This is a genomic window from Niabella terrae, from assembly GCF_054783135.1.
This window is the reverse complement of the sequence record NZ_BAAGRD010000036.1, coordinates 1-41,770: the sequence shown is the minus strand read 5'-3', so window position 1 is coordinate 41,770 and position 41,770 is coordinate 1. Positions and strand designations below refer to the sequence as shown.

At 45.6% G+C, this 41,770-nt stretch carries 33 protein-coding genes and 1 riboswitch; of the genes, 10 read left to right on the top strand and 23 right to left on the bottom strand.

All coding sequences use genetic code 11. The features are described 5' to 3' along the window. The first annotated feature begins 713 nt into the window (after positions 1 to 713). From ACYVI9_RS15935 to ACYVI9_RS15925, 3 genes are read left to right on the top strand one after another with little or no spacing between them, the layout of a single operon-like run. A complete protein-coding gene (locus tag ACYVI9_RS15935; protein WP_460766431.1) occupies positions 714 to 1,229 on the top strand; it encodes a hypothetical protein in 516 nt (171 codons plus the stop codon). Positions 1,230 to 1,231: 2 nt separating this feature from the next. Further along, a complete protein-coding gene (locus tag ACYVI9_RS15930; RefSeq protein WP_460766428.1) occupies positions 1,232 to 1,702 on the top strand; it encodes a hypothetical protein in 471 nt (156 codons plus the stop codon). 42 nt (positions 1,703 to 1,744) lie between these two features. After that, positions 1,745 to 1,948, top strand: coding sequence for a type II toxin-antitoxin system ParD family antitoxin (locus ACYVI9_RS15925; protein WP_460766437.1), 204 nt, complete (start codon positions 1,745 to 1,747; stop codon positions 1,946 to 1,948). A 143-nt stretch (positions 1,949 to 2,091) separates the two neighbouring features. Here the strand turns inward: ACYVI9_RS15925 and ACYVI9_RS15920 are convergent, their stop codons facing one another. The 17 genes from ACYVI9_RS15920 to ACYVI9_RS15840 all read right to left on the bottom strand — a co-directional run bounded on the left by ACYVI9_RS15920 (position 2,092) and on the right by ACYVI9_RS15840 (position 30,480). After that, the gene (locus ACYVI9_RS15920; protein ID WP_460766427.1) at positions 2,092 to 3,975 is read right to left on the bottom strand and encodes an RICIN domain-containing protein; all 1,884 of its coding nucleotides are present in this window, start codon (positions 3,973 to 3,975) and stop codon (positions 2,092 to 2,094) included. Positions 3,976 to 4,355: 380 nt separating this feature from the next. Next, positions 4,356 to 5,450 (bottom strand): sialidase family protein, encoded by a 1,095-nt coding sequence (locus tag ACYVI9_RS15915; protein WP_460766424.1) that lies wholly within the window; start codon positions 5,448 to 5,450, stop codon positions 4,356 to 4,358. 22 nt (positions 5,451 to 5,472) lie between these two features. Then, the gene (locus ACYVI9_RS15910) at positions 5,473 to 6,657 is read right to left on the bottom strand and encodes a sialidase family protein (protein ID WP_460766421.1); all 1,185 of its coding nucleotides are present in this window, start codon (positions 6,655 to 6,657) and stop codon (positions 5,473 to 5,475) included. A gap of 57 nt (positions 6,658 to 6,714) precedes the next feature. Continuing rightward, positions 6,715 to 8,160: a sulfatase gene (locus ACYVI9_RS15905; protein WP_460766418.1), complete on the bottom strand. Its 1,446-nt coding sequence runs from the start codon at positions 8,158 to 8,160 to the stop codon at positions 6,715 to 6,717. A gap of 49 nt (positions 8,161 to 8,209) precedes the next feature. Beyond that, a complete protein-coding gene (locus tag ACYVI9_RS15900; RefSeq protein WP_460766415.1) occupies positions 8,210 to 10,105 on the bottom strand; it encodes a sialidase family protein in 1,896 nt (631 codons plus the stop codon). A 56-nt stretch (positions 10,106 to 10,161) separates the two neighbouring features. Then, on the bottom strand, positions 10,162 to 11,736 hold the full coding sequence (locus ACYVI9_RS15895) for a RagB/SusD family nutrient uptake outer membrane protein (protein WP_460766412.1): 1,575 nt from the start codon (positions 11,734 to 11,736) through the stop codon (positions 10,162 to 10,164). A gap of 17 nt (positions 11,737 to 11,753) precedes the next feature. Further along, a complete protein-coding gene (locus tag ACYVI9_RS15890) occupies positions 11,754 to 14,567 on the bottom strand; it encodes a SusC/RagA family TonB-linked outer membrane protein (protein ID WP_460766409.1) in 2,814 nt (937 codons plus the stop codon). Positions 14,568 to 14,582: 15 nt separating this feature from the next. Next, complete coding sequence (locus tag ACYVI9_RS15885; protein ID WP_460766406.1) at positions 14,583 to 16,019, bottom strand: fasciclin domain-containing protein; 1,437 nt, start codon at positions 16,017 to 16,019, stop codon at positions 14,583 to 14,585. 23 nt (positions 16,020 to 16,042) lie between these two features. Then, positions 16,043 to 17,593, bottom strand: coding sequence for a RagB/SusD family nutrient uptake outer membrane protein (locus tag ACYVI9_RS15880; protein ID WP_460766403.1), 1,551 nt, complete (start codon positions 17,591 to 17,593; stop codon positions 16,043 to 16,045). 22 nt (positions 17,594 to 17,615) lie between these two features. After that, entirely contained in the window at positions 17,616 to 20,852 is a 3,237-nt protein-coding gene (locus ACYVI9_RS15875; RefSeq protein WP_460766400.1) for a SusC/RagA family TonB-linked outer membrane protein, read from the bottom strand. Between the two features lie 6 nt (positions 20,853 to 20,858). After that, a complete protein-coding gene (locus ACYVI9_RS15870) occupies positions 20,859 to 22,811 on the bottom strand; it encodes a fasciclin domain-containing protein (protein ID WP_460766398.1) in 1,953 nt (650 codons plus the stop codon). Positions 22,812 to 23,158: 347 nt separating this feature from the next. Further along, a complete protein-coding gene (locus ACYVI9_RS15865; RefSeq protein WP_460766395.1) occupies positions 23,159 to 24,403 on the bottom strand; it encodes an MFS transporter in 1,245 nt (414 codons plus the stop codon). Positions 24,404 to 24,469: 66 nt separating this feature from the next. Further along, entirely contained in the window at positions 24,470 to 25,870 is a 1,401-nt protein-coding gene (locus ACYVI9_RS15860; RefSeq protein WP_460766392.1) for a sialate O-acetylesterase, read from the bottom strand. Between the two features lie 64 nt (positions 25,871 to 25,934). Continuing rightward, positions 25,935 to 26,978 (bottom strand): hypothetical protein, encoded by a 1,044-nt coding sequence (locus tag ACYVI9_RS15855; protein ID WP_460766389.1) that lies wholly within the window; start codon positions 26,976 to 26,978, stop codon positions 25,935 to 25,937. Positions 26,979 to 27,032: 54 nt separating this feature from the next. Continuing rightward, on the bottom strand, positions 27,033 to 27,974 hold the full coding sequence (locus tag ACYVI9_RS15850) for a dihydrodipicolinate synthase family protein (RefSeq protein ID WP_460766386.1): 942 nt from the start codon (positions 27,972 to 27,974) through the stop codon (positions 27,033 to 27,035). 1 nt (position 27,975) lies between these two features. Continuing rightward, positions 27,976 to 29,631, bottom strand: coding sequence for an exo-alpha-sialidase (locus ACYVI9_RS15845; RefSeq protein WP_460766383.1), 1,656 nt, complete (start codon positions 29,629 to 29,631; stop codon positions 27,976 to 27,978). A gap of 132 nt (positions 29,632 to 29,763) precedes the next feature. After that, positions 29,764 to 30,480 carry a FadR/GntR family transcriptional regulator gene (locus tag ACYVI9_RS15840; RefSeq protein WP_460766380.1) on the bottom strand — a complete coding sequence of 239 codons (717 nt, stop codon included), beginning with the start codon at positions 30,478 to 30,480 and terminating at the stop codon, positions 29,764 to 29,766. A gap of 163 nt (positions 30,481 to 30,643) precedes the next feature. Between ACYVI9_RS15840 and ACYVI9_RS15835 the strand changes: the two genes are divergently transcribed. Then, complete coding sequence (locus tag ACYVI9_RS15835; RefSeq protein WP_460766378.1) at positions 30,644 to 31,468, top strand: MBL fold metallo-hydrolase; 825 nt, start codon at positions 30,644 to 30,646, stop codon at positions 31,466 to 31,468. A gap of 219 nt (positions 31,469 to 31,687) precedes the next feature. Further along, on the top strand, positions 31,688 to 33,085 hold the full coding sequence (locus ACYVI9_RS15830; RefSeq protein WP_460766375.1) for a hypothetical protein: 1,398 nt from the start codon (positions 31,688 to 31,690) through the stop codon (positions 33,083 to 33,085). A gap of 93 nt (positions 33,086 to 33,178) precedes the next feature. Here the strand turns inward: ACYVI9_RS15830 and ACYVI9_RS15825 are convergent, their stop codons facing one another. Then, complete coding sequence (locus ACYVI9_RS15825; protein ID WP_460766372.1) at positions 33,179 to 33,370, bottom strand: hypothetical protein; 192 nt, start codon at positions 33,368 to 33,370, stop codon at positions 33,179 to 33,181. 448 nt (positions 33,371 to 33,818) lie between these two features. Between ACYVI9_RS15825 and ACYVI9_RS15820 the strand changes: the two genes are divergently transcribed. The 4 genes from ACYVI9_RS15820 to ACYVI9_RS15805 all read left to right on the top strand — a co-directional run bounded on the left by ACYVI9_RS15820 (position 33,819) and on the right by ACYVI9_RS15805 (position 35,729). After that, complete coding sequence (locus ACYVI9_RS15820) at positions 33,819 to 34,205, top strand: VOC family protein (protein ID WP_460766369.1); 387 nt, start codon at positions 33,819 to 33,821, stop codon at positions 34,203 to 34,205. Positions 34,206 to 34,218: 13 nt separating this feature from the next. Continuing rightward, entirely contained in the window at positions 34,219 to 34,587 is a 369-nt protein-coding gene (locus tag ACYVI9_RS15815; RefSeq protein WP_460766366.1) for an iron chaperone, read from the top strand. A gap of 277 nt (positions 34,588 to 34,864) precedes the next feature. Then, complete coding sequence (locus tag ACYVI9_RS15810; protein ID WP_460766363.1) at positions 34,865 to 35,047, top strand: DUF6496 domain-containing protein; 183 nt, start codon at positions 34,865 to 34,867, stop codon at positions 35,045 to 35,047. A 112-nt stretch (positions 35,048 to 35,159) separates the two neighbouring features. Then, positions 35,160 to 35,729 carry a YciE/YciF ferroxidase family protein gene (locus ACYVI9_RS15805; protein ID WP_460766360.1) on the top strand — a complete coding sequence of 190 codons (570 nt, stop codon included), beginning with the start codon at positions 35,160 to 35,162 and terminating at the stop codon, positions 35,727 to 35,729. A 146-nt stretch (positions 35,730 to 35,875) separates the two neighbouring features. Here ACYVI9_RS15805 and ACYVI9_RS15800 read toward each other — a convergent pair whose 3' ends face one another. The 4 genes from ACYVI9_RS15800 to ACYVI9_RS15785 form a co-directional block, all read right to left on the bottom strand. Further along, positions 35,876 to 36,736 carry a glucose 1-dehydrogenase gene (locus ACYVI9_RS15800; protein WP_460766358.1) on the bottom strand — a complete coding sequence of 287 codons (861 nt, stop codon included), beginning with the start codon at positions 36,734 to 36,736 and terminating at the stop codon, positions 35,876 to 35,878. A 263-nt stretch (positions 36,737 to 36,999) separates the two neighbouring features. Then, positions 37,000 to 37,103: riboswitch (TPP riboswitch) on the bottom strand. Between the two features lie 531 nt (positions 37,104 to 37,634). Next, positions 37,635 to 37,844, bottom strand: coding sequence for a hypothetical protein (locus ACYVI9_RS15795; RefSeq protein WP_460766355.1), 210 nt, complete (start codon positions 37,842 to 37,844; stop codon positions 37,635 to 37,637). Between the two features lie 244 nt (positions 37,845 to 38,088). After that, on the bottom strand, positions 38,089 to 38,772 hold the full coding sequence (locus ACYVI9_RS15790) for a hypothetical protein (protein WP_460766352.1): 684 nt from the start codon (positions 38,770 to 38,772) through the stop codon (positions 38,089 to 38,091). 452 nt (positions 38,773 to 39,224) lie between these two features. Further along, the gene (locus ACYVI9_RS15785; protein WP_460766349.1) at positions 39,225 to 39,509 is read right to left on the bottom strand and encodes a DUF4143 domain-containing protein; all 285 of its coding nucleotides are present in this window, start codon (positions 39,507 to 39,509) and stop codon (positions 39,225 to 39,227) included. 621 nt (positions 39,510 to 40,130) lie between these two features. On the opposite strand from ACYVI9_RS15785, the gene ACYVI9_RS15780 reads away from it, so the two are divergent. Further along, entirely contained in the window at positions 40,131 to 41,339 is a 1,209-nt protein-coding gene (locus tag ACYVI9_RS15780; protein WP_460766346.1) for an ATP-binding protein, read from the top strand. A 37-nt stretch (positions 41,340 to 41,376) separates the two neighbouring features. Here ACYVI9_RS15780 and ACYVI9_RS15775 read toward each other — a convergent pair whose 3' ends face one another. After that, complete coding sequence (locus ACYVI9_RS15775) at positions 41,377 to 41,595, bottom strand: sigma factor-like helix-turn-helix DNA-binding protein (RefSeq protein WP_460766434.1); 219 nt, start codon at positions 41,593 to 41,595, stop codon at positions 41,377 to 41,379. Between the last annotated feature and the right edge of the window lie 175 nt (positions 41,596 to 41,770).

Here is a 41,770-nt window from a genome sequence, read left to right as displayed (position 1 = left end):
GAAATAATATTATAGGAGTAAAGTTCAGGATTTTAACCGGAATCCTAAAAGCAGCCGGGAAAATGCTCCCCATACAGATTTTTATTCAAATATCATAGGCCGTCCTCGTTGGATGTTTACAAAATATTTGCCTTTTCTGCCCGGCTTCTATTTTAATGGTCGCTTACTGTCCCGTCAAATGTACATAGTGCGCCGCTTCCTATATTTTCTGACCTCGCTAAAGGAACAAGTTTGGACAGGCTCAGATATGGCAATTTTTGAACCTGCGGCATTAAAGCCGTACGGCTAATACACGACAACTAATGAAGTGTCGGGGAAAAGTAATTACTATTTAACATAATATCATAGTTTAGCTTTCTTAAACAATGCGGGTTTTAGGGAACTTTGACTACACCCGGCGGTGACTTCTATATGGATTCCTGGTTTAAAGACGCTAGGTTGTTTATTAAGATATATGAAGCCTGAGGTATACGTTTCTGGTAAATCTATGGGATAAAATAGACCGCGAAAGCTGCTGATGTGGTGATGATTGGAACCAAAAAAAGATATTTTTATTGGAAAAGAATGAAACGCGTGCATCTCCTAGTCCATCAGATTTCTGCTGCGTTTAAAATACCGTTGAAATTCCTAATGTTTTTTTCAAAAAGTTGATTGACGGGAAAATAATTGTACAAATTGTATAATTTATCGTATCTTTATATTAATCTGCTGTAATGAAAGTTAAAATAATCAGGATCAAAGATGGTCAAGAGATTGATGGGCAAATAATACAGGCTGGGGCGAAAACACCTTTGCCGTCATTAACTGATGGGTGGCGTTTCAATTTCAAAAGCAATACTAGGAAAGAAAAGCTTATAACATATGTTTTGATATGCGACGAGAGTCCGACAATAATAGAGGGGTGTCTTAGTTTCAAGATGAGAGATCAGCATGAGCCTTACATGTCTTATATAGAAATAGCACCACATAATAAATATAAAGACAGAAAATATGATGATGTAGCTGCCTGCCTTATAGCTTTTGCCTGTAGGTTGAGTTTTATTCATGGTGAAGGTGATTTTAAAGGATGGCTCACATTTGATGTTAAAGAGCAGCGCCAGCAGGATGAGACCAAATTGATGGCTCTATATTGTGAAAAATATGGTGCTCTTAGATTCGGACATACCACGACAATGTGTATATCGCCCGAACAAGGTGAAAAATTAATAAAGGAATTTTTAAATAAATAACAATGGTACGCAATAAAGAAATACAGGCAACAGATATATGGAATGAAGATAAAAAGAGTAACTTAAAGTCTTTTATTCTTTCTCATTCTCAAAAGCAATCAAAAGAACGAAAGCTTAAAAACGAACTTTTGGCCGTTCAGTATCAAATAGAAGATTATATTGAGAACGAACATATAGTTGAGAAAAAAAAGATTCTGGATTTCGTAAAACTGTATCTAAAAGCTTTCAATGCGACACAAAAAAGCCTCGCAGACCTTTTTGAAATGCAGGATAGCAACTTACATAAATATCTTACCGAAGGTCGAAAATTAAACGCTAATATAGTACTAAAACTTAGTGCCTTTACACACACTGATCCTGAATATTGGTTTAGAATTGAGGTGAAAAATGAATTGCTTAATGTAGCCAAAGAAAAGGTTACAGAATACAAAAAGTACGATTATAAAAATTTACTTAAGGGTTCGAATAGCTAATTGCAATAGTGTAACAGATAAGTATTTTTCACTGCAAAAGTAATTTTCAACATAGAGTTAAATAGGCGGAAAAGGTGCGAAAATGCCAGTGAAGCTATTCAAGCCGGACTTCGGCTGCTTGAAGAAGAAGAAAATAAGGTTCAGGTATTGAAAAAAGCTTTTGACGAGGGAATTCGCAACGGAGTCGCAAAGGGTTTCGATGTCCAAAGACGTTTAGCTACTTTAAAAGGGATAGGTATGTGTTAATTATTTATGCTTTTGAGGATCTACCGAAAATTGGTGTCATATCTACGAAGTCTGGAAGGAAAATCGGGGCGATAGTTTTAATAGATCTCGAGCTGTTGCTCCTTTTAATTTTAGTCCTCGATAATCTCCTCCCCTCCTTAAATTTATGGTAAGGCTGGAATTGTGTTAAATCGTTGCCCTCCAGTAAAACGAAAATAATAAGAGGCCCCGGCAGCAGGGAATGCCTGTGCATATACGAGACCATTTCGTCCACTGCTAACAGAAAATGAGCTTAAATTCCAATTGTCATAATCAACCACACTGAAAGTAGCTCTGGTAGTAAATTCCAGGACGAAGCTTTGAATGTCTTGTTTTTGTACCGCTCGGTTTAAAGTCAAATGAATTGTTTGTATACTGTTATCCACCCATCGGGCGCCATTATTTACATTATTAAAAATTTGTTCAGTACCATCAGTGTATTTTATAGTCATATTAATATTATCATTTCCACCTCTAAGATCATCGTTACCTGTGTAAAAGGTTGCATACAAATGGCGCACACTACCCTCTGCCTGTCCCTCTGGGTAATTCACATAATCCCGTGTTGGAACGTGGCTGTCATCATATCTCTTGTTTACAAAGTAAGTGCGCCAGGCATATCCGGTTTCCACTTCAAAAAAGCATTTTTTAAGTAGATCGGGAACCAATGTGCGAGTGACATTACTTTGATTAGGGTTGTAAATGAATATCTTACAATCGCCCTTATTGGCTCCCATGTCGCCTCGGTAACGACCGATGGCGTAGCCTACGCCTAATACGACATGCCTCCCTCCATTTACATCATTTATGCCCAATACACCACCTGCAAATAATCCGAGAGGTCTGGAAGTATTTGCATCAATAGACTTTATTAACGATTCCAATTGTCCGCCGTTTGTTCCCTGCAACCCCCATCGAAAAATTTCATTTGCTCTCGTATTATAGGAAACTTCAAGTTCGCTCCATTTTTCGTTCACATCCCAAATTGAATGGTTCTGTCTTGAAAATATATACGATTGAAGTGGTGTTTCGTTTGCTGGCGCGTAAGATTGTTTTGGTATCGGCATATGGTGGTTAAAATAGTCTAGTGCGGTATATACCATACCGCCACACAAACCACCCCAACGCAGGAAATCTTCTCCATTAAATGTATTGATGAAACAGAAACCATGCGTTTCTGGTATAAAAGATGTAACCCGCCGTTGATCATTTGTCCATTTTATTAAATGCCATTTTTCATCAGTTGTTTTATCACGATTTCTAAAGCTAATTCCGGCATTTTCAACATTTCGGTGATTCGGTAAGAACATATAGAATCCTTTTTTGGAAACGACATTGTAAAAGCCATCTTCTGTATTTTCCAGCCGCCATAACTGCGTTTCAGCATTGCTATATGGCATAACTGTAAGGACAAAACCCTGAGTAAGACATAAGCCGTTTTCTGTTTCTATTTTAAAATAGCCATCATTTTGTGGCACCAGTTTCCAATATTGTCTGGCCGGACTATTTATAAAGGAATTCATAAGCACCTGGGATTGGGCCACAGGTTCATCCCCTTTAACTGTGAGGTATCGGTAGTCCCTGGCCGTCCGAATTAAGAAAGATCCGGATTGAAAAAATTCTTCATCAGCTGTTGGCAGGCGTGCTGAAATGGTTTCCGTTCGTGGCGCGGCCGCGTCATATACCGGTGACGCCGTGGCCGGTTCCTTTTCCTTCTTAAATAGGTTGGTGAGATCTGCTTTTGCTTTAGGCTTTCTATCGAAATATTGCCCGTCAATATCAAAGCCTATGTTCCATTTATTGCTGCTAAAGAATGCTGAATACATCATTCTTATCTGCGCAGTGTCACTTGCTTTCTTTACTTTAAATATGAGTTGATTGCCCTGCCTGCGTATCATTCCCACTTGAATCAGGGCATTCAGGACTTTCTCTTCCTGGGTGTTTTGAGCGCATACTATAACTGGCGTTCCAAACAAAACTGTTATTATGAGCAGCATTAAAACTTTCACGATATTAATGAGGAGTTTGTAACTGCAAAATAACTTACCCTCCTATTTTCGGGCAACTACATATTTGGGTAGTGTCTGAAAGATTTTTCGGGAGGCTTTTCGCGCGACTATGGACAAGTTTTTCAAGAGTTCTTTTAGGGGCTCTACTGGTATCCGATAAACTTTTGTTCCGCTTTTACAATATTTTCAAAGAATTCCCTAAGTTCGACATAGTCTGCGGCCGCAAAGACCGGCTCCCGATTATTGGTGAATTTTCGGGTAATTTCCATTTTTGTAGCTGAGCTTAAATACTGGATGTGAAATGAGTGTTTAGGTGCCCTGAATCCGGACATACAGCCGGCATTAAAACATGTAAAATGACCGGCATTAAATGATACCCGTCAGTGCCTGTATTCATTCATCAGCCATGCCAGGTCAAATCTGGCGACCGCGGTATACCGGGGACGGCCTCTTCCATACAGCAATAAGAAGCTGCCGTCTTTCAGAACAATTATATCGGAATAATTAGCGGGTCCTTCAAATATGATTTTAGGATTTGACCAATGCTTCCCTGAATCTGCAGAATAACTGACTCCCAGGTTATTTCTTCCGGGCCCCATAGGCCTGCTGCAGACCATAAACCGCTTTCCCTGAAAACGGAACGTATTAAAGCCCGCGTCGACAGCCGTAAACGGGGGAATCCGGCTTCGTACAGGCCAGGACCAGGTGATACCTCCATCGTAACTATAGGACACGCCCCTGCCGGTATGATTTCCCAGCTCGCTTAAACGGGCATTTAGCAATAATGCATCACCTCCCAGTAGTATAATCCTTGATTCATTCGCAGTAAAACTGTCCACACCCGGTATAAATCCTCCGGGTTGCCAATGATTGCCATGATCATCACTGTAAATTACCGAAACTCCATATTTTCTCTGGTGAACGGGCAGTTTGACTGGAAACCGGTGCCAGACCTGTACTACCATTCGACCGTTTTCCATAGTGATGCCGTGACCGGGCCCTGGCAAATGAAAGGGTCGGCCAAGCGGATCGCCCTGCATCAGGAAACTGATGTCTCTCGGGCGTGACCAATTTATCCCATGATCGTCACTGGTTATAAAGAAAAGCTGTGTGGAATCATTATGAAAATTCCGGGCGAAGAATAAAAAAATCTTTCCGGTTTTCTGGTCTATGACCGGCGTTGGATTGGCATAGCTGGCGCCAGCTGTACTTTTAACAACCGGAACTGAGGGCGACCAGGTTTCCCCCTTATCCAGACTGCGCTTCAGAATGATATGATGTGGACTGGCATCCCCTTTATCGATACGTCCTTCGGCAAATGCGAGTAGGTTGCCATTGCTGGCTTCAATAAGGCCATAGACAAAATGCTCTTTAATTCCGTAACTGCTATCGACTCCCTGAGGCCAGATGACGGACTGGTGAATATACTGTGCTGCTGCCCCTAACTGACCTAAAATCAGCAGGCAGGTCACCATTAATCGCAGTAATATTGCCAGCCTAGAAATCATTTTCTCCCAGTAAAACACCCGGTTGGTATAAGGCCGATTCAGGTATTGTCACAAATACCATTTTTTCATAAGGTGATTTCCTGCCGGCTTCAAAGAAAAGTCCAATCTGACCATCCTTCAGTCTGCTTAAAGAGGAATAGCCGCCGGGGCCTGCATAAACCAATTTACTGTTGGACCAGCTTTTGCAATCATCCAGACTGAGCTTAAGCGTCAAATGCGTTCTTCCCTCCGGGACAGCGGGATTAAAGAAAAGATGCCGGGTCGACTTGCCTTTAGATCCAAGGTTCAGGATACTGGCTTGACAAACTGATTCCACCAGTTGTAAATCATGAACAACAGGCGACCAGGTGATTCCTCCATCCTTACTGTAGGATATTGCCCGGCTATGATGCTGGTTATAGGAGCGCATATTCATCAGCAGACTGCCATCAGAAAGCTCTGTGACCTGACTTTCGTTACATCCGGGTGTAATTGATGCACTGCGTAGCCAGGTTTTTCCATGATCATCTGAATAAAGTACATGGGCTCCATATCCGTAGGGACCTTTCCCAATTCTTGCTGACGGATCGTCATAACTGTGATTGGCCGGAATGACCAGACGTCCTTTATAAATGCCGTTTTGTATCTGGATGCCGATTCCAGGCCCTGTCGCGTACCAGCCCCAGGAAGTATCCCGGGCGACATCCTTCAGACTTTGTGGACGGGACCAGTTGAGGCCATCATCATCAGAATAACATATATAGGGTATTCTGGGGGCGGAAGACTGCTTGCGTATGATTGCTTTTTCTCCGTCATTCCCGTTATTCCATGTCATCATTAGCCAAATACGACCCGTTTGCTGATCTACAACCGGACAGGGATTACCACAGGTATTGCTGCCATCATCCCAAACGACCAGTTCATCACTCCAGGTCCTGCCATTGTCTTCCGAACGTTTTACCAGCAGGTCAATATCTCCGGTATCTCCTTTTTCCCTTGCTTCACAAAATGCCAGCAGTGTGCCCTGTTTTGTCGTAATTAAAGACGGGATTCTGTAATTATTGTATTTACCGGTTCCTTTTTGCCAGAGAATTGACGGGCGAAGATCCTTATGCTGAGGCGGCCTGTAGGCGACCATTAACAGGATCGCAGGCACTATCACTATAAATGCTAGTATTAATTTTGCATGTTTCATTTGTAATTTTTTTATTGTGCGGATGGGTCCGCTAAACCAGCGTTATATGAATGAAATCTATGGTGCATGACACTGACGATATTCATTCAGAAGCGCCCCGAGTCTGCGTTCTGCCTTTCTGTATTTCCTAATGCCGGCCAGGTTAAGGGACTCGATGGAATCGACACGCATATCATAAAGTTCCCGGGATTCAACCAGGCCGTCCTTTAAACGATACCATAGGGTATAGCGCCAGTCTGAGGTCCTAATGGTATAACCCATATGTGTTGGTCGGCCGGTGGTGATCGCGTTATAAGGTCTCCCAAACTGGCTGTAGGCCGGATAGGTCCATTTCATTCGGGGATGATTCAACAGGGGTTTCAGACTTTTTCCTCCTAAACCGGTCATAGGGGGAAGATCACAAAGGTCCAACAAGGTAGGGTAAATATCCAGTGCTTCGACGATGGCCGGTGTGACGGTGCCTTGATGCGCGCCTCCCGGGACGGAGATGATCAGGGGAATTCTGGTGTCCAGTTCAAAATTGGCAGATTTACACCAGAGATCCTGTTCCCCCAGATGGTAACCATGATCGCCCCAAAGCAGGACGATAGTTTGCTGCCGTAATCCCAATCGATCCAGTTCATCGAGAATTTTACCAATCTGCGCATCGACAAAACTGATACAGGCATAATAAGCCTTTATCAGCGCTTCTTGTTGCTGCGCTGACAATGGTCCGGAATCGGCAATATCCGTATATCCACGTAGTTCCTGAGAATGGTGAAAGGCTATTTCAGGCGCATTGCGGGGTCTGGCATTGAATGCAGTCGGAGCAAACGCGGTATTTTCATATAGCTTCAGGTATTTTTGCGGGGCATTGAATGGCAGATGCGGTTTTTTGAATCCTGCTGCCAGAAAAAAAGGCCCACCCGAATTTTTAAAACTTCTAAGTGCCTGTATCAATTCATTGGCAATTTTACCATCCGGATATTTATCATCGGCACCCGGAGTGAACTCATAAGCAGCCGCCTTCCCTTTTTTTTGATTTTGAGGTAGGAAGTATTCCTCGCTGCGTAGCGACAGATTCTGTATAGAAGGTAGGGACCAGGAAGCTTCATCCTGCGTATTTCTGGACCCGTGATATATTTTTCCGATGCCCCGGGCAATATATCCAGCCTTGCGAAAAGCCTGCGGCAGTGTGACCAGGTCCGGATATTTTTTGCGAAAATGGGTAACCAGGTCTGTTACCCCGATGTCATCAGGCCGGCGTCCCGTCATGACCGAGCTGCGCGAAGGATTGCATACCGCCTGCTGACAATAGGCACGGTTGAATAAAATGCCCCGGGAAGCAAGCTGATCCATAAATGGCGTGATAGCTTTTGCATCCCCATAGCACCCCAGGCTGGGCCGAAGGTCATCGATGGTGATCAACAGCACATTAAATGGTTTTCGGTTAGGCCTGGCATGAACCCAAACCTTATTAAATACGGTGAACAAAAGGAAGCTAATGATAATCTTTATCTTCATGTAACGGCTTATTTTTTACTGAAAACTGCTTTGGCTTTTCTCCGCAGCATTACCTTCGATACACCACAATCCCTTCCTGTGGACTTTCCACACCCCCCTCCCCCGCTATCACCAGGGTGCCATCTGCTGCAAAGACGGCATCCGTGTTTCCAATAGGATCCGCATAGCCCCGGTAGGCCGTCTTGGTAAACAAATTGCCCAGGGTGCTGAAGGTACTGCCGCCATCCGTACTACGGAACAGCTGGGGACTGACGCCAAAATTGGGACCGCGATAGGTTTCGGGATCACGGGTGCGACCTGAGGCATTGATTAAATAAATATCCCCCTTCTCATCCGTCAAAGCGATACCTCCGATCATATAACCGCCCGTCAGACTGGTGCCATCGGATTCCATAGCTTCGGGAACTGACCAGGTCTCTCCTCCGTCACTACTGTAAGTGATCAATTTACTTTGGGGGGAAGCATTCCCGTGGGTCAGGATCAGCAACAATCTGGAATCAGCCAGTTCCATGACCGATCCTGCCGAAATATTCAAACCTTCCAGCCCCTGACTGGTATGCCAGCTATTACCCTGATCATCGGAAATAGCGAGTTTTAAAACTTTACCTCCATAGATCACTGGCATGACCAACCGGCCATTCTTTAGTTCTATACCATGTCCGGTACTGCTTTTCAAATAGCCATTGGCCGGGTCTTCCAACTGTGTGGTTAAATCAACCGGAGATGACCAGCTTTGACCATTATCATTTGAAACGATCTGATACATCGTTTGTTCTGGCGTGTAACTAAAGTTTCCATTGACCTCGGTCAGCGAGATTTTATTGTAATGCAGAATGATTTTACCATCCGCAGTATTCAGCACCTGTGGGAACCCATACGTATCATCAGTTCCCGAACCTGCAATCACTTTTAATTCCCTATCCCAGCCGACACCGTTATTTACGGAACGGGACATCACGATATCAGTATTTCCTACGGCCATTGTCTGCTGTGCCACTCTTTCAAAAGCTGAACCGGGTTGAGACCGACCCTCTGCGAACAGAAGCAAATCCCCATTGGAGGCTTTAGTGAGTGCAGGTGCCTGCAGCCGGTTATAGCCCTGCTGATGTTCATACATGGCGTAGTCCACCGTATACATATCTGAACTCTCCAGATAAAAGTCATGCACCGTGACAAAATTTCTCCAGGGACGGATCTGAGGCGTAAAATAATATGGGGTTTCTCGGGATATCTTAAACAAAAAGCAAAGGGTACCATTCACTTTGATATAGAAAAGATTGTCATGAATTACGACTTCCAGCTCGGCAGGTACGCCAGGAATGATCACTTCATTAGCCGTCGGCCAGCCCTGATCCGGGTCGACCGTGGCCCCCAAAGTTCCGTAAAGATCAACAAAGAACATCGGTGCTATACTGCTATTGCCATCCATCCCGAAAACGAATACGCCGCCGGTGTTCCAGCTCGCGCCCAATACCAGACCGGCAGCCGTACCACTGAATGTTCCGAATGTTACTTTGCTGTACATATAGAAACTTTTTCCTGAACCTACAGGTACAAAATATTTGGAATATGCCCAGTTGTATTTGTAGCTATTGGGATCACCCCCCAAATGATCAGCGTCCGAGAGTGGGTAGTAGTTACGGTGAGGGATCAGCCGCATCCCGCCGGATTCCCGTACCCAGGATACCGTATCATGCATCGCCTTATAATCAGTATATCCCTTGAAAAGAATTTTACTGAAATCCGGCTGGTTGTCTTTCATCAACCAGACGCCTGCCTGACGGGTCTTGTCAAAAGGAAAGGGAAGTGAGTCTACAATATTGACTAAGGAACTGTCTTCAAAGGGACCGGGAAAGTCAAAATGCTGTTCTTTATAACAACCCATATTGGCCAGCAGGCTCAGTAGCCCAACTGACAAAAGCAGACTTTGTATGCGTTTTTTCATAAAATTTCGTTCTTTATTCTTAGAATGTAAAGACTTTCCGATTTTAAGTTTAAAAATTACGGCTGTGAAGATGGATTTGCTTTAATAAACCAGGCATCTTCCTGCTGTAAACGGGTCAATATCTCTTCCCGCTTTGGCGAAGCATATTTCTGCGCTACCGTTTCTGCCAGCTGATTCTTGCCCGAGAGCCTGGACCAAAGCATCAGATCATACCAGCGTTTACCTTCAAAAGCAAATTCCCTGGCTTTTTCCTTAAAAATCAATGCCAGCATAAATTCCTTATTCTTATAGTCCACTTCTGCCGGATCCAATTCCTCCAGACCCCGCGCCTCCCGTAGCATATTGACAAAATTGAAAGCTGTTGCATAATCTTCCAACATCAGGTCCGCGATTGCTTTGATCAGGAAGGCATCAGCACTTCGATAAAAAGGCCAGCTGGCATCACTTTGGTATGCAGGCCGCATGCTGACTACATTGTCCTGGCCGATATATTTCCAGATGACTGTATCTCCATTAATAATTTTATAGCTGAACTCCGTGCGAATGTCTCCCCCCTCATAGGAGAAAATATGCTGAATGACATCCGTAGCAGGTTTCAGATAATATTTACCACCGTCTGAAGCAATCGGAGACGTGAATTCCTGAAGTCGGTTGGTCTCGAAGCTATTATCATAACGGTAGCCCAACAAAAACATAGAATGCAGGGAGGCATAGGACCCCGTAAACTGGTTGATCCAGGTACCAGATGTACTCAGTGTGTGATTGGAATTTCTAACGGGTGAATTTGCAAAGGCAGATGCTGCCTGATAGTTCCCCAGCCAAAGCGCCAGTTCAGCGGCAAAAGTTGCTGCCATCACCTGCGACACCCTTCCGTATCGTTCCTGGGCGGGCAATGAATTTCTGTTCCACTGAAAATTGAGGGGTAAGATACCCAGAACTGTCAGTGCATCACCATAAATCATTTGCCAGACTTCATCGCGGCTGGCGGGATAGTAATAATTCTCCCTGATCTCTCCACCCGTCATATCCCGGGTTTTTCTTCTCAGGGTATCCCCATTCTGGTCAATATAACTGATTTGCTCTGCCATATCCGACAGAATGATTGGGAATCGATCAAAATTTCTGACCAGGAGGTAATAACAGTAGGCGCGTAGCAATAATGCTTCTGCATAGAAAGCCCCGGCGTCCCGTTCCATAATTTTGTCATCTAGATTAGCGACTACATACACTTTCTCCATTTGTCGATTACAACGGGCAATGGTCTTATAAATACCTGCGTAACTGGTATAGGGATTTTCGGGGCTGATATTGTTTAACACAAATTCGTTTATATAAGGATCGGGCTCTTTCTGCCCTGTCGTTACCATGTCTGCCCTGGCATCGCCCCAGAGCAGCAATTTATGTACTTCCTGAGTCAGCGGCTCATACATTCCCATGGCACTGGCATTTAGGTCCTCCCGGTTTTTGTTGAAGTCTTCTTCCTTCATAACAGAATAAGGGTCCACATCGTAAAAGCTTTTACAACCGGTCAACAATACCAGGAACCATAAACAAATGGCCACCGGATTGTATCGCAGTCTTTTAGCGATGCGTGTTCCGGTTTGGACTGTATATACAGGTATCTGATGCATATGATTCTATTTTATACTTAAAGCGATAATTTAAGACCAATGATAACCGACCGGGGCAAGGGCGAAGCTCCAAAATCAATACCCCGCAGCAGTACATCGTTCAGTGTCACTACCTCCGGATCCAAACCGCTGTAATGGGTCAGGGTAAACAGATTTTCGCCGGTAATATGGATCTGCAAACCTTTAATAAAAGTTATTGATTTGCCAAACGGCAGATCGTATCCCAGAGACAAGGATTTTAACCGGGTATAACTGCCATCTTCCACCCACAGATCAGAAGCCACGCCGTTAAAAGACGGATCGCCAAATGCCGCCCGGCTAAATTGCCCGTTACCGGGCGCAGCCGGTGACCGCCAGCGATTACCAACTGCTGCTGACTGGTTGGAATAATCCGCCATCAAATGCATTTGCTGGTTAAAACTGTTATAAATATCCTGTCCGTAGGAAAAGCTGAAGCGGGCTTCCAGACTCAGACGTTTATAGGTCCAGGCCGTTCCAAAGCCGCCAAATATTTTGGGCAGCGGACTGCCTATAATTTGTTGGTCGCTGGTATTTATCTTACCATCTCCATTAATGTCTTCGATGATATAATCGCCTTGTTTATAATCTGTGCCGTCTGATTTCTTTAAATTTACTTCTGCCGCTGTTTTGAAGACTCCCTGAATTCTGTACCCGTAAAATGATCCGAGCGGACTCGATTGGCGGGCAATACCGCTGATATTCGAAATGCTGCGAATGATATCTCCGTTATTCAGCTGTTCCACGCTATTGTCCAGAGTGGAAAGGTTACCGAACAATTCCCATCTGAATGATTTGCGATTCAATACCCGGGCTTGAATACCGAGTTCCCAGCCACTGGATTTGAGCTTGCCCCCATTTTCAAATTGGGGATCCAGCCCCAGTTCCACGGGATAATTACGGTAGGTGATCAGGTTACTGGTTTGCCGCTGGTAATAGCTGGCTTCAATTACCAGTCTTTGGTTCAGCAGACTGAATCGAATTCCGGCATCATAGGCATCAGTAATTTCAGGTCGAATGGCCTCGTTGGCCACATTGCCCAGGTACACGCCGCCATACCCAAAATAACTTATCGTGTAATACAGGTTGTTCTGATAATACCCCCGCACGTCATTGTTACCCGTTCTGCCATAGCTGGCTTGCAGGGCGACGCCATAAGACTGGTCCCGTGGTAATAGATCCAGAGCCAATTTGGCACCGCCATATAGTCCCCAGCGACCTTTGGGTCCGAAATTAGACGAGCCTTCCACCGCCAGATTGGCCCAGAGATTTAAACGGTTCCAGAAATCTATTTGGCCACTAGCATAAAAACGGCTGAGATTGGAACGAAATCTGTTATTAGAAGCGCTATCTACGGTTCCCTGTTTCAAGGTCTCATAATCATCGGTACCCGCATTGACTTTTCGGCCATAAATTGATTTGTCCTCAAATGTCTCTATCCATGCGCCCCATTCGGTATGGTATCGCAATTGACTGCCCCAGGCACCGGAATGCTTCATGTAGCTGTTCCAGATCAGCGAAAATTCGCTGGATCCCCTATTGGCATTCTGACGGATTCTATACTTATCGGCAACGATTCCCAGCGCAGGGCGGTATTGACTCTCTTTCATATTATAGTATCCTATAGCCAGTGAAGAATATAGGGCCCAGTCTTCCCTGATCCGCCATTTGGCCGCAATCATGCCGTCTACCCTGTTTTCTTCATTTCTATTTTTCATGTTGTTGACCAGGGCCCAGGGATTGCTTTTGCCCAGCAGGTCTATGTCGGCCAGGAGATTGGTTGGTTGCTGGTCATTATTGTAAGCCATTTTACCGAAAAAAGGTGCTTTCGAAGCAGCGGTAAATAAGGGATGTATGCCCCAATCATATCCTTGCTCCAGATACCTTGAGCCTGTATTTGAATAACTCAGATTATTACGGATTTCGAATCGTTTGGAAAGATGATAATCCAGGTTGAATCTCATGGTCGTCCGGTTATATTTAGATCCCTGCAGGGTTTCCTGGGTCCCGGTGTGGCCCACGCTAAACATGTAATTGGCGTCGGCGGATCCTCCTTTTAGTTTAACATGGTAATCATTATAGCGGGCTGGTCGGTCGATCATACCGATCCAGTCAGTTTGTTGATTGTAAGCAGGGTTGCTGGAATGCAACAGGGGATTGTTATTCAGTTCCGATTCCGTGGCGCCATTTTCCGCCAGGTACTGGCCCAGATAATTCCGGAATCCGGAAGCGTCCATATGGTTGATATTATATTTGGCCCGCATAAAACCGGTATTGGCCGTAACATCAATTTTTGTACCGCCGAATTCCCCACGCTCGGTTTCCAGATAAATGGCACCATTGGCGCCCCTGCCCCCCAATGCGGCCAGATCGGCCGCCTCACGGATGACGATGGTCTTATCGATGTCGTTTAAATTCAGATAACCAAATCGGGTAGGTTCATAGGTGGAGAGAAAAGAAGGCAGGTCTCTTGCATACCTCACCGGCATGCCATCTACATAGATTTGTGGCGACGCGTTTAAGTTAATGGTTTGTAAACCCCGTATCATAAGCTGGGGCGCCGCTGCGATGGTACCTGTTTCAGTCACATGAATACCCGGTGTACCGGTTAGCAGTGAAGCGAAGGAAACCGCATCCGATTGTACCGGTACTGAAGTGATCGGCAGTGAATCGCTAATCCCCAGTTTATCCAGGCCACGCCAATCTGAACTGTCCCTGCCTGACTGCTGTCCTGTGGCCTTATAACTACCGGCTAGAAGCAGAACCAGGCCCGCCCATTTGAAAAGCTTCTTGTTATTCACAATTAATTTCATGAGTGCTGTTTAATATCATTTTATCGGAATCAGTTCAACCATATCACAGAGTAAATCGCAACAATAGGACGGGTTGGAATTGGAGCCATACCCCGCGAATGCAAAGTAGAGTTTCACATCTGACAGATCGCCTACGTTGATCTCCCCGCAATTATTATAGGACAGATAATTCCATTCTTCAAAGGGTCCATCTGCCTTGGCCATATTGACCAATTCCTGAACCACTTCATTGTTGTAAATGACAATATATTTTCCGCGGGTTCCACCACCCCGATGTAACATTCGTATCTGATATTTTCCTGCAGGTACATCCGGAATTGTCATATAGAAATAATCACCAATCTGCGTTGCATTGAAAGCAACAATCTTTTTCTCCTTGTGCTGGTGATAGCTTTGGGTGCCTGTATTGAGTGTGATGGTTGCCGGTGCCACCGTAAAAATGTTCTGTTCCCCATAAGGGCTTCCGGGAGGGTAAAGATTGAATCTGATGGTGGCGGGTACGGCATCCACGATCTCCAGCAAGGTGTCCAGCGTGTGAAAGATGCCGTTGCTGCATACCTGGTCGATTCCCAGGGTGGCGCTTTGGCTGAATGGATACACTTCATTGATATAGTACCGGCCAAAGTCATCGACATTGAAACTCAAAGTCTGACTTTTAAGCAGGGGATAAAAGCGCTTACCGGCCATGAGATTCAGAAAATAACCGGAATCGGGTACGATATGATATTGAACCCATGCTTCTAAATCGGGAAGGTCTGCTTTGGAGAATCCGGCGGTCTCCAGGACCTGATCGGACTCAACAAACAAGGTGACCAGGCTGTCCTTAAGATAATGACTGTACCCGGTCTCATCAAAGATGTCTAACATTACCTTATATCTGCCGCTCTGTGTAAGGGTTTCGTATACATTCTCAAATGGCGGCTTCAGCACCTGGTCCAGGATATTAATATATCCATTGGTAAGTTCAATATTACTTTCGGTAATGGTTGCACTGTTATTGAGTTTTATCGCATTGTACGAAGCACTGATATCGGCGATCAGGTATTTATTCTCATAAACGGTAGCCGCCGGCAAGGGGCCGAATTCAAATTCGTTTACATTTATTTTTTCATCCATCAAATGGTATTGAAAATAGCTCAGCCAGAACTCCGGGTCCTTGTCGCGTACGGATTGCACCTGGGGGCCTTCTGCACTGAGGCTTTTGAAAAGGGCTTCAAAAGCCGGATTTGTCGGAGCAAACAAGGTATAGGAACCTGCAGTTTTTAACAGATTGCGTTGGCCGACGTAATCAATCAGATCGCGAAAAATTGACAGGTCCTCCCTTTTGTCGATATAATCCATCATCTGGATTTCATCATCGGACTCATATCGGGCGCCGGAAAGTTCTCTTTGACAGGAATAAGATCCGGACAAACAAAGAATGAAACTGAATAAAATAAAAATCCTGTACATATTCCTGATTTTTAATTTTAATATTATCTGTTTTTGTAAAAGTCTTTTTGGACCAGGGCAGCATTGTTTTCCAGTTCCGTTTTATTATATGGCAGGAACCAGCTTTCGGGATCCAGCAACCTGGCCCTGATCACCTGATAGGAATAATTCATCGGATTATTGGTGGCTGACTTGGTGAGCAACACTTCCGACAGGCCGGCTCGTCTGGCGATCCTGACGGCGGCAAACCATTCTTTACCTTCAAAGCCCAGTTCTGCTTCTCTTTCCATCAATAGCCGGGAAAAGAACTCCGCCCCTTCTCCGGATTCGCCGGTCGACAACAGGGGAATATTACAATGTGCCCGGATCATGTTGATCATGTCCTCCGCCTCCGGATACCGGTTCAGCATGGCATAAGCCTCGGCTTTCATCAGCAGGATTTCCCTGTACCGATACAGGATATAGTTCACCAACCTGCGATCGTTGGCAGGTCGATAGGATGGTTGATAAGGTTCCTGCCCCAGAAATTTATAAACTTCCCACCCGGAACCAAAACTTCCCGAAACGCTGCTGTTGCGGTAGGCTGCATAGTTTTTATACCGGATGGTATCGGAGCTGGTATATTCCGGCAATGCTGTGGGGTAAAGTATTTCCTCACTGGCCAGTTGCACATTCAGCGGATTGGCCATAAACCGGGTTCCATTGGAAGAACGCCCCGAATAATAGGCGAACCAGCCGTAGAGTGGAGAAGAGGGTCCGGTGGGCTTGTATTGGAGCTCAAAAATGCTTTCCGGACTATTGCCCGGATTAAAAATACTGTACCAGTCAAACGGACCAACCAGCTGTGAAGCATACTGCGCGTCCAGGGGGGCGCAGAGCTCCAGCACTTCCTGGTACTCATTTTTCCAGAGCTTTACATCTGCCCATAATGCCCGGACTGCATTTTTGGTAACCCTACCGTACTTTTCGTCTGCGTTCTCGAAAGTTTCGGCGCATTGCTTCAGTGCCAGGTCCAGGTCCGCCTCGATGAATTCCAGGAGCGCAGATTCATCCACGGCGGCTGTATTGATGAGTTGGTTGTCCGATTCATAAGGCTCGGTAATTAATGGCGCTTCCTTAAATGCCCGTACCAGATAGAAATAATTCAGGGCGCGCAGTGCATGGGCTTCACCCAGCATCCGCTGTAGTTCTGATTCGTCAAATGTCGGATCCTTTTCCAGTGCCAAGGGCGCATTTTTTATAAAAGCATTGATCCAGCCAATTGATTTATAAACGGAGGACCAGGAAAGCAGCGCGTTCTCCGGATAAATATCCTGCGACAGGAATTGGCGGTCGGAGCTCGTAAATGCATCTCCTGTTCCCGGTTTATAAAGACCGGAACGGATATCGCCCCAGGCATGAAAACTTGCAATATTACTCTGAATGGAAGTGTACAATCCCATCAATGAGGCATACACCTGATCCCGGTTGTTCCAGAATTCATCATAGACCAGATTGTCCGGCTGGTCTACTTCCAGAATTTTATTGCAGGAGCATAATACCGCTGAAAATAGCAACAGCCATCCTATCTTTCTTTGTATAATTTTTATTGTCATGACCAGCTGATCTTTAAAATTTTTAGAATGATAAGTTTAAACCCAGGGTAAACTGTCTGGCGGGCGCCGTCGAGCTGTTATCGATACCGAACAAAGCCACACTACCTGTAATGGGTACTTCCGGATCCAGTCCTTTATAATGCGTCCAGGTATATAAATTATAGGCTGTGATGAAAAATCCCAGTTGCTGAATACCAATACCCAGGCGACCTACAAAATCCTTTCCGGCATTATAAGTCAGGGATACAGTTTTTAATCTCAGATAAGATCCATTTTCCACCCATCGGCTGGAAGCGGCACTGTTATGGCCATTATCGGGCTGTGCCCTGGGAATTTCGGTGATATCTCCCTGTCGCCGCCAGCGATCCATGATGGAGCGGGATTGGTTATGCGAATAAAGCATTCGTTCCATGGACAATCTTGTCGCATTGATGATATCATTGCCGGTCTGATATTGGAGGTTTAGTGTAAAAATCCAGTTTTTAAAATTGAAGGTATTGTTCCAGCCGCCAAAAAACATGGGGTTGGCATTCCCGATTTGTACTTTATCCAGCTCATTGATGACCCCATCCCCGTTGATATCGTCATAAATCATATCGCCCCCCTTCAACTGCCGGCCGGTCACTGATCCGTAGCGCATATACTTCGGCGTAATACCGTCTGCTTCATAGATAATATTGCCCTGATCATCCCTTAAAACGGCGTCCTCATCCCGGGAATAGACCCCCAGGGCCCGGTAACCGTAAAAGGCGCCTATGACATCATTTTCCTGGAGTTTTGAGGTGAAGCCCCACTGACTGACACTAAATGCATTTTCATCAAACATCGCAGGCAGGCTGAGTAACTTATTTTTATTGAGGGCTATATTGAAAAAAGATTTCCAGCGGATCCGGTTATCACCACCTTTAAGGATGATGCCGGTTATACCCAGTTCCCATCCGGAATTTCTGACCGTGCCGAAGTTGATGTATTCCGCACTATAGCCCAGGGTGGAAGACAGTCGTTCCTGAAGTAAAAGGTTATTGGTAGTGCGGGAATAAAAATCCAGCTGGCCGCTAAAGCGGTCCCGGAATAATGACCAATCCAGGCCCAGGTTATATTCTGTGGTCCGCTCTTCCCGTATATTGTCACTGGCAAACTTGGAAGGATAGGTATAGGTCTGACCCAGATAGCCGGTACCCGTGCCATAAGCAATATCATACAGATTATCAATATTAGGGAGGTTTCCTGTGATACCATAGGCGAAGCGGGGCTTGATATAATTAATCCAGTCAGCGTCTTTGAGAAAAGACTCCCTGCCGATATCCCAGGCGGCACCCACCGCCGGAAAAATAGAATAGGGATTATCTGCGCCATATCTGGAATCTCCTTCTGATTTGCCGGTCACGGTCAGAAAATACCTGTCTTTAAATGCATAATGCCCCTGTATGAACATGCCGAGGTATTTACGGGTACTATAGGAGCCCGTGGCGTTGGAAATGATAGCTGCAGCATCCGCCGATTTTAATTCAGGGGATGCACCATTATAGTACTCCAGCTCAGTCGAGTTGTTTCGATCCAGGTTATAAGTGAGTACTCCGGTAAATGTAAGGCGGTGATCTTCCCTGCTGATGGCAGACCAGGTTAGCCGGTTATTATTATTAATCATCAACTCGTAGCCCTCGGTTTGCAGACCGGCATTGTACAAATTTTCATTAGGGATGGCATCTGTTGCGTAACCGGGCAGAAAATATTCATCCGCCGATTCCCGGAAATCTGCCGATACCTGTGACCTGAAATCCAGGTTCTTCAGGATTTTATAGTCAATTGATGTGGAGGCCATAAACCGGTTGGCCTTGGTATTATACGTAGAATAATCTATAATGGCCAGTGGATTATACCGAGAGTGGGAAGAGATGCCAATGGTGCGGTCTACAAAATAGTTGAGCCCGTTTTTGGAATAAATGGGGAAATAGGCAGGTGTTTGCCTGGCGAACAACATGGGATTGATCTCTGTAGCGCTCAGGGGATGGTTCTGCCCTCTTTTATCCGTAAAGGAATTGGTATAGTTTAAATCTGCCGTAACTTTTAAGCGGTCTGATACATTATAATTTAAGTTAAAACGGGTATTGAACCGGTCGTAGCCTGTCCCCTTGGTCGTGCCATACTGATTCGCATAACCCAGTCCCCAATAATAATTCAACCGGTCTCCACCCCCACTCAGTGCGGTGTTATATTGCTGGTAGAAGCCATTACGGGTGATGGCATCTACCCAATCGGTATTATTGTTAAAAATCCAGGCATCACTTCGGGTCAGATCTCCTCTTAATTCCGGTAAACTAGTTCCGTTATCTAGACCGCCCGTTGTTTTTTCCAGATAATAGATACGCTGTTCATCTCCTGTGAGCATAGGGATGGTGCGGGGCACCTGGGTGAGCGTATATTTGGTATTGAACTGAAATTTAGGTTTTCCTTTTTTCCCTCGCTTGGTCTGAATCACGATCACACCATTGGCGCCGCGGGAGCCATATAAGGCCGTTGCGGAAGCATCTTTCAGGATGTCGATTGACGCAATATCAGAAGGATCCAGATCGCCGATGGGACTGAAGCCAAAATCGGTGATACTGGCTACTTTATAATCATTGCCAATGATTTCGGCACCATCCACAATCCAAAGGGGGTCATTTATACCTGAAATAGATGAAATCCCCCTGATACGGATACTGGCAGCCGCACCCGGATCACCACTTGCCGATACCACCTGAATGCCCGGTGCCATACCCTGTAAGAGCTGGTCGACACTGGTTACCGGCATTTTCTCTGTATTGGTAAGGTCTACAGAAGCCACACTGCTGGACAGCTCGCGCCGGTCAATAGACAAAAAACCCAGATCTGCTTTCTTGCGGCCGGTAGCGACCACCTGTACCTCGTCCATTGTACCACTATCGGCTTGCAGAAATACTGTCAAGGAGGTTTTATCCAGCACATCGAAGGCTTGCAGATAATACCCCAAATTGGAAAATTCAATACGGGAAGCTTCGGGCAGTATCCGGATTTCAAAATATCCTGTGGTATCGGTCTTGGTTCCGCTCAGGGCCAGATTATTGGCATTGACCAACATGACAGATACTTCAAAAAGCGGTTTTCTTGTCTTTTGATCAAAAACCCGGCCTCTTACCGTGTCCGTTGATTGCCCCAGTACTAGGGTACTCAGGCAAGTAATCATAAGTAGTAGGGTCCCCTGTCTTAATAATTTAGCTGGCATATCTGTAGCAGTCATTAGATTTTAAAATATGCGGTCCATTTTATGAATGACACCGTTGTTGCCCTGAATATTTTCCGACACCGGTTCGATGGTTACGCCGTCTTTGTTAGTGACACTGAAGGTTTCCCAGGCACCGTTGATCAGAAGGTTTTCATTATTCTTATTGGCAATCGATCCATTAAACTCCCCATCCGTAAAAATGTAGCGATTGGGTATCACATAAGTTTGTACAAAGTTCCTGGCGGTTTCGGCACTCATGGCCCCCACGTCGATCCCTGCCTGGGTCAGGGCATTGTTGGTAGGCGCCAGCACCGTGTAACTGAAGAATCCGGTCAATTGCAGCTGGGTGGCAAATCCAGAACGATCCAATGCGGTAATAAATGACGACAAAGCGGGATCTTTTTTCATGACCTGATAGACGGTCAGGGTATCGCTCATTTTATCCATGGGCGTCAGGAAGCCATCCACCTGGTAAACCGCACCGTTGGCGCCTTCCCATTCCGGTTCCGTCGATATCAGTTTGACGGAATGTCCGGTATAATCATAGAATCTTCCTCCTTCAAAATAGATATATCCTGATCCGGCGGGATAAAATCTTTTTCTGAACCCCTGGTCTGTCCGTACATCGATATTGAATATACCGGCCCTGCACTGCTGCTTTTTATAATCCAGATCTGTTTCATTCAAATCCTCTGCCAGCGGGACCCCCCATATTTCATCGGATTGAACCAGCATGGTTTTCGGACTGTGTTGGTAATACAGCACGTCATAGAGACCTTCATTTACGCCGGCATGGGAAACCATCCAGTACCATTGACTGAATTTTCTGTATTTCAGGAGTATTCCGCCCATGACACTATGCATTTCAGGGGAAAGCAACAGCTGATTCACTTTATAGATGGTACTGTTGCTGGAGCGGATGGAACCGGTGATCAGTGATGGGATATCTGCAATCATGTGATTATAGCCCGCCAATGTTCTCCAATCCGGATCGAGTCTTTCCAGATCACTCTCGAACCAGATATTGTCGATAATGGTTGCCCGGATCAGGGAATACATCACCGGTTGCGGAACAGAATCGAGGGTATTGTAAATGGCCCCCATATAGGGTTTGAAATAGGCGCGGATGGCATCATTAGTAGGTACCAGTAAAGTAGTAATAACACTCTCGTCTGCAAGATTTCTGCCAAAGGAATAGGATTTATACAGTGTCGTATCGACCCAGCCAAACTCGTCCTTCTCCCCTAGTACATATTGTATATGTTTTTCGAGCCAGGAACTGAATATGCTGGTACTGGTATCTGCAGCCAGGGCTTCATCTGCTCTGGGCGTCAGTTTCAGGGGTGCCCCGAGAACATGAATAACGCCATTGCTGGCATCGATATCCGGTTCTGATATGATGACGCCTTCGGCCATAAAAGAAGCCTGTTCGGATCCGCCAGGGTAAAGGCCCAGATAATCTTCCAGTTGATTAGTGAAAAAAGATTTGGAAAACAACCGAATATGCTTCCCGGGTATTTTGCCTTCTGTTCTTGTAGTGAAATTTGTGGCTCTGGTTTTACCCAAGGCGGAACTGGCAGCGTCATAAATTCTATTGATATCGTATTCATAATACATGCCGTTTATGAAATGATAATTAATATAAGTCCGGAGTACCGATGCGGGTACTTCTTCTACAGAGCTGTAACCCATATCTGAAAAGTACCGGGCGACCTGCTCATCTACGGGCGCAAGGCAGGTGTAGATGGCAGCACTGCCAAGCGTTTTGCGCAATTGCAGTTTATCAATGATGCCAACAAATAAGCCAAATCGTCCATCTGCCTCCAGTACTTCTATAATATTCTTATCCAGGGAACTTTCCGGGTTGTAATACTGATTCAGCTCCTTGGTACAGGAAGCGAATGACAGGCAGCATAATATTGAAATCAATAAATAGTGATTCCGGATCAATCGCCGTTTCTTAAATATTTTCATATGCAAACATTTGCGTTTAGTTTTTGCTTACTTTTTTTCAACAGCTCCAAGCATGGCCGAACCCCGTTTTTAAATTCTAATGTTCTACATTTCAAACGCTCAGTTCGTGGGGTGTATTTACTTTTCTGTGCAAGCTGCAGTCGTCTTTTTAGCTACGCTGTCTTTTTAACTAGTGCTGATCCTTTGGCTTCCCCTGTTCGCGGAGATAAAAGCTCCGGGGCTTTGCTTTGCGTTTTCCACTCTATATGTAGAAATGTAGTACAAATATATTTTCCTTTATACATTTTACCAAATTTTCAATATTAATTTATTACAGAGGAATGAAATAATGATCCGGTATTAAATTATCATGAATTCATTTCCTGAACACGGGGTTTCAATAGCAGCAATTGCAGGATGACAACGAATAGCACCACGCCTGCCATTAATGCAAAGTCCCTGCCCAAATGACCCGCATCACTGGATTTGCCCAGAAAACTGGTGATGAACGCACCAAAAAATACACCTGTCATATTCATCAGACCATAACCCGTTGCCCGGTAGCGAGGCGGAACGAACTGACAGAGTATGGGCATGTTATTGGCATCAAAAAAACCGAATCCAATGCCGAAAAGTACGCCTGCCAGAATTAATGTAGTGGCGGTTGTTCCGTAACCCAGTAAGATGATGGCTGGAACAGTCATTAATACGCCGAGGGCGCTGGTATAGATTCTGGCACGGATATTCTTTTGGACCCAGCGATCGGAGATAATTCCTCCCAGAATGACGCCAACGAATGAGGCGACAGCAATGGTAATCGTAGCAATCGGGCCGGCTACTGCCATTTCTAAATCCAAACTTTCGGAGAAGAGTGTGGGCAGCCAGTTCTTGGTAGCCCAGCCTGGCAGACTGGGTATTGCAAAATAGAGAAGGATGACCCAGAAAGAAAGCTGTCCCAACAACCACCCTATTCCTTTGGTCATTTTCAATTTTCCTTCGTTATATACACCATCATTACCCGCCAGCGGTCTTTTCTCTTTCAGTAATATCGTCAGTACAATCGCATAGGCAATACCGATAATGCCAAATAGATGAAAGGTAAAATGCCAGGTGTAAGTAGCGGCTATGGTTGCCCCAAATCCGCCCAGTGCCTGTCCTGCATAAAGACCAGTCATATGGATGCCAATAGCCAGCGAACGGGTTTTGGAACTGTGATAATCTGCGATAAGCGCCAATGCGGCAGGAATATAAATGGCTTCACTAAGGCCCATGATGGCCCTCAGCCATTTTAATTGGTCGAAATTTTGTGCATAGCCCATTCCAAAAGTAACGGCCGACCATATAAAAAGACTGATTACGATCAGCCATTTGCGATTGATACGATCTGCGATCACGCCCGAAACCGGACTCATAAAACCATAAATCCATAAAAATACCGACATCAGGATACCAAAATTCTCGGCACTTTGCAAGGCAGGTATATCCAGTTCCATCGTAGGACGCATGGTCGCCAGCATTTGCCTGTCCAGGTAATTTAAAAGACCGACCCCCCATAACAGACCCACCACGATCCAGGGATAGCTATTGTATGTTTTTACGGCTGTCCGGTTCATTTTTTTTGTATCATTTTTTAAGTACGCATAATTATTTTACCCGTAGTGGTCGCCTCGTATTCATTGTTACCAGTTATCTGTCCGGAAAGGGGCCACCGGAATTCCGGCGCCACTATATAAATTCCCTGTTACCATATCAGTAAAGGCATAACGGACGGCGACTGGCTTTTTGACCTGTGCTGAAAGTACAATCACCGTACGTTTGAAGACCCTGGCCCGTGCGGGGTAGAACTTTTGATCTTCTCCGGCCATTTCAAATCCGGCAATCTGGTCACCGGTGGCGTAGAGCCCCTGAGGTGCTTCTCTGAAGTTCAGTATGACGGAATCCTTTCTGATTTCCATTTTTTCGTATTCCGGGCTCCTGTAGCTGATACCTTCCCTCCCGTAGGCATTGCCAAGTGCCCAGTATAACAACCGGTCGCTGATCGCTTTTTTATCCGGTGGATGTACTGTAGTGGCACTACCCTTGTCAATGCTGACGACCATACCGGTCTCGGGTACTTCACGGGCAACCATTGCCTGAGCCTCTCTGAGATAAGGTGTAGAATCCTTGCGTTTCCCATAATTCCAGGGCGCGATCTGGACAAAATAAAAAAACAGGTCATCGTTCTTCCATTGCTTCCGCCAGCCCTGAATCATCCCTTGCATCAATTCCCTGTATGCGGCAGGTCGGCCAACATTGGCTTCACCCTGATACCATAAGAACCCCTTGATACCATAGCCCCCGACCGGGTGAATCATCCCGTTGTACAAACAGGTAGGCTTCAGCCTGTCGGCCTTCTCCCCCGCTACCGGCACTGGAATCTCAGTTTGCTTAAACTGACGCAGGCTTTCCCCGTCCATCCAGGCCTCAATAGGGGTACCGCCCCAGGTAGCCTGGATCATACCGACCGGCACTTTCAATATTGCCTGTAACCGTTGCGCAAAACGAAAGCCCACAGCGCTAAAACCTGCAGCTGAGCCCGGACCGGCATGTGCCCAGCTCCCTTTCCCTTCGGTTTGAGGATCAACGGAAACGGCATGTGGTATGTGAAAGAGGCGCAGCTGGCTGTTACCTGCACCCGCGAGGTCATCATTCCCATTCCATACGGGTTGATTATGATATCCTGTCATCGGCATTTCCATATTGGATTGACCGGAACATAGCCAGACTTCACCGATCAGAACATCGGAGAGTTCCAAAATGTCTCCGTCTGATATGCGAAGAATGAATGGACCGCCGGCTTCAGGTGTTTTCAGCTCCAGCTTCCAGTTGCCCGTTTGATCAGCAGTCGTTTTATATACGATATTATCCCAAGACCCCTGAACCGTTATTTGTCGTTGGGCGGCTGATGTTCCCCAAACCGCCACCGAACTTTTTTGTTGCAATACCATTCCATTGGAGAAAACGGCAGGTAGCCGGACGGTTCCATAACATAAAATACTAAATGGGATCTGCAAAAATAATAAGGCAATAAAATGTTTCATTTCAGATATTTTTACTTTATACTATCAACACCGGAAATTCAGTGTTTCTCAATACCGGTTGTGCTTACTGGTGACGCACCGAAAAGACTCTTACATGCGGCGTTCTTGTCCCCGGCCGGACTTCTCCACCCGGCAATACCCACCAGTTATTCCAAACCGTTAGTGTCGTCGTAACAGGTGCCCAGCAACTTTCATTGGGCGCCTTTGCAGCATTCGCATGGATCGAAACGGGTATGGTTCCTGCGACCTCCCAGCGGTCTGTTTGGGTATTATAACCCAGGATTTCCGTAGAAAAGCCCGGATGGGCATCTCCCAGTTGCTTCCCGGCCAAAGAACCATCATCACCTCCGAAAATAAAAAATCGGGTTCCGAAACTATACGCCGGTCCGGCCGCAGCCACGGCTGACCGGGGCATATCGGACAGCCGGGTCCAGCCGGTAGCCTCGTTAAACGCGTAGGCGTCTTTTAAATACCGGCGTTCTCCTTCAACGAGCTGCGTACCACTGCACACATAAAAAGTCTGGTCTATTGCGGCGGCGACCGCCAGCATCCTGGAGGGACCAGGAAAAGCAGGCAGCGGGGTCCAACCCTTCTGCGGGTGTTGCAAATCCAGGCTGAATGCCAGTTTGGAGGTTTGCCTGTCGTCCGGATGCAGCAAACCACCCAGAACATATAGTTTATTTCCTACAACTGCGCCGCAGCTATTGGCCATCGTGACCGGTAAAGAAGGCCAGGAATCTATGCGCAGTTTGCCCTGGTCTATTTTTAAGGCATAGACATTACTAAAATGTCCGTTTTCATTACTGCCCCCGATAATCACCCAGTAATCATCTACGGTTAAGGACAGGCCATAGCCAAGCGGTCTCGGAAGTTTGCCCATCCGCTGCCAATGGCCTGAAGGTGACCGCAGCGCGTAAATATCATCATACCACTTTTTTTGTCCGCCATTCCAAGGCATGATATTATCCGGGAAATTAGCGCCACCGGCGACCAGCAGTACTCCCCCGGAAACGCCGGCAAATGATCCGGCAAAACCAACCGGGTCGGGAATAGGTGCCAGCTGTTTCCAGTTTACAAAATGCGTTTTCGATTGTGAAATGCCAATCATCGGGAATAATAGAATTATATATAGACAGATTTTAATCATTTTCCAGATAGGGAATTAACGGTCAGCAGGTGCCGAAGCACGCTGCTTTTCCAACTGATCAAAAAAGTCAATTTCCTGGAGATAGGCCTGCACCTGATCATATTCCCGGAGGTCAAGATCCGTCAGTGGCAGTCGACAACCGCCAAGATCCAGTCCCAGCATTTTCAGGATCGCTTTCTGGGTAGGAATCGGCGCAAAACGTCCAAGTACCTGAATCATCTGACAACAGGCGTACTGTGCTTCTTTGGCCTTTTCTAGTTCCTTTTGTCGAAAGAGTTCAATCACCTTATAATACATCGGTGCCGCGAAGCTGTAAGTGCTTCCGATGGCACCCGCTGCCCCCATGCTCAGGGCAGGTAACAATAGTTCATCATAGCCGAAAAGGATATCAAATTTGCCGTTATTAAATTTCAGGCATTGTTGGTACTCGTGTAAAGTATTGGCGGTGTATTTTACCCCCGCAAAATTCGGAATCTGTTGCTCCGCCAATTTCATAAAATCAACAACGCTTACGGAAACGCCGGTCGCCGCAGGCATATGGTAATAATAGAAGGGCGTCTCCGGTGCTGCGGAAGCGATGGCCGCCATACAATTCACCAGATTACTTACCGAACCAGGCTTAAAATAAAATGCCGCTACTGCAGAAATGGCATCAGCGCCTTCTTTCTGTGCCTGGGCGGCCAGCAACCGGGCCTCCTTTATCGAACTATGCCCCACATGTGCAAAAATCTTAAGGCGACCGGAGGCAGCTTTGATATAGGCGGATGTCACGGCCATCCTTTCCTCCCTTGTCATGTTTAATCCTTCACCATTGGTACCGCCTACAAATACGCCTTTCAAACCATCCTCCACCAAACGGTCAACGATGGCGGGCACCAAATCCAGACGCAACTCTTTATTTTCATCATAGGGACTGAAAGTCGCTGCCAGTAACCCTGTTGTTTTTTCTATATTCATTTTAGTTTAATATTTCTCTTATACTGATTTTCTCAAAAATTAGTTGCGCCTGACTGCCTTCGTAAACGATACCAATCGTTTCATTATCTATAGAAGTGATACAGGAATAGCCTCTGCCTCCGAGTTCATCCAGTTCAATGAATTTTTCTGCAGGCCAGCTTTCACCATCATCCAGGCTGACTTTTAAAGTAATGTGATTACGTTTGGTGGTGGAGTTCGGATTCACGAACAGTAACAAATCCTTTTTTTGTCCTTTTGCAGCAGTATACACATGACGATGCAGACTGGCCATGCATACCGGTTCCGGCAGATCTCTGCGGGATCCCGGGTGTTCCATCCAGCTGGCGCCCATATTGTAGGTTACTGAAATGGCCCTTCCATTACCCGGGCCGGACCGGCCTTTATTCGCACTGGTTCTCATATTTAACATCAGGCTGCCGTCGCCTCTTTGAATTACGGTAGCTTCGGTGGTATTAATGCTGGTTGCCGGCCGGCTGGTATGCCAGGTCCTGCCACCGTCCCTGCTATAGGTAATATTAGAAAAGGCTTTACCGTCCTTTCCCCTGCCCTGTGTTGGAAATACCAGGCTGCCATCTGCCAGCGTAATGCCCCGCCCGGGTGCAGGAGCCCAGAGCCACCAATCCTGCTTTTTACACATTCGGGTCAGATTTACAGGCGCTGACCAGGTGGCGCCATGATCAGCGCTTTTTGTCATCAGAAACTGGGCGGTTTCCCTGGGATCATATCCTGGTTGCGAACCTTTGGCCTTCCACTGGTGGTTCCAGTTGGTACTGCTATCACTAAGATTTTTCACCCAACGACCGTTTTTGTCCAGTACGCCATGCATCCATAAGCCGGCAATAAAAATGTTGCCCGAATTTTGGTCTACCAGTATACAGGCATCTGAAACACCGTTAAATTTCTCAGGTAGCCCTCCCCATCGGCCCTGATCCAGGACAATTTGTAGGGGCAACCAGGTGTTCCCTTTATCCTGACTTCTGACCAAACCGATATCGATATCGCCCTGCAGGTCTCTTGCAGACTGGTAACGGGCATCAAAAATGGCCAGCAAATCGCCGTTTTTAGCAGTTGCCAGTCCCGGTATTCTGGAAGTATGAACATTGTCCTGATTTGCCTTTCGTAATGCAACCGCAATTCTGTAGGAAGCGAACGCTGTTTCCGGAAGTAGGAACTTCCTGTTATCTATCTTTAGGTTGTTTACAAGTAGATGAAGTTGCCGGCCGACCGGGGCACCGGGTTTTACTGACAACCCGATCCACAGAAAGTTGGTACCAGGGTTCAACCTGATATTGCCGCTTATCTGCCCTATACGGTTTGTTTCACTGATAAAATGCCATGTACCGAATAAAGCCGCCTTTGCAACCTTCTCGTCGGACAGATAATTGCTGTCAGCGTTGAGAAAAATCATTAGATCCTGAATATCCTCCAAATTGGTGGCCTGGCCGAAAGCCAAACCGACCTCTTTCAGAAAGTGCTTTTGACCATCTGAGTATTCAGGCAAGGTAATCCTGATCAGACTTGTAAAAGGTTTGCCTTTTACGACAGGGATGCTGTAGATCCGCTGATCAAGTATGGACTGGCCCTGGCTGGTTAACAGTACAAAAACAGAAAGTATTACTGTCAGAAAAAATCGCATCGTTGGTAATTCTAATATCTTTTGTGAAAAATCCGGCAATTGTCGTATAGTCCATATGTACTACAAATCAAAAATAGCCAAAAATTTCAAATTTCAAGCAATTAAAAAAAATATAGTCCTTTATCGGAACTGTCAGGGCTTTAGAGGTGACAAAGACCTGCCGGTTAATTTTTTAATCCGGTCAAAATGAGGTTGCAGGTGACTGACCATTCCTTTTTTAAACTCTTCAATCGTGCCTTTTTTCAGGATCTCTACCAGGCCTTTATGATTTACTGCTCCGGAGATAATTTTACCCCCCTCCAGTTTGATCACATATTCAAAAACCGGCAGGAGTAGCAACTGGAATTGCTGCAGGGTCGTATTGCCTGTTATATCGTATAATTTCCCGTGAAAAGCGATTTCATTCTTTATTCTGAAAGCACCTGCGCTTTTTGTTTTCGACTCTTTTTCTACAATCTGCTCCAGTTCTTTGATGTCCTCACGGGTAATGCGGGCAAACAACAGTTCGGCAATGCCCATTTCCAATACAAGCCTCAGCTCAAACAAATCCTGCAAGGTATTATCATCCAGGATAGCCGGATGAAGCAGTTTTTCGATGGTGCCTACAAAATCGGGATTTGAAACGACCATTCCTACCTTTTTCTTGCTCTCAATGATGCCCATCATTTTGAACTTGCTCAGGGCTTCCCGAACCACGTTGCGGCTCACCCCCAGTTTACTGGCCAGTTCATTTTCTGTAGGCAGGGCATCCCCTACCTTGAAATCGTTTTCCCTTAAATACTTTTGAAGACTGAACTCTACATGTTCCGCCATCGATTTTTTATGTATCGGAGTGAGATTTATCGCCATTAATATCAATTGTACTACAATAATACTAATAAAATTTAAAGCCAACCTAATTTTCTTTGGTTGTCGGTACCCCGCGTGCAGTATCAATGCAATGGCATGATCTTCCTGCTGAGCCCTGGCGCTGCTACCGGACAAATTCGGGTAAATACAGTAATTTGCGGACATGTCAAGTCTGTACCTGGCCTCATTGAATTCCGGCAGCAACGGTAATTGCTATTATATTGGCAATGACGAGGAGGCTGTGCTGATCGATGCCGGCATCTCCTGCCGCGAGACCGAGAAAAGAATGCAAAGGCTGGGACTGAACATGACACGGGTAAAAGCTATTTTTGTCTCCCATGAGCACAGCGACCATATCCGGGGTCTTGAAGTTTTATCACGCAAACACCAATTGCCGGTTTATATTTCACCGATAACGCTCCGACACTCCCGCCTTCAATTGGATCCGGCTTTAACGCAAGCTCTTTCAGCCGATACTACCGTTTCTGTCGGCCGCCTTCAGGTGCATTGTTTTCAAAAACACCATGACGCAGCCGATCCGCATAGTTTTACCGTGGAGAATTCGCAGGCTTGTATCGGTATTTTTACAGATATCGGCACCGTTTGCGACCGGCTTAGTGCGCAATTCAGTCGCTGTCACGCCGCCTTTCTGGAGTCCAACTACGACGAGATCATGCTGGAAAAAGGCCGGTACCCCTACCACCTGAAAAATAGGATTCGGGGAGGCCGGGGACATTTATCCAATAAACAGGCCCTGGATCTGTTCCTGCAATACCGCCCGCAGCATATGAGCCATCTACTGCTTTCCCATCTTTCGGCTGATAATAACCATCCCGATCTGGTATATGAACTGTTTCGGCCTCATGCCATCGACACCCATATTGAAGTGGCTTCCCGGTACCACGAGTCTCCGGTTTTCGAAGTTTCAGGATCGAAAGTGATGCGCGGATTCCAACCCGCCAGATTTGAACAATTAAAATTGTTCTAGTTGGGCGGTAAGGATTGAACTAGCCGCTAAGCACCCTGCGGGCCGCGATCTGTTGTCTCGTTGCCAGGGTTACTGCTCAAATGGACGGTCCTGCCAACACCGGGAAAAATACGGTATTCAGATTAATTAGAATCCTGTATATTTACGATTAAATACGCTCGTTCTCAACCAATTAAGAGCCACAACTAAATATTTTGCATTCATCTAAACCAAAACAACATGAAAAGACTGCTTTGGATCGGGCTGTGCCTGATGGCTGTTCAGGCCCAGGCCCAGGATTCTATTGTAATTAACTTCAAAACAAAATCGGTAACAGTTCCCAGGATTAATAAAAAAACCAGGAATATCTGGTTAAAAGTTACGGACCTGCCAACCGATCAATACAAGATCACGATCAATAAAACGGATTCTTTTTTTCGTGCGGGCAATAGCCCTTCCCTCTTTAGTGTGCTGAGTTTCGGCGAGGGGTTTAACAGCATTTTGGCTGGGCTTACCGCCTATTCTGTGAACAGTCTCACGCCATCGATCCCATCCTCATTACTAACAGGCGGTGACAGGGATTTAATAGATAAATTTCTGCCAAACCGACCGGCAGATCAGTGTAAAGGAGCAAATGCAGATCTGGTAAAAAACCTCATCCTGGCCATGCGGTCTGAGGTATTCCATTTCCATTATCGTTTCCGGGATCAGGTAATTACCCCTGCAGATCAATTGATCTACCGGGTGGAAACCGGTACCGAAAAGGATAGTAAGTCGTTTCAGTCCGCAGCCGAGAAGATCCTGGAAAAAAGACTGCAAATGGATCAAGAGTTGGAACAAATATATGTCAACTACTATGACAGCCTGCTCCAACCTGCCATGTATTCAACGGCAAAAAGCTGCCCTGCATTTCAGGTGGGTGACAGCATGCTGACGGTATATAAAAAACAGTTTAATTTATTTCTGAACCGATTCGATACCAGTTTTAACCGGACTTTGATCGCAAAACTTTATAATAAGCTAAAAGCAAAACCTACCCAGGAATTTGTTTCGCTGCCTTATAAGTTACATGGCGATCTCACCAGTTTTGAGGTGGGGATCAATCCGGTCAACCCCGAAAAGAACTTCCAGGCCTATAATACGACCATCGAACTGGAGAAACGGCCTGACCAGCTATTAAGCTTTACCAGTGGTGTTTTTATCAGCGGGCTGACCCATGATGCTTTTGCCATTAAAGCGAATCTCGCCGCCAGCACCACGACCCCCGGTAAAATGGACACCCTCAATTATTCCATTATATCGGAAAACAGCAACCGGGTGAGTGCGGGGATCAATGCCTTATTGCATTATGGAGGGTATTTCAGAACGCAGAATGAACTGGGCTATTTTATTGCTTTTGGCCCGGGTCTGACACTTGAAAAAAATCCACAGCTCAGAATCTCATTGGGCACCGGGCTCATGCTCGGAAGGAACAATAAACTGGCCCTCTCTTTCGGTGTAATGGCCGGATCGGTAGCCAGACTTTCAAAGGCCTATCAGCTGGATGAACCGTACTATTCCGCGCCAACCGCCATAACCCGGGATCGGTTTGCAACCAGTTGGTTTTTATCCCTGGGTTATGCGCTTTTTGACCAATAAAAAAATTGCCAACGGAATAAAGGCCTCGGATACATCAGGACTTCATTCAGCGAAAGAAAACAGAAATTTCAGGAACAGAAAGTGTAGCGAACTTTAACGCGTTGTGGAATCCGCAATTCCAAAAGAAACGGTGTCTTCCCCACCCAGTTCGCCATTACTGACACTATCCGGTGATGTTTCATAACCTGTGTCCTGCGGAATAACTTCCTCTTGTTTGGTGTTATTCGTATCGGCGTTTCCGCAACTGCCCAGAAAAATTGTCAAAAGAATAAGTAATAATTTCATTTTTTAAATTTTAATAATTAACAGGGAGCCCATCTGTTCACCGACAAATTCCGTACCATCGGGTTTCAGGTACCTGTTACCGAACCGCATATATTCCTGGTATTATTGCACCAAGGGACCCGTGATGATTGCTCAATATATTAGCGAAAGAAGAAAATTGTGACACCGGACTTCCCGGCCGTGCCAAAAGTGAAATAAATATAAAGGTGATTTGTTAAGTACGGTGCCCCAGGCAAATTGCCTAAATAGCAGACAGTATCCCTTATGATTACTCTTGGCGCTTGCAGGGTGTCCTGCTCCGATACCCGTTTACCTTGTACAACCGGGAACAGGTATTTTTTGCGGATACAGGACCGAAGCTGCCCGGCGGATGGCCCACTCGAGTAATACTTGCCTTAAGACAAGCCGACCAGCAATAAATATGCGTTTTTTTGTAAAAAAATAAGTTATGAACCCGAAACGAATATGGGCCAATTTCACCGTAGAGGATCTTGAAAGAACTACAAATTTCTATAAAGCATTGGGCTTTACATCCAACGGCAGGTCTGATGAATTGACAAGCTTCCTCTTTGGCGACAATGGCTTTGTCATCCATTTTTTTTTAAAATCAGTCATGGAAAAGAACCTCAAACTGCCTTTAGCAGATGCGGCTCAGGCCAGTGAAATTGTTTTCACCATTTCTGCGGAAACCAAAGAGCAGGTCGACGAATGGTCTACCCAGGTGGAAAAAGCCGGCGGCACTCTGATTACTCCCCCCGAAGTCTTCGGAAAGGACTATTACGGCTTTCTGTTCGCTGATCCGGATGGTCATAAATTTAATGTTTTCTTTATGTAACCGCAGCAGCGCCATGCCTAAGACCAATTTTAAAAACATTGATGCGTATCATGAGACATTTTCCGGAGAAATTTTGGAGCGACTGAATACCATTCGCCGTTTGATACACGAAACGGTTCCGGAGCTGTCAGAAGTGATCAGTTATCAGATTCCGGCTTTTAAAACAACCGGCGGGTCGTTTTTCATCTATTATTGCGCTTTCCAACGACATCTCACGCTGTCCAGTCCTTGGAGCCAGGCTTTTGTAAAAGCATTTGAGAAGGAATTGGCGGTCCTAAAGGTCTCCAGGGCGGCCATACAGTTCCGCCACGATAAGCCATTGCCCGTGGACCTCATCAAACGTATACTGCTTTTCAGAAAGTCAGAAATCCCGGAAAACTGAACTACACCCGGGCCGGCAGCAAACTCAATCCCGACAACTCGGTTTCCGGCCAGATCTAAGCCCAAGAAAAAGCGAATTTCGACTTACCCGGCAAAATATCCATTCCTGTCCGTTTTGTAGAATAATTAGCTCCGTTGTGGTTGCCCCCGTTCCGGGCGGTCAGATTTCCCGATCCTGGCAGTTATATCTGAAACTATTAACATTCCTTCAATAATTTTTTCCCGCTGCACCGGCTTTATGGCAGGTATTTTGACGCATTTGTTATAAACACATGCTCATGGCGAAGTATTCAAAAAAAGCAAGTGACAAAGTCGAAAAGGCAGTACATGAAATGAAAGAAGGAACTTTAAAAACCGGCTCGGGGAAAAAAGTGACCAGTCGTAAACAGGCGATAGCCATTGGTCTGTCTGAAGCCCGGGAGCAAGGGGCTAAGGTACCCAAGAAGTCGTCTGCTGGTTAAAAGAAAAAAGCCTCCTGACAGATAACAACGATTCAGGTACTTCTTAGGGCACGACCAGGTAAATTTCCACACCGGAGCCAATTTATTGATCACCCAAAAAATATTAATTACTATGGAACCGACAAATTATGACGAATCCATGAACAGGCAGCCGCAGTCCACCAATCCAAGAATAACCGATGAAATGAAAAGCAGCGATTTTCACCGTTTATTTGTAGAAGAATTAAAGGATATATACTGGGCGGAACTGGCGCTCACCAAGGCACTTCCCAGATTGCAACAGGCCAGTACCAGTGCGGAATTGGCATCTGCTTTCGAAAGACATACCCGGGAAACCGAGATGCATGCACAAACCCTGGAAAGTATTTTCGAATTAATAGATGAAACGGCTTCCGGGAAAAAATGCGAAGCGATGGCCGGTTTGCTTGATGAAGCGGACACCATCATCGCCGATACGGAGCGGGACAGTTTCACCAGAGATGCTGCATTGATCCTGGCTGCTCAGAAGGCAGAACATTACGAAATAGCAACCTATGGTACGCTCAGGGTATTTGCCAATCATATGAATCATACCGAAGTGGCAAGATTACTGGAACAAATACTGGAGAACGAGAAACGTACCGATGCGGCGTTGACAGGTATTGCGGAATCATTTATAAATGAAGAAGCAGTTACAGAATAGGGTCGCAATAAACATGGCAATAGTTAGGGATCTATAAGAAAAGCCGTCGGAAATGAATTCCGATGGCTTTTCTAGTTACCTGTATATATCGCCTTTTTTGACCCGCCGACAGGGAATCGAAAATTATCAAATTCGGGAAAAACTGCCTAGCCGTTAATAATTTCTCCTCCATTGGGGTGCAAGACCTGGCCTGTCATATAGCTGGCATCCTCAGAAGCAAGGAATAGGTAACAGGGTGCAATTTCGTTGGGCTGACCTGCCCGTCCAATAGGTGTATCGCTTCCGAAAGTCTGAACCTCCTCTCCTTTGAATGAGGATACGATCAGCGGTGTCCACACCGGTCCGGGCGCAACGGCATTTACCCGTATCCCTTTAGCCGCGAGGTTTTGGGCAAGACTACGGGTAAACCCGACAATGGCAGCTTTGGTGGCCGCATAATCTATCAAATGGTCGCTGCCCCTGTAAGCGGTAACTGAAGTAGTATTTACGATACTTCCCCCCTTTTTCATATGAACCAGCGCAAACCGGGTTAACCAGAAACAGGAGAAAAAATTGGTTTGGAAAGTTTTAAGAAACTGATCGGTACTGATCGACTCCAGTTCTTCCTGTACCCATTGAACACCTGCATTGTTGATCAGGACATCCAAACTGCCAAATGCCTGCATTGTCTCGTCAATGACACGCTGGCATTCCTGCTCCTTACTGATGTCCGCCTCAATTAATACACACTGGCCTGCCTCCTCTTCGATCTGACGCTTGGTGCGGGCGGCATCTTGTTTTTCGTTCAGGTAGCATATCACCAGGCGGGCTCCTTCCCTGGCAAACAGCAGGGCAACTGCTTTACCGATCCCACTATCAGCTCCGGTAATCAAGACCGTTTTATCTGCGAGTTTACCCTTTGGATAAGTTCTGGGTGTACTTTGTGGTTTTGGAACCATCAGATCTTCAGTACCAGGCCGCTGCTGTGACTGTGATGGCCGCAGTTTCTCTTTGCTTGCGTCTTTCATAATCATTTGTTTTATGGAGTCCTGCAAATGTAAATGCCGGGCTAATGCCCTTCTGATAGGTAGCGCAATCGTCAAGCCAACCTGCGGAAGGTAAAGGGCTTTAACATTGTTTTAATGCGCATGTAAGTAGGGAAGCAATAACCGGCTGATTTTAGTTTCATTTCCTGTAAATTTTAATCGAAAAAAGATTTCAAAGGGCGTCCATGTCTACCTCTCAAGGCAAGGGACTCTCGTATATAGAAAGAGCTTCCGGCAATACCGGAAGCCCAAAATTTTCTTTTTCCTGCGCTGGCATTATCCAGATCAGGTGCTACGGGTATTTCTCAGTGCGGACCTTTCGGTCTAATTGCCACCCCGAAAGAAAATTTGAATATCTTAGTGAAAGAATGATGCCAAACCGCTCCCCAGCTTAGAAAACTTTGATAATAATATGATAAAAAAAAATAAAGAGAAAGTCAAATATGCCATTATTTGTTCCCCATACCTGCAGCCCTTACTGTTTTTCTTAAAGATATTGCGTCCCTGTCCCGGGCGTTCGTCCAGCGCTTTTACCCTGCAAAGATTTATGAAAATAGCGAAAGCCGGACATTTCGCTGATTACACAGCCGCTGCTTTGGCAGATGCTATTAGGCTATTTTCGAAGCAATTGTAACTTACTGTACTTCAGCAGAAAAAACGGTGTATATACAATTTGGTTGAAAGTAGTTCTTAACCATCTGGCTTTGGGTAAAAAACAACCCTGGCTAAAAAAAATAGACCCTTGTAGAAACAAGGGTCGAAACCAAAACTAACTGCTTATGAGAAAATTGAGTACTTTATTCAATATCTATTCATCAACGCCTTTATTAAAACAATAACTGTACCAGAAGTATCGAATCGGACTTTTACCTATACAAAACTACCTTCTGGCAGAATCTGCCATGCCATAGGAAACGGTGTCATTTCCTCCAATCGTAACTGTGGTGTCTGTTGGTGAAGCCGGAGCCTGGTAGCCTGAATCTGTGGTATCCATAGCATTCATACCCGGATCTTCCATATTGTTACTATTGTCCGCATTACCACAACTGAACAGACATAAAATCCCACATAGTATTAAAAGGGTTTTCATAATGTATTTTTTTAGTTTAGAAAAGACTTCATTAATATATTGCAATTGGCACAAATTCCGTACCAGTCCCGCTTTTCGGGACAGCTCCTACAAAGCTGGTTACCAAGAGTATTACCGCTGGGGTACGCCAGGAGCGCTACCGATTTTCCCGTCGTAAATTTTATATAAGGTAGTCAGGATTCTTTATACACCCTTCAGAAACCCCTGCACTTCAGTATGAAGCGTTTCTTTTTTGATAGAATGTTCATTTTTTGTCTGTAAGATAGATTTCCAGCTTTCCGTCCATGGCCTTCATATTAATCATATAGCCAGCTTGTTCCGTTATCTTTACAGGAGTGGTCTCGGATTCGAAACTGGTACTGTTTAATTGTGCTGCAGGCTTATGGGTTTTACTCATTTCGGTTGACTTGGCCATATAGTACTGATCTCCTTCCACTTTTACCACTTGAAACCAGCCAAAGCCAAGTTCTGATGCAATACGCTGCCCTGATTCCTTAAAACCCTCAAAACGGCCAAAGTAAATATCGCCGGCCTTGGGAGCCTGCTCCATAGCCACATATGCTGCTGATTTGGGAATAGGTGGCTTCGTACTCTCATATATGATCAGCCCGAGTGTGGCAACCATAAGGGTTATAAAGATCCAACCGACAATCGTCATCCTGAATATATAGGGGGGCTTTGATGTTTCTTCGATTTTTTGTCGGGCAAAATGCTTCATTTCAGGGGTCCAATGTCGATTGGCCAATTTCTTTCGGTCGACGGTATCATAAAACTGCGCAAAAGCTTTTTTAGAATAGACATTGAAAAGGGCGGTTCGACTATGGGTGCGGTAAATACCCAAGACCATCGGATGAGCCGGATCAAGGGGATTCCGTAAGTCCTGGACATTATGTACCGCTTGTTCAACCTGACTGATGGAAAAAAACATAAGAGACCTTTAAATTTTTTTTAGAAAAACAGGAGCAGCTGCCAGCAGGTATTAACTCCTCGTTGATGATTTTTGATGATTTGCTATTATACTACTTTTCAGGGTTCAGCATAAGTTTCCGAAACAACCCCTTCCGCTCACACATGTTTTTTTAATTATCGCAATATACCGCAGGAGACCTGCACCCGGGTAACTCAGATTGACCCCGTTTTAAAATCCCGGTTAAGTTCATTTGTTAAAATCCGGATCATTCATACCTGTTAGCGGATTATTATAGGTCACTACAAATGTAGGATAATTGAAGGTAAAGTTGAACCCTTGAACAGGGCTTCGACAAATCCTGAAACAATATTGGGCAATAATGGTTTTCCGGGATTGAACAGGCTGATGCATCAAAAAGAGTTTGAATGCCGATAGGTCATCGTATGTTGAGACAGGCAGGACCGGTTTGTTTACCGGTAGATGCGATAGATCAGCTCCGCATCATTGAGCCAAAGTAACGCGTCTTCATATTCTCGTGCTCTGGCGCCGGGTTTTGCCGTCTGGTAAAGGAGTCTTTTATTTTCCCTTGCCAGTTGAGAGGGAATGGAAGTCCAGATATGGTTGATTTTGGGAACATCTTTAGCATCTCCATACTTCGAGAAATCAAGCGCATATGCGTTTAAGATATTTTGTAAAACCTGTTCAGTTCTTTGAATATTCTGTTCTTCCAGCATACTTACAACAGCTTCGGGCATCCCTCCCGAGATTAAGTATTTTTTGAGCTTATCAGATAAAGGATTGAAAAATATGTCCGGTGCGTGGCGCATTCATTTTTTACACTCAGGGAAATTGAAAGACCAATCAGTGGCATCAAGGAAAGTAAAAATGAAGGCCCTGGAAAGCAAAAATAAGTCACCGGCGGGTTGCAAAAAGTTAAATGACGTAACTCATAGCCGGTAGTTAAAGCTTCTTTTTATTCATCCAGGTGGTCATACAACTATGTCTTTTCTGATTTAGTATTACCAATGCTTTTTGCACGGTGGCTTTCACGGTATTATAGGGGCAATATCTAGTTTCATCGCGATCACTTCGCGGCTCCGGCCTGGTTTGCTGGTCAATAATTAAACAACTTTTACCGTTTGAAGAACATGCAGGTGATATGGCCATCTGTCGCTTGATATATGACTTTCGCTTCCCGTAAACGCTGGTCTTTACAGCTGCGTTGTTGCCGGAAGTGCCCTATTGCACGATTTTAAAAAATATACCGGGAACCCGCTGAGAATAGCTGCAGGCATCAATATTTATTGTTACCAAAATACAAAACTATCCATTAGTAAAATAAACTTTTGTACTTTTGTATCGTAAAATACAATTGTATGATTGCAAAACAACTGATAGAAGGGGCCATTGCGGCGCAGAAGAATAACCTGAAGCGGAAAGAAAAAGGACTTAAACGGTCGGCGTTGGGTGATATACCTGACCTTTCGGCGTATGCGCTGATCGTTTCAGGAGTACGCCGTTGCGGTAAAAGTACGTTGCTGTTTCAACTCCTGGAAAAGCGGTACAAGGATGCGCTATACCTGAACTTTGAAGATACCCGGTTGTACGGTTTTGAGCTAAAGGATTTTATGAAGCTGGACGAGATTATCCTGGATAATGGCACCGGGGTACTTTTGTTTGATGAAATACAAATTATACCCGGATGGGAGCGCTATATACGCCAAAAACTGGATGAGGATTATAAAATAGTGATCACCGGTTCCAATGCCAGCCTGTTAAGCAGGGAGCTGGGTACCAAGCTTACCGGCAGACAGATCAGCAAAGAACTTTTCCCGTTTTCTTATGCCGAGTTCAGCAGCATTAACAAGTTAAAGGCTTCCCCGCAATCCGTGACGGACTACCTGTACACGGGCGGTTTCCCGGAATATGTAAAACAGCATGCTGATGATATCCTCCATCATATCTTCGAAGACATTCTGCTGCGCGACATCGCTGTACGTCATGGCATCCGTGACGTGAAAAGCCTGCAACGCCTGGCCCTGTATCTCTTGTCCAACACCGGTAAGCTGGTAACGGCCAACCGTCTAAAGAGCCTGATGGACATTGGCTCTACCAGCACCGTTACCGAATACCTTGCGTATATGGAAGACAGCTACCTGCTGTACTTAGTGCCACGTTTCGATTATTCGCCCCGCAAGCAACTGGTAAATCCGCGGAAAGTATATGCCATTGATACCGGACTGGCAAAGGCCAACTCTACTTCCTTCAGCGGCGATGAAGGGCGCCTGTTCGAAAACATGGTATTTCTCCACCTGCGCAGGCGGTACAAACAGCTTTACTATTTTTCTGGCAAGGGGGAATGTGATTTTCTGGCAGTAGAAAAAGGAGCCGTGGTGAAGGCGGTACAGGTTTGCTATGACCTGCATACCGATAACCTGGACAGGGAACTGAACGGTCTGAAGGAAGCTCTTCAATTTTTTAAGCTTAAGGAAGGTGTGTTGGTAACGCTTTCCCGCGAGGATCATTTTGAGCTGGGTCAAATAAAAATAAAAGTGGTACCTGCGCATGTGTTTCTGCTGGAATAGTACAGGTATTGCCGACCGCTATTACCCCCTTCTTGGGTCATCCTATGCTTCCTCTAATATCGCTCGACGCCTTTTGAATGGTGGCTTTCACGGTATTGGGAGCAATGTTAAGTTTTATCGCGATGGCCTCCCGGCTCCGGCCCAGTTCGCGGGCTAAGAGGTAAACCACCTTTTGCCGTTCGGCAAGCTGGTTACTGGGAGCGGGTTTGCGCCGAAACCGTAGCGTAAATTTTTGAGTTTTGAAATACTCTACGATTTACTCGCTTTAAAATAGAGTTATTTTGTGCAAATTTGGTAGGACTGGAAAATCGGGTAGGAAGGTAGCGATTATTTCGCTACCTGACCTCCCACACCACCGTACGTACGGTTCCGTATACGGCGGTTCCTTAGCTAACCTGATGGCGTGATTGCAACTCCTTGAAGTAATCCAA

Coding starts and splice junctions, on each gene's coding strand:
- ACYVI9_RS15890 (WP_460766409.1), bottom strand. CDS start 14,567: ATGAAATTAATTGTGAATAACAAGAAGCTTTTCAAATGGGCGGGCCTG.
- ACYVI9_RS15855 (WP_460766389.1), bottom strand. CDS start 26,978: ATGATTGGCATTTCACAATCGAAAACGCATTTTGTAAACTGGAAACAG.
- ACYVI9_RS15810 (WP_460766363.1), top strand. CDS start 34,865: ATGGCGAAGTATTCAAAAAAAGCAAGTGACAAAGTCGAAAAGGCAGTA.
- ACYVI9_RS15850 (WP_460766386.1), bottom strand. CDS start 27,974: ATGAATATAGAAAAAACAACAGGGTTACTGGCAGCGACTTTCAGTCCC.
- ACYVI9_RS15805 (WP_460766360.1), top strand. CDS start 35,160: ATGGAACCGACAAATTATGACGAATCCATGAACAGGCAGCCGCAGTCC.
- ACYVI9_RS15870 (WP_460766398.1), bottom strand. CDS start 22,811: ATGAAAATATTTAAGAAACGGCGATTGATCCGGAATCACTATTTATTG.
- ACYVI9_RS15825 (WP_460766372.1), bottom strand. CDS start 33,370: ATGAAATTATTACTTATTCTTTTGACAATTTTTCTGGGCAGTTGCGGA.
- ACYVI9_RS15865 (WP_460766395.1), bottom strand. CDS start 24,403: ATGAACCGGACAGCCGTAAAAACATACAATAGCTATCCCTGGATCGTG.
- ACYVI9_RS15885 (WP_460766406.1), bottom strand. CDS start 16,019: ATGTACAGGATTTTTATTTTATTCAGTTTCATTCTTTGTTTGTCCGGA.
- ACYVI9_RS15860 (WP_460766392.1), bottom strand. CDS start 25,870: ATGAAACATTTTATTGCCTTATTATTTTTGCAGATCCCATTTAGTATT.
- ACYVI9_RS15845 (WP_460766383.1), bottom strand. CDS start 29,631: ATGCGATTTTTTCTGACAGTAATACTTTCTGTTTTTGTACTGTTAACC.
- ACYVI9_RS15830 (WP_460766375.1), top strand. CDS start 31,688: ATGAAAAGACTGCTTTGGATCGGGCTGTGCCTGATGGCTGTTCAGGCC.
- ACYVI9_RS15895 (WP_460766412.1), bottom strand. CDS start 11,736: ATGCATCAGATACCTGTATATACAGTCCAAACCGGAACACGCATCGCT.
- ACYVI9_RS15790 (WP_460766352.1), bottom strand. CDS start 38,772: ATGTTTTTTTCCATCAGTCAGGTTGAACAAGCGGTACATAATGTCCAG.
- ACYVI9_RS15910 (WP_460766421.1), bottom strand. CDS start 6,657: ATGAAACATGCAAAATTAATACTAGCATTTATAGTGATAGTGCCTGCG.
- ACYVI9_RS15820 (WP_460766369.1), top strand. CDS start 33,819: ATGAACCCGAAACGAATATGGGCCAATTTCACCGTAGAGGATCTTGAA.
- ACYVI9_RS15930 (WP_460766428.1), top strand. CDS start 1,232: ATGGTACGCAATAAAGAAATACAGGCAACAGATATATGGAATGAAGAT.
- ACYVI9_RS15900 (WP_460766415.1), bottom strand. CDS start 10,105: ATGAAAAAACGCATACAAAGTCTGCTTTTGTCAGTTGGGCTACTGAGC.
- ACYVI9_RS15835 (WP_460766378.1), top strand. CDS start 30,644: ATGTCAAGTCTGTACCTGGCCTCATTGAATTCCGGCAGCAACGGTAAT.
- ACYVI9_RS15795 (WP_460766355.1), bottom strand. CDS start 37,844: ATGAAAACCCTTTTAATACTATGTGGGATTTTATGTCTGTTCAGTTGT.
- ACYVI9_RS15880 (WP_460766403.1), bottom strand. CDS start 17,593: ATGACAATAAAAATTATACAAAGAAAGATAGGATGGCTGTTGCTATTT.
- ACYVI9_RS15875 (WP_460766400.1), bottom strand. CDS start 20,852: ATGACTGCTACAGATATGCCAGCTAAATTATTAAGACAGGGGACCCTA.
- ACYVI9_RS15840 (WP_460766380.1), bottom strand. CDS start 30,480: ATGGCGATAAATCTCACTCCGATACATAAAAAATCGATGGCGGAACAT.
- ACYVI9_RS15780 (WP_460766346.1), top strand. CDS start 40,131: ATGATTGCAAAACAACTGATAGAAGGGGCCATTGCGGCGCAGAAGAAT.
- ACYVI9_RS15915 (WP_460766424.1), bottom strand. CDS start 5,450: ATGGTGACCTGCCTGCTGATTTTAGGTCAGTTAGGGGCAGCAGCACAG.
- ACYVI9_RS15785 (WP_460766349.1), bottom strand. CDS start 39,509: ATGCCCGAAGCTGTTGTAAGTATGCTGGAAGAACAGAATATTCAAAGA.
- ACYVI9_RS15905 (WP_460766418.1), bottom strand. CDS start 8,160: ATGAAGATAAAGATTATCATTAGCTTCCTTTTGTTCACCGTATTTAAT.
- ACYVI9_RS15935 (WP_460766431.1), top strand. CDS start 714: ATGAAAGTTAAAATAATCAGGATCAAAGATGGTCAAGAGATTGATGGG.
- ACYVI9_RS15800 (WP_460766358.1), bottom strand. CDS start 36,736: ATGAAAGACGCAAGCAAAGAGAAACTGCGGCCATCACAGTCACAGCAG.
- ACYVI9_RS15815 (WP_460766366.1), top strand. CDS start 34,219: ATGCCTAAGACCAATTTTAAAAACATTGATGCGTATCATGAGACATTT.